Genomic DNA, 55838 nt, shown 5'->3' on the forward strand with positions numbered 1-55838 from the left:
CCGGGGTGCGTACCCACCTGGCGCGGCACGTGGTGGTGGACCCGCTGGCGCTGGCCGCCGAGGCCGACCACCTCGCGTCCGTGGGCGTGCCGGACGCGCTGGACCGGCTGACCGTGGACGGCGAGGCGCTGCTGGCCACGCCGTACCACCGGGCCGCCAACCGGGCCCGGGAGATCGCCCGGGGAGCCGACCGGCACGGCTCCTGCGGGCTGGGGGTGGGCGAGGCGGTCGCGTACGGCCTCGCCCACCCCGACGAGGCCCCCCGGGTGGCGGACTGCCGCCGCCCGGCGGTGCTGCGCCGCCGGCTCAGGGCGCTGCGGGACCGGCTCACCGCCGAGCTGGGCCCGCTGGACGCCCCGCCGGTCGAGGACTGCCTGCCCGCGTACGCCGGGTTCGCCGGGCGGGTGGCGATCGTCGACCGGGCGTACCTGTCCGGGGTGCTGCGGGCCGGGACGTGCGTCTTCGAGGGGGCGCAGGGGGTGCTGCTCGACGAGTGGCACGGCTTCCACCCGTACACCACCTGGAGCACCACCACGTTCGCGAACGCGGAGACGCTGCTCGCCGAGGCGGGGCTGGCGGGCACCGCGCAGCGGCTCGGGGTGCTGCGGGTGACCACCACCCGGCACGGGCCCGGGCCGCTGGTCACCGAGGACCCGGCGCTGCCGTTCACCGACCCGCGCAACCCGACCAACCCCTGGCAGGGGCGCTTCCGGTTCGGCCACTTCGACGCGGTCGCCCACCGGTACGCCCTCGACGCCGCGGGCGGGGTGGACGGGCTGGCCCTGACCCACCTCGACCTGGCCGGCCCGGCGCTGCGGATCTGCCGCCGCTACGACACCCTGGACCGGCTGGTGCCGGGCCCGGCCGGCGACCTGGCCCGGCAGGCCGCGCTGACCGCCCGCCTGCTCGACGCCCGCCCGGTGTACGACGACCCGCCCGCCGACTGGCCGGCGGCGGTGGCGGCCGAACTGGGCGCCCCGGTGCTGCTCACCTCGCACGGCCCGACCGCGGAGGACAAGGCTGCCACCGTTTTCGCTCCCTGCTGACGCCGCACCGCCGAGCATGGGGGCATGGGGGACGTGCTCGACCTGCTGCACCGGACGGTGACCTCGCCGTGGGTGTACCTGGTGATCATCGCGGTCACCGCGGTGGACGCGTTCTTCCCGGCGATACCGGGCGAGACCGTGGTGATCACCGCTGCGGTCTTCGCCGCCGGCGGGGAACCCAACGTGGTCGCGGTGATCGTCACGGCCGCGCTCGGCGCGCTGCTCGGCGACCACGTCTCGTACGCGATCGGGCGCGGCGGTGGCGCGCACCGGCTGGCCCGGCTGCCCGCGGACAGCCGGCGGCGGGCCGGCTCGGAGTGGGCCCGCCGGGCGGTCGACCGGCGCGGCGGCATGATCCTGGCCACCGCCCGGTACGTCCCCGGCGGCCGGACAGCCGTCACCCTGACCATGGGGACGGTCCGGTACCCGATCCGCTCCTTCCTCAAGTACGACGCGCTGGCCTGCGGCACCTGGGGCATCTACTGCGGACTCGTCGGCTACTTCGGCGGCCTGGCCTTCCAGCACGACCCGATCCGCGGGCTGCTCGCCGGCGTGGGCCTCTCGGTGGCGGTCACCGGCCTGTTCGAGGTCGTCCGCTGGGCCCGCCGCCGCGCCCGCGCCCGCGCCACCGCGCGCCGCTGACGACAGGTCTCACTCCTCCAGCAGGTCGGCGTCGTGGACCAGGATGGCGAGCTGAACCCGGTTGGCCACTCCGAGCTTGGCCAGCGCGCGGCTGACGTGCGTCTTCACGGTCGCCTCGCTCGTGCCGAGCCGGCGGGCCACGTCGGCGTTCGCGTCACCCCGGGCCACCTCCCGGACGATCGCCGCCTCCCGGTCGGTGAGCCGGGTCAGCCGCTCCCGGGCGGCCTCCCGCCGGGCCGGGCCGCGTTCGGCGAACGAGCTGATCAACCGCCGGGTCACCGTCGGGGCGAGCATGGCGTTGCCGGCCGCGACGGTCCGCACGGCGGCGGCGAGTTCCCGGGGCGGGGTGTCCTTGAGCAGGAAGCCGACCGCGCCGGCGCGCAGCGCGGCGTGCACGTACTCGTCCCGGTCGAAGGTGGTGAGCATGACGACCTTCGGGCCCTCGGCGACGATCCGGGGCGCGACGGACAGCCCGTCGGTGCCGGGCATGCGGACGTCCAGCAGCACCACGTCGGGCCGCAGCCGGACGGCGGCGGCCAGCGCCTCGGCACCGTCGGCCGCCTCGCCGACCACCGCGATGTCCGGCGCGGCCTCCAGGATCAGCCGCAGGCCGGCACGGACCAGCTGCTCGTCGTCGGCGATCAGGGTACGGATCATGGCAGCTCCTCGACCGGCACCAGCGCCCGCAGCAGGAATCCGCCGTCGGCGGTCGGTCCGGCCGACAGCCGGCCACCGGCCAGTTCGACCCGCTCGCACAGCCCGACCAGGCCGAGCCCCGCGCCGGGCAGGGCGGGGCCGGGCCGGGTGGCCGGGCCGGTGCGGACGGCGACCTCGATCCCGTCGGGCAGGTGCCGCAGGCGGACGGTTGCCGCCGCGTCCGGGGCGTGCTTGCGGGCGTTCGTCAGCCCCTCCTGGACCACCCGGTGCACGGTCCGCGCCACCGCGCCGGGCACCGGCCCCGGCGTCCCCTCGTCCTGCCGGTCCACCCGGAGGCCGGCCGCCCGGGACTCCCGCACCAGCTCGTCGACCGCGTCGAGCCCGGCGGCGGGAAGCGGACTGCCGTCGCCGGCCCGCTGACGCAGCACGCCGAGCACCTCGCGCAGGTCGGTCAGGGCCGCCCGGCCGGTGGAGCGGATCAGGGCGGCCGCCTCGACGGTGGCCGGGTCGGCGGCGGTCACTTCCAGCGCCCCGGCGTGCACCACCATGAGCGAGACCCGGTGCGCCACCACGTCGTGCATCTCCCGGGCGATCCGGGCCCGCTCCTCGGCGCGCACCCGGGCCGCCCGCGCCTCCTGCTCGCGCTCCAGCCGCTCGGCGCGGTCCCGCAGGGCGAACAGGGTGTCCCGCCGGGCCCGGATCCACAGCCCGACGAGCAGCGGGAAGACGACCAGCCAGGCGAAGAGCGCCACGCCGTTGGCACCGGTCGCGGTGGTCAGCCGGCGCTCCCCGCCGACCGCGACGCCGATCACCACCCCGAGCAGGGCGACGAGTCCCGACCCGAGCAGGTGAGCGACGAGCCGGCGACCACGCAGCGCGGTCCCGGCCCGCCAGGAGGCCAGGACGGCGGCCGGCCAGGCGGCCAGGACGACCCAGCCGACCGCCGCCGCGGCGACCAGCGGCCAGCGACGGGCGGCCACGGCGGCGGCGCCCGAGGCCAGCGCCACGGCCAGCACCAGCAGCCGGGGCAGCGGCGAGCGGACGCCCAGCGCGCCGGTGGCCGACGCCCAGGTGCCGGCGGCCACCAGCGCCGCGAGCACGAGCGGCGTGTGCCGCTCGGCCCGCCGCAGCAGGGCGGCGCGGGTGGTCACCCGGCGAGCCTAGGCCGGACCGGCGCGCGACGGGGCGTACCTCCGGGTGGGTTGGGGGCCGACCCCGACGGCCCGTCGGGGTACGACGCGACGAAAGTGACCGCCGCCGGCCGACCGACGGCAGATGGCGGGGACCGGCGTCGCGACCAGCATCGGGGCCATGGATTCCGTGCTCGACCTGCTCCACCAGACCATGTCGTCGCCCTGGGTCTACCTGGCGCTGTTCACCATCGCGGTGGTCGACGGCTTCTTCCCGGTGGTGCCGAGCGAGACCGCCGTGATCACCGCCGGGGTCTTCGCCGCCACCGGCCAGCCCGACCTGCCGCTGGTGGTCGGGGTGGCCGCGCTCGGCGCGCTCGTCGGCGACCACGTCTCATACGCGATCGGCCGGCACGGCGGCGGCCGGCTGCTGGCCCGGCTCCCGGCGGCCGGTCGCGACGCGGCGTCGGACGCGCCGGGCCGCAACGGTCGGGGGAGCCGGCGGCGGGCCGCGGTGGCGCGGGCCCGGCGGGGCATCGCGGCGCGCGGCGGTCTGATCCTCACGGTGGCCCGCTACGTACCGGGTGGACGGACCGCGGTCACCCTGACCATGGGTGCGACCCGGTTCCCCCGGCGTCGGTTCCTGGCCTTCGACGCGCTGGCCGCGATCTCCTGGGGCGTCTACTCGGCGCTGGTCGGCTACCTGGGTGGGCTCGCCTTCGAGCGGGACCCGGTCCGTGGGCTGCTGCTCGGGCTGGGGCTGGCGCTGACCCTGACCGTGGTCGTGGAGGCGGTGCGCTGGGCGCGTGGCCGGCGCCGGCGGGAGGCGCGCGCGAGGGTCAGTCGGCCGGCGGGTGCCAGGTGACGCCGCGCAGCAGTTGGTCGGCGCCGAGCCAGGCGACGTTCATCATCCGGGTGGCGGTCTTCTCCGGATCCGCCTCCGGGTGGTCGGCGAGCCAGTCCGCCAGGGACTCGGTGGCGCCCACCAGGGCGTACGCGATGACCTCCAGGTCGGTGGCGCGGACCTCGCGACCCTTGGCGCGCAGCGCGTGGTCGAGCATGCCGGCGACCACCTCGACCAGCCGACCACGCATGGTGGCCAGCTCGGCGGCGAACGGCTGCTCGCCGCGGGCCTGCCGGTAGAGCACCGCCCAGCCGTCCCGGTGCGCGCCGACGAAGCCGAAGAAGGCGCGCAGCCCGCGCCAGAGCCGCTCGTCGGCGGGCAGGTCGGGGGCCGCCGCCCCGGCGATGGCCTCCATCATCCGGGTGCCCTCCCGGTGCAGGCAGGCGACGAAGAGTTCCTCCTTCGTCCCCAGGTACGCGTAGACCATCGGCTTGGAGATGCCGGCGTCGTCGGCGATCTCGTCCATGCTGGCGGCGTGAAAGCCCCGACGCGAGAAGACCCGGACCGCCGCGTCGAGCATCTGCTGCTCGCGGACCGCCCGGGGCAGGCGCTTGAAGGTGGGTGTGCTGGACACCCTTGCAAGCATACCTACTCGTGCGTAAGGTTACGCCCGAGTAACCAAAGTCGGCCCGCTCCGAGAGGTGCATCCCCCATGACTGACTTCGACCCGGCCAACTTCGCGAACGTCGGCCCCAAGGACTTCGCGCAGCTGGTCAAGTCCACCCCCGACGACAAGATCGCCGAGATCATGTCGGGCGACCTGCGCGGCAAGGTGCTGAGCGAGGTCTTCAACCGGATGCCGACGCTGTTCCGCGCCGACCGCGCCGGCTCGACCAACGCGGTCATCCACTGGAACATCACCGGTCGCCCGGACGGCGGCACCGACACCTACGAGATCGTCATCGAGAACGGCACCTGCACCGTTTCGGAGACCCCCACCCGGGACCCGAAGCTGAGCCTCACCATGGGCCCGGTCGAGTTCCTGAAGATCGTCTCCGGTGGCGGAAACCCGGTCATGATGTTCATGACCGGCAAGCTGAAGGCCAAGGGTGACCTGGGCCTGGCCGCCAACATCGCCAACCTGTTCGACATCCCCAAGGCCTGACCATGGCCGAGTTCTCGCTCGACCTGAACGAGGAACAGCGGGACCTTCGCGACTGGGTGCACGGCTTCGCCGCCGAGGTCGTGCGCCCGGCCGCGGCCGAGTGGGACGCCCGGGAGGAGACTCCCTGGCCGATCATCCAGGAAGCGGCGAAGGTCGGCCTCTACGGCTTCGAGTTCCTCGCGACCTGCTGGGCCGACCCCACCGGCCTCTCCCTGCCGATCGCCAGCGAAGAACTCTTCTGGGGCGACGCCGGCATCGGGCTGAGCATCTTCGGCACCTCCCTCGCGGTCGCCGCCATCTACGGCGCCGGCACCCCGGACCAGCTCGTCGAGTGGGTCCCGCAGTGTTTCGGTGACGTCGACGAGCCGGCCGTCGCCGCGTTCTGCACCACCGAACCCGAGGCCGGGTCCGACGTCGGCTCGATGCGGACCCGCGCGGTCCACGACGAGGCCACCGACGAGTGGGTGCTGAACGGGCAGAAGGCGTACGCCACCAACGGCGGGATCGCCGGGGTGCACGTGGTCACCGCCTCGGTCGAGCCCGAGCTGGGCTCGCGGGGGCAGGCCGCGTTCGTCGTACCGCCGGGCACGCCGGGGCTCAGCGCCACCCGCAAGCTCCGCAAGCTCGGGCTGCGCGCGTCCCACACCGCCGACGTCTTCCTCGACGACGTACGGGTGCCGGGGCGCTGCCTGCTCGGCGGCAAGGAGGCCCTGGACGAGCGGATCGCCCGGGCCCGCACCGGGCAGCGCGCCTCCGGCCAGGCGGCGATGCGCACCTTCGAACTGTCCCGCCCGACCGTCGGCGCCCAGGCGCTCGGCGTGGCCCGCGCCGCGTACGAGTACGCCCTGGACTACGCGAAGGAACGGGTCCAGTTCGGACGGCCGATCATCGAGAACCAGGCGGTCGCGTTCGCGCTCGCCGACATGAAGATGGAGATCGACGCGGCCCGGCTGCTGGTCTGGCGGGCCTCCTGGATGGGCCGGAACAACCGGCCGTTCAGCGCGGGCGAAGGCTCGATGTCCAAGCTCAAGGCCGGCGAGGTGGCCGTCTCGGTCACCGACAGGGCGGTCCAGCTGCTCGGCGGCGCCGGGTTCCTGCGCGACCACCCGGTCGAGCGCTGGTACCGGGACGCCAAGATCTACACCATCTTCGAAGGAACCTCCGAGATCCAGCGGCTGGTCATCTCCCGGGCCATCTCCGGGATGCAGATCCGCTGATCGCCGGCGGACCCCGACCCGACCCGCGACGCCCCCGCCGTGCCGGGCGGTACGCGTCGCGGGTCGGGCCGCCGGTCCGGTCCGCTCCGTCCGTCCGGGCCCCGCGACGGGCCCGGGGTGTCCGCAGGCTGGGCGAATGATCACGCCAGCTGGGCGTCCGGCCACCACGGGTGCATGATCAGGAGAAACTCTCGCGAAGGAGGGCCGCGACTTGGACCTGCCGTTCATCGTCGCCACGCTGACCCGACGCGGACTGCTCACCCCAGGCCGCCCGATCCGGGTCGCCTCGCAACTGAACGCGCTGCGCCGCTGGGGCTGGAGCCTCGCCGGCGAGCTGCGCCAGGCCGCCGCGCGCGACCCCGGGCGGATCGCCGTGGTCGACGAGCAGGGCACCACGCTGACGTACCAGGAGCTGCTGGAGCGGTCGGAACGGCTGGCCCGGTCGATGCGGGCCGGCCTCGGCGTGCAGTCGGGCGACCGGATCGGCGTGCTCTGCCGCAACCACCACGGGCTCATCGAGGCGATCGTGGCGGCGATGCTGCTCGGCGCGGACGCCGTACTGGTCAACACCGGGCTCTCCGCCGCGCAGCTCGCCACCGTCGCCGAGGAGCAGCGGCTCCGGGTGCTGGTGCACGACGCCGAGTTCGCCGAGCGGCTGCTCGGCTTTCCCGCCGACGTGCACCGGGTCGACGAGCGCGGCCAGGAAGAGCTGATCGCCGGCGCGCTCCCCGGGGACCAACTCCAGCCGCCGGAGCGGGACGGCCGGACCATCGTGCTCACCTCCGGCACCACCGGCGCGCCGAAGGGGGCCCGGCGCCCCACCCCGAACGGTTTCGGTCCGCTGGTGTCCATCATCGACCGCATCCCGATGCACGCGCGGGACACCGTGATGATCGCCGCGCCGATCTTCCACACCTGGGGGTACGCCGCCCTCCAGGTGTCGTTCGCGCTGCGCGCCACGATCGTGCTGCACCGCCGGTTCGACCCGGCCGCCACGCTCGCCGCCCTGGCCACCCACTCCTGCGACGCGCTCTTCGCCGTACCGGTGATGCTGCAACGGCTGATGGAGGTGCCGCCGCCGGACCCGCGCCCGCCGCTGAAGGTGGTCGCGGTCAGCGGCTCCGCCCTCCCCGGCGGGCTCGCCACCGCGTTCATGGACCGCTACGGCGACGTCGTCTACAACCTCTACGGCTCGACCGAGGTCTCCTGGGCGTCCATCGCCGGGCCGGCCGACCTGCGGGAGGCACCCACCACCGCCGGCCGCCCGCCGCACGGGACCCGGCTGGCGATCCTCGACGACGCCGACCAGCCGGTCCGGACCGGGCAGGTGGGGCGGATCTTCGTGGGCAACGAGATGCTCTTCGAGGGCTACACCTCCGGGACCACCCGGGAGAGCCACGACGGCCTCCTCGACACGGGCGACCTGGGCCGGGTCAGCGCCGACGGGCTGCTCTTCGTCGACGGGCGGGCCGACGACATGATCGTCTCCGGCGGGGAGAACGTCTTCCCCTCCGAGGTGGAGGACCTGATCGCGCGGCTCCCGCAGGTCCGCGAGGTCGCCGTGATCGGCGTCCCGGACGCGGAGTACGGCCAGCGGCTCGCCGCGTTCCTCGCCCTGCACCCCGGCGAGCAACTCGACCCGGAGGCGGTACGCGAGTACGTCCGCCACTACCTGGCCCGCTTCTCGGTGCCGCGGGACGTGGTCTTCGTCAAGTACCTGCCACGGAACGCCACCGGCAAGGTGCTCAGCCGCGAGCTGCGCCGCTACTACGGCTGACCGGGCAGGGGCGCACGCGCGCCCCCGGGTCAGGGATAGAGGGTCAACCCGGGCGACAGGGCGACGGCGGCAAGCTGGTCCATGCTGAGCAGCGGCGCCTCAGCCGTCTTCGTGCTCACCATCTGTCCGTCGACCACGTCGTTGCGGAAGTTGTTGGTGATGACCCACACCGTGGTCCCGTCCGGGCGCGCCAGCCACAACGACAGCTGTACCTGGCCCGGCCCCGCATCCATGCGACTTTGCGCCGCCACCGAGCCGTCCTGGTAGTGGACGATCTCGCAGTCCCCCGGCTTCATCCAGCGTGAGCAGTCGGGGATGGTCCCGTCCTGGGCGCTCGGCCTCAAGTTGAGCGAGAACAGGCCGCGCTCCGTGCCCCGTCGCAGCGCCGCGCCGACGTCGTACTCCCGGTAGCGGGGGTGGTACTGGAACTGCGGCTTGGCGCACCCCGGCTGCAGCGACTCGACGCGTACGCCGGCGGGCAACCATTGCCGCAGGCCGTCCCGGAACGCACCGGTCAGCCGCGCGACGGCCGCGGCCGGGTCCTCCGTCGGCCGGGGGCGCACCGTGTCGTACGTCTCGACCGGCGTCTCCGGACCGCTCGGTTTCGGGCTCACACGGGTGCAGAGACGCACACCGGTGGAGGGCGCGACGGTGGGCGGACCGGCGGGTGCCGCCGACAGAGGTGCCGGTGCCCCGGCGAACAGGGTGGGCGTGATCGCGATCGCGGCGACGACTGCCGCCACACCCGTCCCGCTCAGGACCCACGATCGTTGGCGACGGCGACGCAACTCGGACCGGATCAGGTGGTCGACGTCGATCCGGGTCGGTGGCGCGTCGGTCACGGCGGCCTGCAGCTGGTTCGAGATCTCATCCATTGGTACGTGCCTCCCGAGTTGTGACCGGAACGCCGAGGAGGCGGTCCCGGAGCGCCTCGATCGCCCGCGCCGCCTGGCTCTTCACGGTCCCCGGACTGCAGCCGAGCTCGCGAGCGGTCTCCTCGACGGAGAGGTCGCAGAAGTAGCGGAGCACGAGCACCGCCCGACGGCGCGGGGGCAGCTCGGCGAGCAGGGCGAGGATGGCGAGGCGCTCCACCGTGTCGTCCGTGTCCGCGCGGACGGCGCGGTCCGGTACCTCCGCCCACGCCGACTCCCGCCGCCAGGGCCGGCGGCGCTCGTCGAGCCAGACGCGCAGCAGGGTACGCCGCACGTACGCGTCGGGGCTCTCCATGACGGACACCCGCCGCCAGTGCCGCAGCAGCTTCACCAGCGCCGTCGACACCAGGTCGTCGGCCGTGTGCCAGTCGCCGCAGAGCAGGTACGCCGTCCGGCGCAGCGGCTCCAGCCGCGCCGTGACGTACTCGCGGTAGCCGTCGATGTCGGCAGGCAATCCCGCCACCTCCTCACCTCACCGCTCAAACGGAGGCGGCGGGGTCGGAGGTTGCCTGGCCGGAGGAAGGGGCCGCGCCCGCGGCCGGCCGACGTCAGCCGGGAACGGTGATCCGGCCCTCGACCGCCGCCGCGGCGATGTCGGTGCGATGGTGCGAGTCGGCCAGCTCGATGCCGCGTACCAGGTCGTAGGCGGCGTCCCGGGCGGCGGCCAGGTCAACGCCGGTGGCCGTGGCGCAGAGGACCCGGCCCCCGGCGGAGCGGAGCGTGCCGTCGGCGTCCCGGCGGGTGCCGGCGTGGATGACGCCCGGCCGGTCGGCGCCGGTGATCGGGTCGCCGGTGCGCGGGGCCGCCGGGTAGTCTGCGGCCGCCACCACCACGGTGACCGCCGCGCCGTCCCGCCAGCGCAGCGGCGGGTGCGCCGCGAGCGTGCCGGTGGCGGCGACCTGCAGCAGCCCGGCCAGCGGGGTCTCCAGCAGCGCAAGGACGACCTGGGTCTCCGGGTCACCGAAGCGGGCGTTGAACTCGATCACGCGAGGGCCGGCCGTGGTGATCGCCAGGCCGACGTAGAGCAGGCCGGCGAAGGGGGCACCCCGGCGGCGCAGCTCAGCCAGCGTCGGGTGCACGACGTCGCGCATCACCTCGTCGACGAGGTTCGGCGGCGCCCAGGGCAGCGGCGCGTACGCCCCCATGCCGCCGGTGTTCGGGCCGCTGTCGCCGTCACCGACCCGCTTGAAGTCCTGGGCCGGCAGCAGCGGCAGGGCGGCCACGCCGTCGGTGACCACGAAGAGGGAGACCTCGGGCCCGGCCAGGTATTCCTCGATCACCACCCGGCCGCACTCGGCCGCGTGCGCGGCGGCGACCGCCCGGTCGTCGGTGACCACGACGCCCTTGCCGGCGGCCAGCCCGTCGTTCTTCACCACGTACGGCGCGCCGAACTCGTCCAGCGCCGTCGCGACGCTCTCCGGGTCGGCGCAGGTGTACGCCCGCGCGGTGGGTACGCCGGCCGCGGTCATCACGTCCTTGGCGAACGCCTTCGAGCCCTCCAGCCGGGCCGCCTCGGCCGACGGGCCGAACGCCGCGATGCCCTTGGCGCGTACCGCGTCGGCGACCCCGGCCACCAGCGGCGCCTCCGGTCCGACCACCACCAGGTCGGCGCCCACCTCGACGGCGAGCGCCGCGACGGACGCCGGATCGGTCGGGTTCACCTCCCGCAGCTCGGCCACCGCCGCGATGCCCGGATTGCCCGGCGCCGCGACCAGCGCTTCGACCGACGGATCGGCAGCCAGCCCGAGCGCGAGCGCATGCTCCCGCCCGCCACCACCCACAAGAAGTACCCGCACGACCCCGCATCCTACTGACCACCCCACCCACCCCCGTTGATCAAGAAGTTTGCGTCTCATTTTCGGAACTCCGCAGACGCAAACTCCTTGATCAACGATTCCGCCGCAGGGCGCGTCGGACGGTTTCCGGGATGTAGTCGGGGCGGAGGGTGTCGGACCAGGTGAAGCGGAGGACCGACCAGCCGGCGTTGACCAGGCGGTTCTGCCGACGACGATCGTCGAAGAGCGCCGCTGGTATGCGGTGCGGGCCGCCGCCGTCGGCCTCGGCGATCACCCTGCCGCCACGCCAGCCCAGGTCTCCGATGCCGAGCAGGTAGCCGTCGTCGTCGCGGACTTCGAGTTGCAGCGCATCGGGCGGCACCCCGCCGTCCACGCACCGCAACCGGGTACGGGTCTCCAACGGCGACTGCGCACGGCCGTCCGCCTCGGCCAGGTATCTGCGGGCCGCGACCGCGCCACGCCGTCCCGCGATGAGCGCCAGCACCAGGGGCAGATCGTGCTCGGTCAGGAGCTGCCGGTTGAGCGCGGAATCAACGACGCACACCGACGGGTAGCGGTCCGTGCGCAGCAGGACGTCGGCCACAGTACGGACCGGAGTCGTGACCGGAACGCCGGCAACCGTGCAGACCTCGGCCGGGCCGAGGACGAGTTGGTGGATCACCAGGTCGGGGTCGGTGGACCGTTGCGGCCGGGGGCGACCCGGAGGAACCGACACATGGACCTTGGGCGACGGTCTGAGGCCGTTCATCCGATGGACCTCTGCAGCGGTGCCCAGAACAGCGACAGCATCAGGGCCGACACTGGTCACCGCCGCGCGAACACGTGCCCAGCGCAATGCCCCCACGTCGGAAGCAGGCCCCGGAACGAAACAGCCGCGCGCCACTCTTCGCCACCGACCCGACCGAACCAGGTGACGGACCTGATCCCGGCTGAAGCCCGCGGTCAGCGCCTGGGACGCGGTCACCACACCACCCTGGCGGCCGGCCAGCCGCTGCAACAGCTCGCGATCACCCACCCGCCCAGCCTGCCCAGTCCCCGGCCGCCCCACCATCCCTGTGGACAACCCTGTGGACAACCGACCCGATCCATGTTGATCAAGAAGTTTGCGTCAGGATCCGCGCCGAATATGACGCAAACTTCTTGATCACCGCATCGAGCCGGCGGCCCCGGGGGATGGGCCGGCCCGGGGGGGGTGGGGTGGGGGTTAGGGGAGGAGGGGGTGGCGGACGACGTTTTCTTCGCGGCCGGGGCCTACGCCTACGACGCTGACCTTGGTGCCGCAGAGTTCCTCGATGCGGGCGATGTAGCGGCGGGCGTTCTCGGGGAGTTCGTCCTCGGTGCGCGCCTTGGTGATGTCCTCCCACCAGCCGTCGAGCTCTTCGTAGACCGGCGTGGCGTGGTGGAAGTCGGTCTGCGTCATCGGCATGTCGTCGACGCGCTTGCCGTTGATCTCGTACCCGACGCAGATCGGCACCTTGGGCAGGCCGGTGAGCACGTCCAGCTTGGTGACCACCAGGTCGGTGACACCGTTCAGGCGGGACGCGTACCGGGCGACCACGGCGTCGAACCAGCCGGCGCGGCGCTCCCGGCCGGTGGTGGTGCCGTACTCACGGCCGACCTTGACCAGGTGCTGGCCGTTGTCGTCGAAGAGCTCGGTGGGGAAGGGGCCGGAGCCCACCCGGGTGGTGTACGCCTTGCTCACCGCGATGACCTTGGTGATCGCGGTCGGCGGGATGCCCGCGCCCACGCACGCGCCACCGGCCGTCGGGTTCGACGAGGTGACGAAGGGGTACGTGCCGTGGTCCATGTCGAGCATGGTGGCCTGGGCACCCTCCAGCAGCACCGTCTTGCCCTGGTCCAGCGCGTCCCAGAGCATGCCCCGGGTCTCCGCGATGTACGGCTTGAGCCGCTCGGCGTAGCCGAGGTACTCCTCGATCGTCGCGTCGACGTCGATCGCCTTGCGGTTGTAGACCTTGAACAGCAGCTGGTTCTTCTCGCGGAGCGCCAGCTCCAGCTTCTTGCGCAGGATGCCGGGGTCGAGCAGGTCCTGGATCCGGATGCCCATCCGGGCGACCTTGTCGCCGTACGCGGGGCCGATGCCCCGGCCGGTCGTGCCGATCCGGGAGGAGCCGAGGTAGCGCTCGACCACCCGGTCCAGCGCCCGGTGGTGCGGCATGATCAGGTGCGCGTCACCGGAGATGCGCAGCCGGGAGACGTCCACGCCCCGCTCCGAGAGGCCGTCGATCTCCTCCAGCAGCACCTTCGGGTCGACCACCACGCCGTTGCCGATCACGATCATCGCGTTCGGCGAGAGCGCGCCGGACGGCATGAGGTGCAGCGCGTACTTCTGGCCGTCCGGGGTGATCACCGTGTGACCGGCGTTGTTGCCGCCGGAGTAGCGCACGACGTAGTCGACCCGCTCACCCAGCAGGTCGGTAACCTTGCCCTTGCCCTCGTCGCCCCACTGAGCGCCGATGAGCACGATCGCTGGCATCTTCTCCGCCTCCAGAAGGCTCGGGTGCCAGGTGGCGACCGGTTGGCGAGCCCGGGGTGTCAGGCTAACAAGTAGTGACGGCGGGACCGGCAGGGGTTCGTCGAGAAGCAGGAGGCTCCTTCGTGTACGACGTGGTGCTGCTCACCCTCGGCTCGGAGCGGGACGCTGCCGGCGGGGGCTGCGGCAGCGGTGGAGCCTGCTGCGGTGGCGCCGCCGAGGCGGCCGGCGAGCAGTCCGAGGAGCGCTGCGAGACGCCGCGCGTACCGGTGCTGGCCTGCGCGGACGCGCTGACCGCCCGGGGTGCCCGGGTCGCGACGGTCACCGCCCGCTCGGACGCCGAGATCGACGAGGTGCTGGCCCGGCTCGACGGGCCGCCGCGTGCGGACGGCCTCACCTGGCCGGACCCGGACTCCAAGACCCGACTCGTGGTCGCTACGGCCAGTGACGGGCAGTTGCGCGCCGTGCTCCGCCGGCTGGTCCGGCGGTACGCTCCGCCGCCCAGCCGCCGGCCGGCGGACCTGCCCGGCAACCGGACCGTCCCCGACCTGCCCCCGGTCGGCGTACTCCCGCTCGATCCGGCCCGGACCGGCACGGCGCGGGATCTGGCCGCGCAGCTCGGGCTGCCCCGCGACCCGGCAGCGGTGGCCGCGGCGGTGCTGAACGGCACGCCCCGCCGGCTCGACCTGCTGCGCAACGACGGCGGTTCGGTGACCCTGGACGGCGCGCTGCTCGGCGCGGCCGACGACGCGGGCCGGCCGCTGCACTGGCGGGCCCGGGTCGAGGTGGACGACGCCGTCCTCTCGTACGGCGACGAGCCGATCCTGGCCTGCGCGATCGGCAACGCCGGCGGGTACGCGCGGCTGGACGACGTGACGCTGCTGGCGGACCCGGACCCGGCCGACGGCCGGGTGGAGGTGGCGGTGGCCGTCTCGGTGGTCACCCGGTCCGCGTTGGGCAGGAAGAAGGTACGACTCGAGGTGCGCCGCGCCCGGGGCCGGGCGGCGGCGGTCGTGCCGCGCGACGAGAAGGTGCCCTTCCTCGACGACGGCGTCGAGGGCGAGCTGACCCGGAAGCGGTCCTGGTGGATCGAACCGGGCGCCTGGGCGGCCTGGACGTCCTGACCCCCGTCGATCCCCCGATCGGGCCGCCCGGCGAACCGGACGGCCTATCCTCGGCGGGAGGAATGGGGAGGAACCGTGGTGCACGAGAACGCCGACCGGGCCCACGTACCGGGCCAATCGCAGGTGCCGGAGCGGGACATCGAACCGCTCTGGCCGCCCGAGCAGCTCGACCCGACCACGACCACCCCGCCGTGTGCGACGCCCGCCCAGCCCGGCGCGCCCGCCTGGCCGATCCCGGTCACCCCGGCCACGCCCCCGTCCACGCCCTGGCCCCCGCCGCCGATCGACCCGACCGATGGATCAGGGCCGCAGGTCGCCGCCGCCGGCCCGGTCCCGGTCGAACCGGCGGCCGCCGGACCACCCCCGGACGAGACGCGAGCCGCCGACGGCGTGCCGGCCCCGCGCCCGGCGCCCGCGGTCGACCTGGACCTCCCGTTCACCCTCGACCAGCCCGCCACCGGCGCGGACGGCGAGAACGGCGCTCCGGCCCATGGCCGGACCGAGTCGCCCTGGGCGCAGCCCCCGCAGCGGTCGAACGGCGGTACGCCCGAACCCTCCACCGACGCGGCCGGGCCGGCGGAGGAGGCCACCCCCGCACCGCCGCGGCTCGGGCCGTTCCCGCCCGCGCCGGGAGTGCCGCGTCAGCCGTCGCCCTACGGGAACGGCCAGCCGGGCTATCCGGGTGAGTCGCCGTACCCGCCCCCGCAGGCGGCCGGGGCGCCGGGCTGGTACCCGCCGGTCCGGCCCCAGACGGGCGCCCCCCAACCGGGTCCACCGCAGCAGGCCGGGCCGCGGCAGCCCGGCGCCCCCGGGCCGCGGCAGCCGGCCACGCCGCCGCCGGTACCGGCGGGATACCCGGAGCCGGGCCGGACGCCGGAGACCGGGCCAACGCCGACGGCCGAGGACTTCGCCCGGCGCCGCCAGGCCAGGCCGGCCGACCCGGTGGCCACCATGGGCGTACGCGCGGTGGTGAACCGGATCGGGCTGGTCCGGCTTCCGCCGGGACGGCACGAACAGGAACTCAAGCGGGACATCGAGATGGTCCGGCGCAACTTCGGCGGACTGCGCCAGGTGACCGTGGTCAACCCGAAGGGCGGCGCCGGCAAGACGGTCGCCATCCTGCTGCTCGCGATGACCTTCGGCCAGAAGCGCGGCGGGTACGTGCTGGCCTGGGACAACAACGAGACCCAGGGCACCCTGGGCATGCGGGCCCAGCAGGACTTCCACTCCCGTACGGTCCGCGACATGCTGCGCGACCTCGCCCAGTTCCAGGGACCGCACGGCCGGGTCGGCGACCTCTCGCAGTACGTCCGCTCGCAGGGCGAGGGGATGTTCGACGTGCTCGCCTCGGACGAGTCGGCCACCGGCGGGGAGATGCTCACCGCCGCCGCCTTCGCCGAGATCCGCGAGGTGGTCAGCCGGTTCTACAAGCTGATCTTCGTGGACACCGGGAACAACGTGCGGGCGCAGAACTGGCAGGCGGCGATGGACGCCACCGACCAGCTCGTGGTCACCATGTCGGCCCGGAACGACTCGGCGGAGACCGCCGCCCGGATGCTCGACCATCTGGAGCAGAGCGGCCGGCAGCGGCTGGTCCGACAGGCGGTGACGGTGGTGTCCATGCCGCCGTCCCGCAAGGAGATCGACCTGCCGGCGATCCAGGAGCACTTCGCCGCCCGGACCCGGGCGGTGCTGCTGGCGCCGTACGAGCGGCTCATCGACACCGGCGAACCGATCCGGTACGGCCAGCTCTCCTCGGCCACCCGGGACGCGTGGCTCAAGATCGCCGCAGCGGTGGCGGAAGGGCTGTAGCCGTACACGCGGCGGCCGGCCCACCGCGGGGCCGGCCGTCGCGCGCCGGTCAGCGGCTGGAGAGGGCGTCCGCGGCGGCCGGGTCGCAGTCGCGGAGGAACTGGGCGCACCGCGCCGCCTCGTCCGCCTCGCCGATCTCGCCCGCCGCACGGGACAGCACGTAGAGGCAGCGGAGGAAGCCCCGGTTGGGCTTGTGCGACCAGGGCACCGGGCCGTGGCCCTTCCAGCCGCTGCGCCGCAGCTGGTCCAGGCCCCGGTGGTAGCCGGTACGCGCGTACGCGTACGCCGTGACGACCTGGCCCGCGGCGAACGCGCGGGCGGCGAGCGCCCCCCAGGCCGCGCTGTGGCTCGGGAAGCGGGCCGCGACGTCGGCGAACGCCTCGTCGGTGTCCTGCTCGGCGGCGGCGGCCAGCGCGGCGTCGGCCTCCTCGTGCGCGGGCAGGAGGGTGGCCGGTGGCTCAGGCAACAGGTTCTGCATCGCCCCATTCAACCCGCTTCGCCCTGGGGTCCGCGAGAGGCTTCGCCGAGCCGCTCGGCTGAACGGCTGAGGGTTTCGTCACGCCTGCGGCCCGGCGCCCGATACCCGCGGCCCATGCCACCTGGCGTTGTCTTCCACTACAACTGATGGTCCGGAGCCTCCCCAGGACCCGGTCACGCAGGAGCCCGCCGGCCAGGCCGGCGGGCTCCTGTCGGTCCGGCGGGCGTTTGTCGGGTTGCCCCGGGTGGGCAGGATGACCTGGTGCCGACCCCACCTCCCGCGGACGTCATCGAGCCGCACGACACCAGCATCGACGAGATCGAGACCCGGGCCGAGTTCGACCGGCGGCTGGCCGAGGGCAGCCTCGCCGGCCTGACCGTGCAGGGCCTCCGCCTCGACCTCGACCCCGTACCCGACCTGCGCGCCGCCGACGTCGCCGGCACCCTCTTCGTGGGCTGCCGGTTCGCCGACCGGGAGGTCGGCGCGGACCTGGTCCGGCGCGGCGCGAACGTGGTCCCGCCCTTCTCCGGACTGCCCTACCCGACCCAGCCGGCCCACCTCTACACCCCCGACGACCTGGCCGCCGGCTTCGCCGAGGGTGGCTTCGCCGGGATGTACGACACCCGGGTGTACGCGCACTTCCGGGCGCACGGCGGGGCGCTGCCGGACGTCCGCGAGGCGCTCGGCCAGCGGCTGCACGACCACGGGGTGGACAACGCCCTGGCCGACGCCACCCGGGCCTGGCTGGCGGTGCACGGGCCGCAGTCGGTGGTGGGCGTGATGGGCGGGCACGCGGTGCCGCGCGGCAGTGCCGCGTACCGGATGGCCGCGGTGCTGGGCTGGGAGCTGGCGCGGGCCGACCGGCTGGTGGTGACCGGCGGCGGCCCGGGAGTGATGGAGGCGGCCAACCTGGGCGCGTTCCTCGCCGCATGGCCGGCGGAGGAGCTGACCGCGGCGATCGACGTGCTGGCCACCGCGCCCGACTTCACCGACCACGACCGCTACACGGAGGTGGCGCTGCGGGTCCGGGCGAGGTACGCGGCCGGCCCCACGCTGCCCACCCCGCGCCCGGCCGCCGCCGGCACCGAGTGGGCCCGCTCCGGTGGCCTGGCCATCCCCACCTGGCTGTACGGGCACGAGCCAGCGAACCTCTTCGCCGGGCGGATCGCCAAGTACTTCTCCAACGCCATCCGGGAGGACACCATCCTGCGGCTGGCCCGGGGCGGGATCGTCTTCGCGCCAGGCCGGGCCGGGACGGTGCAGGAGGTGTTCCAGGCGGCCACCAAGACCTACTACGGCACCGACGGGGCGAGCGGGGCGTACGTCTTCCTGGACCGGGCGTACTGGACCACGGAACTGCCGGTCGAGTCGCTGCTGCGGCCGCTCTTCGCCGCCTCCCCGTTCGGCGACCTGTCGGCCACCGTGCACCTCACCGACGACGTCCGCGAGGCGGTCCGGGTGCTGACCCGGTGAAACGAAGGGGCCCCTTCCCGACAGGCGTCTGTCGGGAAGGGGCCCCTCCTTTCAAGCTCACTTCATCTTGGTGCCGGTGGAGCGCAGCGCCTCGCAGGCCTCGACGACCCGGGCGGCCATGCCGGCCTCGGCGGCCTTGCCCCAGACCCGCGGGTCGTACATCTTCTTGTTGCCGACCTCGCCGTCGACCTTCAGCACGCCGTCGTAGTTGCGGAACATGTGGTCCGCGACCGGGCGGGTGAAGCAGTACTGGGTGTCGGTGTCGATGTTCATCTTCACCACGCCGTAGTCCAGCGCCTCGCGGATCTCCGACAGCAGCGAGCCGGAACCGCCGTGGAAGACCAGGCTGAGCGGCTTCTCCTTGCCGTACTTGGCGCCGACCGCAACCTGGATGTCGTGCAGCACCTGCGGGCGGAGCTTGACGTTGCCCGGCTTGTAGACGCCGTGCACGTTGCCGAAGGTCAGCGCCGCCATGTAGCGGCCCTTCTCGCCGAGGCCGAGCGCCTCGACCATGGCCAGGCCGTCGTCGACGGTGGTGTAGAGCTTCTCGTTGATGGCGTTCTCGACGCCGTCCTCCTCGCCGCCGACGACGCCGACCTCGATCTCGAGGACGATCTTGCCCTTGGCGGCCTCGGTGAGGAGCTGCTCGGCGATCTCGAGGTTCTCGGCCACCGGCACGGCCGAGCCGTCCCACATGTGCGACTGGAACAGCGGCTCCTCGCCGTTCTTCACCCGCTCCTGGGAGATGCCCATCAGCGGCCGGACGAACTTGTCCAGCTTGTCCTTGGGGCAGTGGTCGGTGTGCAGCGCGATGTTGACCGGGTAGTTCTTGGCCACCTCGTGGGCGTACTTGGCGAACGCGACAGAGCCGCTGACCATGTCCTTCACGGACGGGCCGGAGAGGTACTCCGCACCGCCGGTGGAGACCTGGATGATGCCGTCGCTCTCCGCGTCGGCGAAGCCCTTGAGCGCCGCGTTCAGCGTCTGCGAGGAGGTCACGTTGATCGCGGGGTACGCGAACCGGCCGGCCTTGGCCCGGTCCAGCATCTCCGCGTAAGCCTCGGGGGAAGCGATGGGCATGTCGAACGCTCCTTACTTACCGCTCTCGGCCGTGCAGGCCGCTGTCTTCCTTGGGTGCGCCGGACCGCGCTGTCCACCGCGGGCAGTATCCCGTAGGAGGTGGCGGCGGGCACAACCGACCCGGAAGCCCCTCACGAGCGCTCCAGGCGGTCCGGCACCGCGACACTGATCAGCCAGCTCACCACCGCCATCACGATGGCGCCCCAGAAGGCGGCCCAGAAGCCGTCGACGTGGAACGGCAGGTGCAGCTGCCGGGCGATCCAATCGGTGAGCAGGAACAGCAGGGCGTTGACCACGAGCGCGAACAGGCCGAGCGTGAGCAGGTAGAACACACAGCCGAACACCTTGATGACCGGCTTGAGCACCGCGTTGACCACACCGAAGATGAGCGCCACCCCGAGCAGGGTGAGCGCGGTGTTCGCCCCGTTCCGGCCGGTCACCGCCACGCCGGGCACGATCAGCGTGGTGATCCACAACGCGATCGCCGTGATCACCAGTCGGATCAGGAAGCCCACCTCGTCATCCTCGCACCGGGCACGGTGCCCGGCGGGACAATCCGCCGACTCCGCCGCGCCGCGGTCCCGCGGCGGACCGCCCCGCCGGATCGGCCGGCGCCGAGCGGTGCCCGGCACCAGGCCGTACGGTGTGGTGGTAACTGTCCGCACCGAGATCCAGGGAGGGACGATGGGTCAGCCCGACGAGGACTTCGCCCCGAGCGACCACCTCGCTCCGGAGGAGCGGGACCTGGAGGCGGAACCGGCCGACGCGGTCGAGCAGGCCGTGGTGGTGGCCCCGGACGACGGCGACGGTGAGCCGCACCGCGGCCTGGAGGTCGGCGACTGGGACGCGATGGAGCAGGCCCGGGTGGTCGCCGCCGACGAGGACGACTACCGCTGACGTGCCGGGGAGGGGCGCTTCCCGCCCCTCCCCGGGTCAGCGCAACGGGGTGATCTGGTCCGGGTGGGCGGCGGCCCACTCACCGAGCCGGTCGTCCCGCAGCGCGGTCAGGAAGCTCGGCCCGAGGGCGGGATCGAGCCGGAAGGTGAAGCTCCCCTGCTTCTCCACGTGCAGGCCCGGCGGGACGACGCCGACCGGCTCGGCGTGCGCGGCCTTCGCCGCCACCGAGCCCAGCGTCGCCAGGGCGGTGTCGCCGGTGTCGGCGACCAGCCCGGAGCTGAGGTGCCGGAGCAACTGGTCGAGCACGAGCGGGTTGGTGAAGGTGTCCCGATCCTGGAGTCGGTGGAGCAGGCCGGCCGCGTACCGCTCGGCGTTGCGGTCCCGGTCGAGGACGCCGTCGGGCAGGTGGGCCCGCTGGCGGAGCAGGTCCACCGAGGCGGTGCCGTCGAGCTGCTGGCAGCCGGCCGGGAAGACCCGGTCGGTGTGCACCGAGCGGACCCGCTGCGGTAGGCAGACCTGTACACCGCCGACGGCGTCGGTGAGCTTGCGCACCGCCGGGTAGGTGAGCGCCCCGCCGGCGTCGATCCGTACGCCGAGGGCGTCCGCCACCGCGTCCCGGATGGCCCGGTAGCCCCGGCCGAGGTCCGGTTGCGGCCCTCCGGCGCCGAACGAGAACGCCGCGTTGAGCCGTTGCTTGCCCTTGCCGGGGACGGTGACCTCCAGATAGCGCGGAAGCGAGACCAGATAGAGCCGGCTGCGGTCGGCCGGGACGTGCACCAGCAGGACCGAGTCGGCGAACCGGGCGCTCCGGTCGGCGTTCCCGTCGACGCCGACGAGCAGCACGTTCAGCGCTCCGGTCGGTGCCGGCGAGGCCGACGCACCGAGCAGGTGCGCGCTCTCCGGCTGGCGCGGCGCCATCGCCGTGAATCCGGTCAGGGCGGCGGCGACGACCGCCATCGCGGTACCGGCGAGGCGGAGCCGCAGGCGGCGACGCCGGCGGCGGACCACGGTCCGGTCGATGGCGGCGCGGAGCGGGGCGGTCGGCGGGGTTAGCGCCTCGTGCCGCGCGAAGGCGGCCCGCAGGTCGTCCTCGATCATGAGTGAACCTCCACGTACTCGGCTCGGAGGGTGGCCAGCGCCCGGGAGATGCAGGACCGCACGGTGCCGACGGCGCAGCCGAGGATCTCGGCGATCTCCGCGTCGGGCAGGTCCTCGTAGTAGCGGAGCACCAGCGTGGCGCGCTGCCGTCGGGGCAGCCGGGACAGCCAGGACCAGACCTGGTCACGGTCCACGGCGGACTGCGCGTGGTCGGTCGGTACCGGCACCGCCTCGTCCGGCTCGCCGCGCAGCAGCACCCGGCGCGCCCACGAGCCCCGTCGCCAGTCGATGAACTGGTTGGTGAGCATCCGGCGGACGTACCGCTCCGGGGCGTCGCTGCGGGCCACCCGCCGCCAGTTCAACTGGACCCGGACCATGGTCTCCTGCACCAGGTCCTGCGCCTGGTGCGGATCGCCGGTCAGCATGACCGCGTACCGCAGCAGGGTGCTCAGCCGCGCGTCGGCGAACTCCTCGTACGTCACTGCACCTCCCGGTGTCCCGCCCTGTTGACGGGTACGGCCGGGCGGAACATTGCGACGCCGTCGCTCATCCGTTCGGTCAATATCCGCTCTTGCGGGCGGTCCGGGGCGGCGGGGCTGCTTAGGGGATCTTTAAGCTCCACGGGCCGCACCTGGCATTCCCACCGGAGGACCCCCTTGAAGCTCAGCCCCCTGACTCGGCGCTGGCTGGCCGGAGTCGGCGTCGCAGGCGCGTTCGTCGCCGCCTCCGCCGCCCCCGCCGTCGCCGCCGACGCCCCCTTCAAGCTCTACACGCAGGACCTGCTCGTCGCCCCCGGGCACATCGTCTACGGCTACGTGTTCGCCATGCCGGGCGATTCGGAGCAGGAGTCGAACTTCGGCCACACCACGCTGGAAGCCGACCTCACGGGCATCAGCGACTTCGCCGTGATGGAGCCGCCCGGCATGGGCGACGACTGGACGTGCGACCTCTCGGAGACGAAGCTGCACTGCGAGGCCGACCTCCCCGAGGGTTTCCAGCCGGACCTGGGCTTCCAGATCAGCGGCAAGGACAAGGCCACGCCCGGCGAGACGGGCGACATCACCTTCTCCGTCACCAGCGGCGGCAAGACGGCCTCCGCCAAGATGACTGTCACCATGGCCGAGGCCGTCGACCTGCAGTCCGACCCGGAACTCACGGTCAGTGGCGCCCCGGGTGCCAAGGTCGGCATCCAGCCCGTGGTCCGCAACGGTTCCGAGACGACCAGCCACGGAGCGGTCATGATCTTCGGCTCGGACTACCTGGCGGAGTACGCCGGTGACTTCGCCAACTGCCGCATCATCGAATACGGCGCGACCGTCTGCACTTTCGACCAGGACCTGGAGCCGGGCAAGACGTACCAGCTCGAGACCCCCCTGCCGGTCCGGGTCCACAAGGACGCCCGCACCGGCGCCCACCTCGGTGCCATCACGAACTGGTGGACCAAGGACGACTGGACGCTGCTCAGCAAGGACTGGGCGACCGGCGACCCGGGCACCGGTGCCGAGCTGCGCCTGGTCGAGAAGACCGGCGCGAAGTCCCAGGCGCCGCAGACCGACCCCGACACGCTGAACAACTGGACCCAGATCACCGTGTCGGTGACCGGTGACCACCCGGCGGACCTGGCCGTGGCGGGTGCGAAGGCCAGCGGCAAGAAGGGCGACGTCGTCCGGGTCGTCCCGAGCTTCACGAACCTCGGCCCGGCGCTGCTCGAGTACCAGCCCGGACCGCTGTTCCGGGTGACCATCCCCGAGGGCACCACGGCCGTCGACGTGGCTGGCGACTGCCAGCCGTACACCACCGACGAGGACTGGGACGAGTGGAACGGCAACTGGGGTGAGCCGGGCGCCAAGCAGTACGCCTGCACGGCGAGCGAGACCCCGAAGGGCGTGAAGTACACCTACGAGTTCGCCCTGCGCATCGACAAGGTCGTGCCGAACGCCTCCGGTGCGGTCGCCGTCAAGCTGGCCGGCGACCCGAACAGCAAGAACGACAGCGCTGCGATCGTGATCAACCCGACCGGCGACGGCGGTAACGGCGACGGCGGCCAGGGTGGTGGCGGCGGAGGCACCCTGCCGATCACCGGTTCCGCCACCGGCCTGATCGCCGGGATCGGCGCCCTGCTGCTCGCCGCCGGCGTCGGCGGCTACGCGGTGGCCCGCCGCCGGAAGACCCGCTTCGTGGCCTGATCCGCACGACACCACCGGCGCCCCGCCGGCCCCTTCCCGGGCCGGCGGGGTGCCGTCTTTCATCAGGCCCCGCACCGCCGTTGCGGCATGGCCGGTCAGCCGATCGGTCAATATCCGCGCTCCGCGTCGGCGGGGGGCAGCGCGGCGACTTAAGGGATCTCTAAGCTCCACGGGCCGCACCTGGCACTTTCCACGGGAGGACCCCCTTGAAGCTCAATCCCTCGACTCGGCGCTGGCTCGCCGGGCTCGGTGTCGTAGGCGCGTTCGTCGCCGCCTCCGCCAGCCCGGCCGCCGCCGAGACCACCCCCCGGATCTTCGCGTTCTTCCCGGACACCACCGTCGCCGTCGGCACCGACGGCGTGGTGAAGTCCGCGGTCCTCTACGCCGAGGAAAGCACGGTCCTGCGCGACGTCGCGATCCGGTACGACTACCGCACGCTGGCCGATAAGGTCACGCTCACCGGCGAGAACGACAGCGACGACTGCACCGCCCCGGAGGCGGGTGTCCTCGTCTGCCGAGAGCACTTCGACGTCGTCGTGGACCCGTATTTCGGCGGCTTCCCGACCCGGGTGAAGATCGCGCCGACCGACGCCGCCAAGCTCGACGACAAGGGCGACCTGAAGATCACCGTCCAGACGGGTGACACCGACCGGGCGACCTGGACGTCCCAGATCCGCGTCGGTGAGGGCGTCGACCTGGCGGGCGGTCCGGACACCGAGCTCAGCGTCGACATCGCGAAGAACTACGGCAACTTCTCGGCACCGGTCACGGTGAGCAACGTCGGCGGGACCACCGCCAAGGGCGTCGTGGCCCTGTTCGACCAGGACTGGGCGATCACCCCGGCCGACCGGTGGAGCAACTGCTACTACTTCCAAGACATCCTCATCGCCTGCGAGTTCGACGAGGAGATCGCGGCCGGTGAGACCCGCTCCACCGATTTCCACTACTCCCTCCGGCCGGACACCTACGCGCCGGGCACGGCCCATGCGTACACCCAGTTCATCACTCCGGGTGACTTCGAGGACCTGATCGGCGCCGCCGAGAAGGCCGGCATCAAGACCGCGACGCGGGGCACCGGGGCGAAGCTGACGCTCGGCAAGGCCACCCGCAACCGGGCCGCCCAGACCGACGTCGACCCCACGAACAACTTCTCCGGCCTGACCGTGCACGTGCTCGGGAAGCGCGGTGCCGACCTCGCGGCGGTCGGAGCCGAACTGAGCGGCAAGAAGGGTGCGGAGGTCCGCGCGGATCTCGGCGTGCGCAACAACGGTCCGGCCACGCTGGACCACAGCCGCTCCGGCGCCGACGCGACGATCATCGACATCACCGTCCCCACCGGCACCACCGCGGTCGACGTGCCGTGGAACTGCGCCCCGTTCAAGGGTGACGGTGCGAACTTCGACGACGCGGGCAAGCCGGGGGCGGCCAAGTACCGCTGCTTCCCGGGCCCCGTCCTCATCGCCGGCCAGACGGTGGGCCTGCCGTTCCGCCTCCGGATCGACAAGGTCGTGCCGAACGCGACCGGCAGTGTGCAGGTCAACGTCGAGTGCAAGTGCGAGGGCGGCTTCAAGGACGACCTGAAGCCGGCCAACGACCTCGCCAAGATTGTCGTCAACGCGACCGGTCACGGTGGCCAGGGTGGTGGCGGCACCCTGCCGATCACCGGCTCCTCCACCGGCCTGATCGCCGGGATCGGCGCGCTGCTGCTCGCCGCCGGCGTCGGCGGCTACGCGGTGGCCCGCCGCCGCCGGACCCGCTTCGTGGCCTGACCCGTACGACAGCACTGATGCCCCGCCGACCCGAGGTCGGCGGGGCATCGTCGTACGTACCGGGGAAAACGGGACGACGCAAGATCGAAGGAGCTGCCACCATCGACGGGTGCTGCTGACCCTCACCACGACCCACCGCCCGGCGACCGACCTCGGCCACCTCCTCGTCAAGCACCCGGACCGCGTGCAGAGCTTCGACCTGCCCGCCGGCACCGCGCACGTGCTCTACCCCGAGGCGGACGAGCAGCGGTGCACCGCGGCGTTGCTGGTCGAGGTGGACCCGCTCAAGCTCGGCGGCGGTCGTGGGCGGGGTCGGAAGTCGGCGGCCACCCCGGACAGCTTCACCCTCGGCCAGTACGTCAACGACCGCCCGTACGCCGCGTCCAGCCTGCTCTCCTCGGCCCTGGCCAAGGTCTTCCGCTCGGCGCTGCGCGGCGAGTCCCGGGACCGGCCCGAGCTGGCCGCCGCCGCCATCCCGCTGGCGGTACGGGTGCCGGTGCTGCGCTGCCGGGGCGGCGTCGACCTGGCCGTACGGGTCTTCGCCCCGCTGGGCTGGACGGTGTCCGCCACCCCGATCCCGCTCGACGAGGCGTACCCGGCGTGGGGCGACAGCCGGTACGTCGACCTGACGTTGACCGGCACGCTGCGGCTCGCCGACGCCCTCAACCACCTGTACGTGCTGCTGCCGGTGCTGGACGACGCCAAGCACTACTGGGTGGCGCCGGACGAGGTGGACAAGCTGCTCCGGGCCGGCGCCGGCTGGCTGGCCGACCACCCGGAACGGAGCCTGATCACCCGCCGCTACCTGGCGCACCGCCGCGCCCTGGCCGGCGAGGCGCTGGCCCGCCTGGCCGAGCTGCGGCTGGCCGACGAGCCGCCCGCCGACGACAGCGTCGAGAGCGAGGAACCGGCCGAGGCACCCCGCGCCTCGCTGGCCGTACGACGGCGCGAGGCGGTGCTGGCCGCGCTGCGGGACAGCGGCGCGTCCCGGGTGCTGGACCTGGGCTGCGGCGGCGGCGCCCTGCTCACCGCGCTGGTCGCCGACCGGCGGTTCACCGAGGTCGTCGGCACCGACGTGTCCAGCCAGGCGCTCACCCTGGCCGCCCGGCGGCTGCGCCTGGACCGGCTGCCGGAACGGCAGCGGGACCGGATCAGGCTGTGGCAGTCGGCGCTGACCTACCGGGACGACCGGCTGCGCGGCTACGACGCGGCGGCGCTGATGGAGGTGATCGAGCATCTCGACCCACCTCGACTGCCGGCGCTGGAGGACGCCGTGTTCGGGCACGCCCGGCCCGGCACGGTGGTGGTGACCACTCCGAACGTCGAGTACAACGTGCGCTACGAGGGGCTGGGCGCGGGCCGGTTCCGGCACGCCGACCACCGGTTCGAGTGGACCCGGGCCGAGTTCGCGGCCTGGGTGGAGCGGGTGGCGGCCACCCACGGCTACCTCGCCACGATCGCCGGCGTCGGCGACGAAGACCCCGAGGTAGGAAGTCCGACGCAGATCGCGGTGCTGAACCGGAAGGAGGAGATCAGCGCATGACCACCCTGGACATTCCCGAGCTCGCCCTGGTGGTGCTGGTCGGCGTCTCCGGCTCCGGCAAGTCCACCTTCGCCCGCCGGCACTTCCGGCCCAGCCAGGTGCTCTCCTCGGACGCGTTCCGCGGCATGGTGGCCGACGACGAGAACGACCAGGCCGCCTCCGGCGACGCGTTCGACGCGCTGCACCACGTCGCCGGGATCCGGCTGCGCCGGGGCCGGCTCACCGTGGTCGACGCGACCAACCTCCAGCCGCACGCCCGGGCCGCCCTGGTCAAGGTGGCCCGCGAGCACGACGTGCTGCCGGTGGCGATCGTGCTGGACGTGCCGGAGGCGCTGGCCTGGGAGCGTACGCAGACCCGGGCTGACCGCACCCACGGCCGGGCGGTGCTCGCCCGGATGCAGCGTGACCTGCGGCAGTCGTACGGGCGGCTGGCCCGGGAGGGCTTCCGCAAGGTGCACGTGCTGCGCGGGACCGAGGAGATCGACGCCGCGGAGATCCGCTACGAGAAGCTGTTCAACGACCGGCGCGAGCTGACCGGGCCGTTCGACATCGTCGGTGACGTGCACGGCTGCCGCGAGGAGCTGGAGGCGCTGCTGGTCCGGCTGGGCTACGCCCTGCACCGCGACGACGCGGGCCGGCTGGTGGACGCGGTGCCGCCGGCCGGGCGTACCGCGGTCTTCGTGGGTGACCTGGTGGACCGCGGCCCGGATTCGCCCGGCGTGCTCCGCCTGGTGATGGGCATGGTGGCGGCCGGCCACGCGATCTGCGTGCCGGGCAACCACGAGCAGAAGCTGCTGCGCAAGCTGCGCGGCCGGGACGTGCGGCTCACCCACGGCCTGGCCGAGACGATGGCCCAGCTGGCGGCGGAGCCGGCGAGCTTCGTGGCCGACACGGCGACCTTCATCGACGGCCTGGTCAGCCACTACGTGCTGGACGGCGGCCGGCTGGTGGTGGCGCACGCCGGGCTGAAGGAGGCCTACCACGGCCGGACGTCCGGCCGGGTGCGGTCGTTCGCGCTCTACGGGGAGACCACCGGCGAGACCGACGAGTACGGCCTGCCGGTCCGCTACCCGTGGGCGCGCGACTACCGGGGCTCGGCCATGGTCGTGTACGGGCACACGCCGACGCCGGAGCCGGAGTGGGTGAACAACACCATCTGCGTCGACACCGGCTGCGTCTTCGGTGGCCGGCTGACCGCGCTGCGCTACCCGGAGAAGGAACTGGTCTCCGTCCCGGCGATCAAGGAGTGGTACGCCCCGGCCCGGCCGTTGGTCGCGCCGGAACCGGCCCGTCCGGACACCGTGCTGGACCTGGCCGACGTCACCGGGCGGCGGCACCTCAGCCACCCGTACGGGACGCTGACCGTGCCGGCCGAGAACGCCGCCGCCGCGCTGGAGGTGATGAGCCGCTACGCGCTCGACCCGGGCCGGCTGGTCTGGCTGCCGCCGACCATGGCGCCCTGCTCGACGTCGACCGTCGACGGGTTCCTGGAGCACCCGGAGCAGGCGTTCGCCGACTACCGCGCGGCCGGCGTCGGCCGGGTGGTGTGCGAGGAGAAGCACATGGGCTCGCGGGCCGTGGTGCTGGTGGAGCGGGAGCCGGGGCGGTTCGCGGGCGGGGCGGTGCACACCCGTACCGGCCGGCCGTTCTTCGGGCCACCGCTCGACGACGAGCTGCTGGCCCGGGTCCGCGCCGCGGTCACCGCGGCCGGTCTCTGGGCCGAGCTGGACACCGACTGGCTGCTGCTCGACTGCGAGCTGCTGCCCTGGTCGGCGAAGGCGGGCAGCCTGATCCGCGAGCAGTACGCCGGGGTCGGCGCGGCGGGCCGGGCCGCCCTGCCGGCGGTGCTCGCCACGCTGGACGCCGCCACCGGCCGGGGCCTGCCCGTGGCAGAGCTGCGGGGCCGGATGGCCGACCGGGGCGCCGAGGTCGAGGCATACTCGGCGGCGTACCGGGCGTACGTCGGGCCGACCGACGGGCTGCGCGGGGTGACCCTGGCGCCGTTCGCGGTGCTGGCCGGGGCCGGGGTGAGCTACGCGGACCGCGACCACGGGTGGCACCTGGCCCTGGCCGACCGGCTCTGCGCGGCCGACCCGGAGTTCTTCACCCCGACCCGGCGGCAGGTGGTCGACCTGACCGATCCGGCGGCGGTGGCGGCGGCGACCGACTGGTGGCTGGCGCTGACCGCGGCCGGCGGCGAGGGCATGGTGGTGAAGCCGTACGCCGGCCTGGCCGCCCGCTCGCCGAAGGGATCGCTGCTCCAGCCGGGGATCAAGTGCCGGGGCCGGGAGTACCTGCGGATCATCTACGGTCCCGGGTACACCGAGCCGGGTCAGCTCGCCGCGCTGCGCAAGCGCTCGCTGGGCCGCAAGCGTGGCCTGGCCCTGCACGAGCACGGGCTCGGCCTGGCCGCCCTGGACGCGCTGGCCGGGGACGCCCCGCTCTGGCGCCGCCACGAGCTGGTCTTCGCGATCCTCGCGTGCGAGTCGGAACCGGTCGACCCGCGCCTGTAGCCCCCTGGCGAGCGCGCAAATTCGCGGAAAGAGTGGCTGTTCGTCGCCGCATGGCCACTCTTTCCGTGAAAGTGCGGCTTCCAGCGTTGGTCGGTGGGCGGTCCGACGTGAGGCGCGCGCGGCTCCGGGTACCCTTTGTGGCCGTGGACACAGCTGAGAAGACCCGGATGATCTCCGAGAGCGTCGCTCTGAACCCGCTCGACCCGAAGGACCTGATCCACACCTTCGGGATGATCGGCGTCTGGGCGATCCTCTTCGCCGAGACCGGTCTGCTGGTCGGCTTCTTCTTCCCGGGCGACTCGCTGCTCTTCCTGGCCGGGGTGGCCGCCTCACCGGTGGCCGACGCGATCTTCGGGGCCGGCACCCGGCTGTCCCTGGCCGGGCTGCTGATCGGCGGCCCGCTCTGCGCGATCGCCGGGGCCCAGCTCGGTCACTGGCTCGGTGCCCGGTACGGCCGGCGGATGTTCGACAAGCCCAACTCCCGCCTGTTCAAGCGGGAGTACGTGGAGAAGGCCGAGTACTACTTCCAGAAGTTCGGCCCGGCGAAGGCCGTGGTGCTGGCCCGGTTCATCCCGATCGTGCGGACCTTCCTCAACCCGGTGGCCGGCGTGCTCGGCATGCCGGCCCGCCAGTTCTTCATCTGGAACGTGGTCGGGGCGTTCCTCTGGGTGGACGGCATCCTGCTGGTCGGCTACCTGCTGGCCGACCAGATCTACAACGCGATCGGCGACAAGATCGACCGGTACATCCTGCCGGTGGTGGCGCTGATCATCCTGATCTCGGTGCTGCCGATCTTCTTCGAGTTCCTCCGCGACCGGCGGGCGCGCAAGCGCGGCGAGGCGGCCGCGATGGTCGCGGCGGCCAGCGCGGCCGGCGCGGTCGAGGCGGTACGGGACACGATCGAGGGCGACGACCACCGGCACGGCCACGGCGGGCAGCACCGCCGCTGACCCCGGACACGCCGATGGCCGGTCCCCTCACGGGGGCCGGCCATCGTCGACCTGTCGGCCTGCGCGTGGTACGGATGACGGGCAGCCGTCACCGTCCGATGGTGGCGCCACCCCTGGCACGCCACCCGGCACCCCGCTCGGTCGAGACGGTCCACGGCCGTCCGGAATCGGCTGGCGGCCAATCGACCCGGGCGGGCACGTCTATTTTCAGCGGGCCTTCTTGGTGGCCCGCTTGCGCGGCGGGGTGAGCAGATCCGCGATCGTGGCGATCGCGGTCGGCACCAGCCGGTAGTACGCCCAGACACCGCGCTTCTCCCGCTCCAGCAAGCCGGCCTCGGTGAGGATGCGCAGGTGGTGGCTGACCGTCGGCTGCGAGAGGCCGAGCGGCGCGGTGAGGTCACACACGCACGCCTCACCCTCGGGCGCCGACTGGATCAGGCTGAGCAGCCGCAGCCGGGCGGGGTCGGCGAGGGCCTTGAGGACCCCGGCGAGACGCTCGGCATCGGCACGTTCGATCGGCTCGCCGGCAAGCGGCGAGATCTGAGGCATGGTCATTTCAGCCAACGCAGTTCCCACGTATTCCATCCTTCCACCAGCAGCATCGATCCGCCTGCATATCAGCAGATCCGAATCGGCAAACTTTTACGCCACAAGGCCGAGGTCAGCCAACGTATAGGCCGCCCGATACGGCAATCCGGCGGCTCGCACCGCGTCGCCGGCGCCTCGATCAACAATAACCGCCACACCCACCACCTCGGCCCCGGCCTCACGCAACGCCTCGACAGCGGTCAACACACTGCCGCCGGTCGTCGAGGTGTCCTCCACCGCGAGCACTCGCCGCCCGGCGACGTCCGGGCCCTCGATGCGCCGCTGGAGGCCGTGCGCCTTGCCCGCCTTGCGCACCACGAACGCGTCCAGCGGCCGGTCGGTCTCCGAGGACGCGTGCAGCATCGCGGTGGCGACCGGATCGGCCCCGAGGGTCAGGCCGCCGACGGCGTCGTACTCCCAGTCGGCGGTGAGGTCGCACATCACCCGACCGACCGACGGTGCCGCCCGGTGATGGAGCGTGACGCGACGCAGATCGACGTACCAGTCCGCCTCACGGCCCGACGAGAGCACCACGCGGCCATGGACCACAGCCAGCTCAGTGATGAATTTACGCAGGTCGTCGCGGTGCCCCATGGCGATAGAGGGTACTGCGCAAGTCTGGGAGCCGTCTCTCGGGTCCGCCCGGGTCAACCCTGCGGGCGACCGACGGGTGGCGATCGGCGACTACGGTGTGCGACCGCGCCCCGGCACCGAAGGACGCCGATCCCGCCGACGGGACGCCCGCCGGGTGGGCCTCCGGTCAGTCCCCGTCCCGCGTCACCCGCCCCCGGGTGTCCCGCGAGAAGCCCCGCAGCAGCCGGCGCGGCGCGTGCCGCAGGCCCGCGACGGCGAGCTTGTACTTCCAGTCCGGCACGCTGACCAGCTTGCCTTTTCGCAGGTCACGGAGCGCTTCGGCGACCACGTCGTCGGCCCGCAGCCAGAGCCGGCGCGGGGTACGGGACATGTCGATGCCGGCCCGCTCGTGGTAACCGGTCCGGGTGTAGCCGGGGCAGAGCGCCATCACCCGCACGCCGAGCGGGGCGACCGAAAGGCCGATCGATTCACTGAAATTTGTCACCCAGGCCTTGCTGGCCGAGTACGTCGAACCCGGCATGGGCACACCGAACCCGGCAACCGAAGAGACATTTATCACTGTCCCGCTGCCACGCTCGATCATCGGTCCGAGCGCCGCATGGGTCAGCCGCAGCACCGCCAGCACATTCAGCCGGAGCAGCCGGGCCTCGTCCTCGACGGCCGACCGGACGAACGAGGTGTTGAGGCTGATCCCGGCGTTGTTCACCAGCAGGTCGACCGGAGGCCCGGCGACCAGCCGGCGCTCCACCGCGGCACAGCCGTCGTCGGTGGACAGATCGGCGGAGATGGTCTCGACCTGGCGGCCGTACCGGCCGGTCAGCTCGGCGGCACGGTCGTCCAGCCGGCCGGCGTCCCGGGCCACCAGAACCAGGTCCCACCCGTCGGCGGCCAGCCGGCGGGCGAACGCCTCACCGATGCCCAGGCTGGCCCCGGTGATCAGGGCGCGGAGCGGGGAGGGGGGTACGTCGGTCACGTGCGGTCCTCGGGGGGCGGGGTCGGGCCGGACGGCGGGGTGGGTGGCGGGGCCGGCTGTGTCCCGGGCGGAGGCATCGGTGTGGCCGGACCCGGCGACGCCCAGGGGGACGCGGGGCCGGACGTCGGGGCGGCCGGACCAGGGGTGGGCGGCGCGGACGCCGGGCCGTACCCGGGAGCGGGTGGCGCCGACGCGGGGTATCCGGCCACGGGTGGTGGGCCGTAACCCGAAGCCGGCGCCGGGCCGTAACCGGGAGCCGGTGGTGCCGACGCCGGGCCGTAACCGGGAGCCGGCGGCGCGGACGGCGGGCCGGTGGGGGCGGGGCGGCGGCGGAGGAAGGCGCCGGCCGCCGGGGAGAGCAGCAGCGCCGCGACCACCAGGTAGCCGAGGACCTGCGCCACCGCGACGGCGGCGTTCACCGGGATCCACCAGCCCGGGTACGCGTCGCCGAGCCGGCCGAACAACTCGGCCGTTGCCCGCCCGTCGGCGCTCACCTGCAACGGCGCGGCGCGCTGGCCGACCACCACCGCCAGCCCGCAGCAACCGCAGAACAGGCCGAGGCCGGCAACCACCCAGGTGCCCACCCGGGCGCCGGGGCGACCGGAGAGCAGGCCGAGCGCGAGCCCGACCAGCACCAGTCCGGTCACCACACCGACCACGGCCGACAGTGCCGTGGTGCCGCGCAGCACCGACACCACCTCGTCGATCTCGCGCTGCCCGGCCCCGCCGGCGCTCGCCGCGTCGCGGAACCGGCTCACCGTGCCGCCGAGCACGGCCAAGCCGGTGACCGCGTACACGACGGCGCCGGCCGCCATCAGCAGCAGCACCACCGCCGCCGAGACCACCGCCCCCGGTCGGCGGGACGCGGCCTGAACGGGGTACGACACGACGAGTCCCTCCGGTAGGCGTCGGCTTGCAACCTACTCGGAGGGATCGTCGGCGTCGCTCTTATCCGGGGAGTCAGCTTCCGGGTGGCGGCTCGGGTTCGCGATGCTCGCCGGACCCGGGCGGCGGACCGGGCCGCTCCGCCGGCCCCGGCGCACCGCCCTCGCCCGACGCTGAGCGCTGACCCGGCTGGCCCGGCTGACCCGGCTGGCCGGGGGCCGGCGGGTAGCCCGGGGCCGGCGGATAGCCGGGCGCGGATGGGTGCCCGGGCGCCTGCGGGTACGCCGGCCAGGCGGCACCCGGCACCGGGGGCTCCCAGGCCGGCTGCTTCGGCTTGCGGAAGAACTCGTTGGCCGCCGGTAGCGCCAGCAGGATCAGGGCCGCCAGCAGGGCGAGCACGGCGAGCACGCCGAGCAGCGTGGTGACCGGGCCGTACCAGCCGGGCAGCGCGTCCTGGAGCCGGCGTTGGATCTCTTGCCCGCTCGGCACGTCACCGTTGGTGGAGCCGCCGTTCATCAGGCCGCCGGCGGCGTTGTTGAGCAGGCTGCCGCCGGAGCAGCAGATCAGGATCCCGCCCAGCACCCAGGTGGTAATCCGGGCGCCGTTGCGTCCCCGGTTGTTCAGCATGGCCAGGACCACGAGCGCGACCGCGAGCAGCAGGGCGAGCACGGCCCCGACGAGGCCGAACACCCAGGCGAAGTCGGCCGCCTGCTCGACCGAGGTGCCCCGGTAGGCCTCCCGGAGGACGTCCCGGACCGTGCCGATGGTGCTGAGCGTCAGGATCAGGTTCACCACCTGGATGGCGGCGACGAGGATGAGCAGCCAGCTGGATGTCGTCACCACGCCCGGACGGGCACGGGCCGGTGTTCCGGAGGCATCGACCATGATTCTCCTTCCCTGGACAGCAGGACCACGGTAACCAGCCCGGGGCGGATCGGCAGCGGACGCGACCCGGGACCCGCCGCACGCTCAGCGCGGGTACGCCGTCGCCTCCCGGCGCAGCCGGCGGTGCTCGGCGGTGACCACGCCGAGCAGGACGAGGTCGAGGACGAGGGCGAAGACCGCCCCGAACTGGTTGACCGTGAAGTTGAAGATCTGCCCGAACAGCAGGTCGACCAGGAGGGCCAGCTTGAACAGCCGGAACGCGTCGAGCCGGTCCCCGCGCAGCCGCAGGGCCGCCCGCACGCTCAGCACGGCGGTGATCAGCGCGGCCACCGAAGTGCCGAGCACGGCGCCCCACTCCCGCTGCTGGTTCAGCTCGCCGGTCACCCCGGCGAGCGCCACCGAGACCACGGTGACCACCGGCTCCACCACCAGGTAGACGACCACCGGCCAGACCAGCCAGCGCCGGGCGGCCATCCAGGCGGCGAGCCGGCGGGCCCGGGCCGCCGCGCGCTGCCAGAACCGCACCGGCGGCGGTTCCCGTCGGGGCACCGCGTCGAGCAGTTGTACCATCGCCGCCTCGACGGTCGGGCCGGTGCCCTGGACCAGGCGCAGCACGGCGATCCGCCGCCGGTCGGTGAGGCCGCCCGGCACCCCGCCGAGCACCATGTCGAGGGCGTTGGCGATCCGCTCGTCCGGAGTCAGCCGCAGCCGGCCGCGTACCGCCTGGGTGAGCAGGACGAGTAGGGCGAACGCTCCGTAGATGATGCCGGCGGCCGGGGCGTAGAAGTAGTCGGTCCGGGTGGTGACGAACTTGCCCACCTCGTCGATGAAGAGGCCGAAGCCGATCCCACCGACGATCGCCCCGGCGGTCCGCGGCCCGCCGCCGAGGAAGACCAGCGCGACGCCGAGGCCCACGGCCAGCAGCAGGCCACCCCAGAGCACGTGGGCGATGTGCAGCCCGCCCCCGCCGAGCTGCGGATACCCGGTGGCCTTGAGGTACGCCCGCACGGCGAGCACGGTGACCACCCCGGAGAGGACGAACGCCTGGAGGTACGACGCCGCGTCGATCGCCCGGGTCGGGAGCCGCCGGCGCAGCCACCCGGGATTCCGCGCGGCGCCGCGACGGGGCGATCCGGGCACCATGCCCCGAAACTAGTAGCCGCGCCACTCCGTGCGGGCGTACTCCAGCACCCTGGGCTGCAACAACGTGGAGGCGGGCACGTCCAGCCGGGCTCGGTCGGCGGGGAAGGTGGCCGCCGCGCCGAGCACCGACGGGGTGAGGAAGCGCAGCGGCGGCGCGTCCGCGGGCAGGGCCAGCGCGGGCGGGGTGCCGCCCGGCGCGGCGAGCACGTACCCCCAGTCGCCGAAGCTCGGCACGTCCACGTGGTACGGCACGGTGGCGAAGCCGGCCTCCCGGATCGAGTGCTCGATCGACCAGTACGACCTGGGCGCGAAGTACGGCGACCCGGCCTGCACCACCAGCCGGCCGCCGGGGGCGAGCACCGAGCGGATCAGCGCATAGAACTCGACGGTGTAGAGCTTGGCGGTGGCGGTCTCGTCCGGGTCGGGCAGGTCGGCGACGATCACGTCGAAGCGGTCCGCGGCGGTCCGCAGCCAGCCGAACGCGTCCAGGTTGAGCACCCGGACCCGGGGGTCGGCGAACGAGTGGTGGTTGAGTTCGCGCAGCTGCGGCACGGTACGGGCCAGCCGCACCACGGCCGGGTCGAGGTCGACCAGGGTCACCCGACGCACGTCCGGGTACTTGAGGATCTCCCGCAGCGCCAACCCGTCCCCGGCGCCCAGCACCAGCACCTCGCCGTGCGGGCCGTTCATGGCCGGGTGCACCAGCGACTCGTGGTAGCGGTACTCGTCGATCGAGCTGAACTGGAGGTCGCCGTTGAGGAACAGTCGCAGGTCGGTGTCGGCGTGGCCGATCTCCCGCACCGACCGGGTCAGCACGATCTCCTGGTAGCGGCTGCGCTCGGCGTGTACCACCGGGTCCCGGTAGAGCTGCTGGCGCGCGGTCACCTCGAAGTCGTGCGCGGTGACCCAGGCGTACCCGAGGCAGAGGGCGACCACGACGGAGCCGGCGCCGAGCGCGAGCCGGGCGCCGCGGCCCAGGTCGGCCCGGAAGACCGTGCCGACCAGCGCGAGGCCGGCGACCGCGTTCACCGCGCCCACCACCAGGGTGCCCTTGAGCTGCCCGAACACCGGCATCAGCAGGAACGGGAAGGCCAGGCCGCCGAGCAGCGCGCCCACGTAGTCGGCGGCGAAGAGGTCCGCCACCGCGCTGCCGGCGGACTGCTCGCGGATGCGTTGCAGCAGCACCATGAGCAGCGGGATCTCCGCGCCGATCAGCAGGCCGAGCACGAACGCGGTGCCGACCAGGGCCGGCGCGTACAGGTCGAGCCAGGCGAACGCGGCGTAGAGGCCGAGCACGGAGAGGCCGCCGAGCAGGGCGAGGGTCAGCTCGATCACCGCGAAGGCCGCCGCGGCCCGGGACTGCAACGGCTTCGCCACCAGCGCGCCGACGCCCATCGCGAAGACCATCACGCCGAGCACGATCGACGCCTGCCCGACCGCGTCGCCGATCAGGTAGCTGCCGAGGGCGACCAGCGCCAGCTCGTACACCAGGCCGCAGGCCGCGCAGACGAAGACCGCGAGCAGGACCGCCGCGCGGGCCGGCCGCCACCGCGGCCGCGCCGGCGCGTCGGTGGTCACGCCTTCTCCCGGGTACGCGCGGCCACCGGGTCCGCCCCGGCGCGCTGCGCGGGCGCGACTCCCCGGCGCTTGCGACCACTCCGGCTCGGCGCGTCTGGCGCCGCGCCGCGACCCGGAGCAGTCGCCCAGCGGCGGCGGGTCACGCCCACGCCGATGAGCAGCGCGCCGAACAGCAGGATCCCGGCGGCGGCGAGGAGCGAACCCCAGCGGTCCCGCCACAGGTCGCTGCCGGCGTCGGGCAGCGGCGACGGGCCGGCCGCGTCGGCGGTCGGCGTGGCGGTGGTCGGCTGGGCCAGCCCGGCCTCGACGGCGAGCAGCGGCAGCATGACGGCGGCCCGGGTGACGGCCCAGCCGGGGTCGTCGACGAAGACGTCGTCGGTGAGCCCGAACCGGGCCAGCCCGGCCTGCATCCGGTAGAGGTCGGCGGGGTCGATGTCCGGGGAACCGGTCACCTCGACGCGGGCCGTGTCGTTGCTCTCGCTGCTCTCCGAGACGTAGCGGATGCTGGCCGCCACCTGCACCCAGCGCGGGCAGCTCGGGTTCTCCGCCACCCGCACCCCGTCGCCGAGGTTCGAGCCGGCGCTGATCGCGTCGTCGCCGTACTCCCAGTAGTCCGTCAGCACCCAGCCGTAGCAGATGTCCTGGTTGGTGGAGGAGTCGCGGAGGATCGCCACGGTGTCGGCCCGCTCGTCGGTGGCGGGCGCCGGCACGGCGTTGTCGCCGTCGTTGTTGAGCGCGCCCGCCACCACACAGCCGAGGAGGACCAGGCCGACGGCCAGCCAGATGGCCCAGGTGGCCTTCTTCTGCTTCGCCGGCGGCTTCGTGCCGGTCATCAGCTGATCGCGGCGGCGATGATCGCGCCGGTGGCGAGGTGGACCACGGCGGACACCCAGACCGCGGGGTGCGGCTCCGGGTCGACCAGGATCTCCCCGAGCTTGCCCGGGGTGGCCACGTCGAGCAGCAGGAACGCCGCCGCCATGATGACCAGGCCGAGGATGCCGTACGCGGCCGCGCCCACCAGGCCGAGGACGAAGTCGTCCGCGCTGGCGGCGATCGCGGAGACCACGATGGTGCCCACGCCGGCCAGGTTCGAGGCGAGCAGCAGCGCCGCGTTGCGGTTGCGCTCGACCCAGATCAGCTCGTGGAGCTTGCCGGGGGTGGCCACGTCGACCAGGACGTAGCCGACGGCCATCAGGGCCACACCGACCACGCCGTAGGCGAGCGTGACCAGCAGATCGGTGACCAGCGTCTGCACAGGGGACTCCAGGATTCGTCAGGTGGGAGAGGTCAGGTCACTTGCCGGCGCCGGGTCCGCCACCGCGGACCGTGCTGCCCCGGCCCCAGCCCCAGTGGTTGCCCACCCGGGAGTGGTAGCGCGGGTACGCGGTGGTCAGCCGTTCCAGCAGGATCACCGAGCCGGCGGCGAGCGGCAGGATCACCACCGAGTCGTCGTCGTAGCGCAGGTAGACGCCGCTGCCGTCGACGTACTGGTCGGCCGGCTGCCAGGCGTCGGTGAGGTCCTTGGACACCTGGCTGGGGGCCTTGTTCGAGGTGTACGCGACCGCGTCGGAGCCGATGTCCCGGCTGCTCGCCCTGGCGTAGTGGTCCTGCACGTACCCGCGGGGCGAGAAGTTGCCGTAGAAGATGGCGAAGGCGGCGACCAGCGCGCCGATCACGGCGAACGCCACGCCCACCACGAACCAGCGTCGGTACGTCACAGTGCCACCACCGTCTCGGTCAGGACCAGCTCGTTGGTCTGCGGATACGCGTGCCAGGTGCGCCAGGCCACCGACCCGTCCGGTGGGTCGGGGCGTACGGAGAGCGCGGTGACCGCGTCGACGTCGCCGGGGAAGACCCCGACCAGCGCGTACGGGTCGTCGGCCAGGTCGGCGCGGAGCGCGGCGACCCGGGTGCGCAGGCCGTCCCCGACGGGCCGGAGCACCGTGGCGGTGAACCGGTAGCCGGCGCTCTCGTCGTGCAGCGTGTCGGGCAGGTGCGGCGGGCGCCCGGGCAGGCAGGCGACGGTCTCGGTGAGGTCGCCGAGGACCACCTGGTGCGAGGCGCCGAGCAGGCGCAGCCGCAGCCGCAGCCCGCCGGGCAGGGTCAGCTCGCGCACGTGCAGGGCCGGACGTTCCGGGCCGCCCAGGCTGAGGCTCAGGTCGGCGGCGCGGGTGTCGACGTACGGCGCGTCCAGGTCGACCAGCACCCTCAGGACACCTGCTCCGGGCCGCCCTGCGGGTAGATCATCACCTCGGCGCGGTGCAGCTTCTCGCCGAGGTTCACCTCCCAGCCGGCCTCGCCGTACGCCTCGAAGGAGAGCCGGGCCCCGCCGGGCGCCTGGTAGTCGTGGTAGCGCATGGTGCCGCGCGGGTCGAGGCCGGTGCCCTCGGTGGCGGTGTACTTCGCCTGGCCGGACTCGTCCCAGTGGTAGCGCCGGCCGGCGATCTCCAGGGTCGGCGCGCCGGGGGTGACGGTGGCGGACGGCTCGCCGGTCCAGAGCACCAGCTCCAGCTCCGGGTCCGCCTCGACGGAGAGCCAGCGCTTCACCCCGCCGGCGTCGTCGAGCAGGTGCTCGGCCCAGCTCCAGCCGCCCTCGACCAGATGCACCGAGCCGCGCACGGTGTACGGCACCTGCCGGATCTCCACGATGTCGCCGGGCTTGAGCGTGCGGGGGTCGCCGCGCAGCGCGTCGGCGTCCCGGTCGCGGAACGGGTCGCTCGGGGCCTGTGGGCGTGGCTTGGATCGAGTCCGGCTCAGCGCCACCACGGCGATCACCACGCCGGCCACCCCGAGCAGGCACCCCAGTCCCGCCACCAGGTACGCCAAAGTTCCGTCCACGACCCCGCCTCCCCACGTGCGTCGGCGGAGACGGTAACAACCCGGTGCACGTGCGCCGAAGTCCCGCTCACTGAGTGAGCGGTCAGCTACGGTCAGGCCCCGGCGAGGCGTTCGGTGGCGTACTCGCGGAGGGTGGCGCGACCCATGACGCAGCCGCTGAACGTGGTGAACTCGGCGTCGTCGTCGCGCAGCCGCTCCCAGGCCGCCCGGCCGGCCGCCCGGTCCACGGTGTCCAGCAGCGCCGCCGCGTACGCCTTCCCGGCCGGCGACCCGTGCGCGAGCAGCCAGTCGACCTTCTTCCGGGCGCGTTCCGGATGCTCGCGCAGCGCCCGCTCGACGTGCCGGTACGCGTCCGTCGCCGGCAGGATCTGCGAGGCGATCCCCACCCCGCCGAAGGCGAGGGTGTCCGCCCCGGCGAGCTCCTTGACGGCCGCCTCCAGCTCCCGATCCTTCTTCCCGATCCCCAACATGCCCTCCCTCTTGCCCACCACGACCGCCGCCCACCCTGTTGACCAAGAACTTTGCGTCGGCGGGCGTGATTTCCGTGACGCGAACTTCTTGATCAACGACCCCGGCCCGGCCGGTGCCCGTGCGGGGCTCCGGCCGGGCCGGGATGGTCAGGCGGCGGTGACCGTCAGGGACTCCTTGGGGTCGGAGAGGTCGACCTTGACGGTGTCGCCGTCGCGGATCTGGCCGGCCAGCAGCGCCTTGGCGAGCTGGTCACCGATGGCCGACTGGACCAGCCGGCGCAGCGGGCGGGCACCGTAGATCGGGTCGTACCCGTGCTCGGCGAGCCACACCCGGGCGGCGTCGCTGATGTCCAGCGCCAATCGGCGGTCCGCAAGACGGGCTCGCATCCGGTCCAGCTGGATGTCGACGATGGCCCGCAGGTCCTCGCCCTGGAGGGCGGCGAACACCACGATGTCGTCGAGGCGGTTGAGGAACTCCGGCTTGAAGTGCGACCGGACCACCGCGAGGACGCCCTCCCGGCGCTGCTCCTCGGCCAGCGTCAGGTCGCTGATCACCGACGAACCCAGGTTCGAGGTGAGGATCAGGATCGCGTTGCGGAAGTCCACGGTGCGGCCCTGGCCGTCGGTGAGCCGGCCGTCGTCGAGCACCTGGAGCAGCACGTCGAAGACGTCCGGGTGGGCCTTCTCCACCTCGTCCAGCAGGATCACCGAGTACGGCCGGCGGCGCACCGCCTCGGTGAGCTGGCCGCCCTCCTCGTAGCCGACGTAGCCGGGCGGGGCACCGACCAGGCGGGCCACCGAGTGCTTCTCGCCGTACTCGCTCATGTCGATGCGGACCATGGCCCGCTCGTCGTCGAAGAGGAACCCGGCGAGCGCCTTGGCCAGCTCCGTCTTGCCGACGCCGGTCGGGCCGAGGAAGAGGAAGCTGCCGGTCGGGCGGTCCGGGTCGGCGACGCCGGCCCGGGCGCGGCGGACCGCGTCGGAGACCGCGGCGACCGCCTCGGACTGGCCGACCACGCGGGCCCCCAGCGACTCCTCCATCCGGAGCAGCTTGGCGGTCTCGCCCTCGAGCAGCCGGCCGGCCGGGATGCCGGTCCAGGAGGCGACCACGGCGGCGATGTCGTCGGCGCCGACCTCCTCCTTGAGCATCGCGCCGTCGGCCTGGAGCCGGGCCAGCTCCTCCTCGGCCTGCTTCAGCTCGGCCTTGAGCGCGGGGATCCGGCCGTACCGCAGCTCGGCGGCGCGTTCCAGCTCGCCGTCGCGCTCGGCTCGCTCAGCCTCGCCACCCAGCCGCTCCAGCTCCTCCTTGGCGGTGGAGAGCTTGGTGATGTGGCTCTTCTCCAGCTGCCAGCGCTCGGAGAGCACGGTGAGCTGCTCGCGCTTGTCGGCCAGTTCCTTACGCAGCCGCTCCAGCCGCTCGGCGGAGGCGGCGTCCGGCTCCTTGGCCAGCGCCATCTCCTCGATCTCCAGCCGGCGCACCGCCCGCTCGATCTCGTCCACCTCGACCGGCCGGGAGTCGATCTCCATCCGGAGCCGGGACGCCGACTCGTCGACCAGGTCGATCGCCTTGTCCGGCAGGAAGCGGTCGGTGATGTAGCGGTCGGAGAGGGCGGCGGCGGCGACCAGCGCGGCGTCGGTGATCCGGACGCCGTGGTGCACCTCGTAGCGCTCCTTCAGGCCGCGCAGGATGCCGATGGTGTCCTCGATGGTCGGCTCGCCGACCAGGACCGGCTGGAAGCGACGCTCCAGCGCCGGGTCCTTCTCGATGTGCTCGCGGTACTCGTCCAGCGTGGTCGCGCCGACCATCCGCAGCTCGCCGCGGGCGAGCATCGGCTTGAGCATGTTGCCGGCGTCCATCGAGCCCTCGCCCTTGCCTGCGCCGACGACGGTGTGCAGCTCGTCGAGGAAGGTGATGACCTGGCCGTTGGAGTTCTTGATCTCCTCCAGCACCGACTTCAGCCGCTCCTCGAACTGGCCGCGGTACTGCGCGCCGGCCACCATCGCGCCGAGGTCAAGCGAGACCAGCTTCTTGTCGCGCAGCGACTCGGGCACGTCACCGGCGACGATGCGCTGGGCGAGGCCCTCGACGATGGCGGTCTTGCCGACGCCGGGCTCACCGATCAGCACCGGGTTGTTCTTGGTTCGCCGGGACAGCACCTGGATCACCCGGCGGATCTCCGAGTCCCGGCCGATGACCGGGTCGATCTTCCCCTCGCGGGCGCTCGCGGTCAGGTCGACGCCGTACTTCGAGAGGGCCTGGTAGCCCTCCTCCGGGTCGGCGGTGGTGACCCGCCGGTCCCCGCCCCGGACGGTCGGGAAGGCGGCGACCAGGTTCTCCTCGGTGGCGCCGGCGTTCTTCAGCGCGACGGAGACCGCGCCGCCCACCCGGGCCAGGCCGGCGAGCAGGTGCTCGGTGGAGGTGTACTCGTCGCCCAGCGGCCGGGCGATCTGCTCGGCGGCGCCGATGGCGTTGACGAACTCGCGGGCCAGGGTCGGCTCGGCGATGCTGGAGCCGCGCGCGGCGGGCAGGGCGTCGACCGAGCGCTGGGCGACCCGGCGCAGCTCGGCGGGGTCGGCCCCGACGGCGCGCAGCAGGCCGGCGGCGGTCGAGCCCTCGGTGTCCAGCAGCGACAGCAGCAGGTGCCAGGGTTCCACGGTGGCGTGGCCGCGCTGGTTCGCCAGCGCGACGGCACCGGTGATGGTCTCGCGGCTCTTGGTGGTGAGGCGTTCCGTGTTCATGGGCTCCCCCGGATCGGCGTGTCCACTCAAAGAGACACAACCAGAGTTGAGTCTATTCCGCTCAACTCCACAGGTGTGACCTGGCTCACTACGCCGAGGACATCACCGACCCGGCCGCCCAGGCAGGCGTGCGGTGCAGGGCGTCTCGTGATCCGCGCGCAGGACGCACCGCCGGCCGCCGTCGAGCTTGCGGTCGCAGAAGACCCAATGGCGTACGCACTGGTTGTCCTCGGTCGAGACGGTGATCCCGCCGAGGTCGACGGCGGCGAGGAAGGCCAGCGACCGGCCCGCCGTCCGACCCATCATCTTCGCCGGAGCCAGGTCCGGCGCGCGGACCGGCAGGTGGATGACGTACCGCCCGGTCACGAGTGCCGGGCCAGGTCGCGCGCGGTGGGGGCTTGGCGGGACTGCCACTCGCGGAGCGCGTCCTTGATCCGCGCTGCCTCATCCCGGCTCCGAACGACCTCGTCATGTGCGGCGGCGAGGTCACCGGCGACGCGATCGAGGAACGCGGCAACCTCGATCGGGTCCAGACCCCGCCGGCGGGTGGCGAAGTTCCGGCCCCGCACCTGCCAGGGCCGCAACGGGAGGTACGACGTCGAACGGTAGGGGCCGGCCGGAGGCCGATTGGCCGGACCGGCATTACGCCGTCTGAACAGCAGATACAGCAGGTTGCGCACGATGGTTCGCCCTTCTTCCGAGCACCTGCGAGCCAGCGGGAGCGGCACGACTGGTCCCGCGCGTGACCAGTCGTGCCCGTGACGGTTGCCAACCGGAGGCCGGTTTGCCTACCAGGCTTTCCGCCGAAGGCATCCGCACGAGGAACATACAATGCAAAGCATGCAATGACAAGGAGTAAGCATGCTAAGCACGTGAAGTGTTGGCTGACGTGTCTTTTGCGTGGGAAGATCTTGGGGCCTACCAGGAGTTGTCGCCATGCCCCGAGTTCCCGACCGCCAGCGGATCGCGCAGGACATCAGAGACAAGATCGCCTCGGGCGAGTACGCCCCCGGCGACAAGCTGCCGTCCCTGCGTGAGCTGATCGCGCACTACGGAGTCTCCGCAGAGCCGGTCCGCTCGGCGCTGTTGATCCTCCAAGCGGAAGGCTTGGTCGAGGGCCACCAGGGCAAAGGCATCTACGTCACTTCCCGAGAACCGGCTTCCTGATCTGGACGTCCGGGCTAATGGCGTAAGTGACTCAGCTCGAAGGACGCCACCACCACGCGCAGGGGCCGAGGCTGTCGGGCCGGTGGGAACTCCGGCCGTCGACGACGAGGGCCGCCCCCTCCGGGCCCGTCACCGGCACCCGCCCGGCACCGCCGGCCAGCCGGTCAGTCGCCGTCCAGGATCACCTTGATCCAGCGCCGGTTGGCCGTCCACCCCGTCCCGAGGATGACGTCGTCCGGCCCGCGGGCGGCGATCGTCCCATCGGCGAGCACCGTCAGGTAGTGGTCGGCGGTCAGCGGCCAGTCGACGTGGTAGTAACGACCCCCGGCCACCACGCCCACCCCGCCCGGGCCCGTCACCGCGAGCAGCCCGGCGCCGATCGGCGCCACCGACAGTGCCTTCGCGGGATGCCCGTCGGCGCGGACCCGCTCCCACGACGCCGGGCCCACGAACCGCCAGAGCGCCGGGAAGCCCGTCCGGTCCGGCCGCTCGCCGACCAGCCACACGCCGCCGTCCGGCGCGAGCGTCAACCGCAGCACGCCCACCTCGCCGTCCGGCGCCGGCACCGGTGTCGCCCGCCAGTTCCGCCCATGGTTCCGGGAGATCGCCGCGTACGGCCGCCCACCGGCCGCACCGGCCGCCACGAGCAGATCACCGTCCAGGCCGACGGTGTTCAGCCCGGATACGGACGGCTGGGTGACCAGTGGACGCAGCCGCTGGCCGTCCCACTCGCCGACCTTGCCCAGCGCCTCGATGACCTGGAAGCGACCGCGGGCGCCCACCAGGACCGGCGGCAGCCCGCCCCCGGTGGTGTGGGTGAAGCTGGCACCGCCGTCGGTCGAGGTGTACCAGCCGTAGGGCTCGGCGAGCAGCGCCAGCACACCGGGGGCCGCGTAGAGCTGCTGGTCCTCGGCTACCGGACGCGGGTGCCGCAACGGCTGCCAGGAGCGCCCGCCGTCCAGGGTCGAATACAGGTGGGCGCCGCAACCCCGGCCGGGCGGCCGGCCGTCGCAGGCGGCGAAGAGGGCGTAGCCGTGATCGGCGTCGACGAACTCGACAAAGGGGCGGTCGTACCGTTCCGGGACGGCGACCCGGACGTGGCGTACCTCGTCGATGTCGACGACCCGTGGCGCCACCGGCGCGGTCGGCACCGGGCGGTGCGACGCTGCCGCCCGGGTCGGCGGCGGCCGCCGGACGTCGCCGATCGAGCAGGCAGCGAGGGCCGGCAGCAGCACCGCGACGACCGGGAGAAGCTTCCGACCGATCATCGGACCTCCTCGGCAGGGCCGCCTTCCTGGGTGGGAGGGTCAATTGTCCGTCGAGGGGCGACGCCGATCCAGGACCACCCGCACCCAGTGGTCACCACCGCGCTCGCACAGCAGCACGTCCTCCGGTCCGCGGGCCAGCAGCGTGCCGTCGAAGAGGAGGTTCAGCTGGTGATCTCCGCGCAGCGGCCACGCCCGGTCGACGTAGTGACCGTCGGGGGCGGTGACCAGACCCCCGCCGTCGGGACCGCTCACCGCCATTCGGCTCTCACCGAAGGGCACCAGCGACACGAAGGGCTCCGGGTAGCGATCCACCATCACCGGTCGCCAGTCGCCGTCGTAGTGCCAGAGGGCGGGAAACCGGGCCGGATCCCGCCGCTCACCGATCAGCCAGACATCGCCGCGCACCGACGGCGCCACCCGGATCCTGACGATCTCCCCGTCCGGGGTCGCCACCCGGGGCCGGCGCCAGTGGGCGCCCGCGTCGAATGAGACGGCGAGCACCGGTCGCCCGCCGGCGACGGAGGCCGCGACCACCAGTCCGTCGCTGCCGTACACGCTCTGCGGACGGGACAGGGGCGGCTGCACGGGCAGCGGTCGCCAGACACCCCCGTGCCACCTGACGAGCCGGCCGGTGCGGTCGTCGACCTAGACCTGGCTGCGGAGCGCCAATACGACCGGGGGCAGGGCCGCACCACGCTCGTGCTGGAAGCTGCTCCCGTCGTCCAGGGAGAAGTACCAGCCCTCCCCGGGCACGAAGAGGGCCGGCACGTCCGCCGTGACCTCGAGCCGCTGCTCCCTCGCCAGCGGGCGCGGATGCGGGATCCGATGCCAGGAACGCCCACCGTCCGCGGTGGCGAGGAGCAGTGCCGGACAGTCCGGCCCGGGCGGCCGCCCGCCGCAGGAGGCGAAGAGGGCATACCCGTGGTCGGCGTCGCCGAACTCGACGTACGGCCGGTCGTACCCGTTCGCGACGGCGAGTTGAACGCTGCGCACCTCGACCTGGTCGGCCCTCGGCGGCCGGGTCGTCGGGAAGAACGGGTCCGGCGACGGCTGCCGGGTGTCGACGAGGATCGCGCAGGCCGCGAGGGAGAACAACGCCAGCAGGGCGACCAGCGGGAACGATCTTCGCGCCTTCATCCGGCCTCCGGGCACGGTAGCCTCGCGTGGGTGCGAGTACGTGTCGAACAGACTGCCCTACCGGGGATCGGCGTACGTCACGATCTGGTGACGGAATCCGGCCGCCGGCTCGGCGTGGTCTCCCACCGCAATGGCCGCCGGGACCTGGTCCTCTACGACCCGGACGATCCCGACTCCTGTCAGCACGACATACCGCTGACCGACGACGAGGCCGAGGCGCTGGCCGACATCCTCGGCGCGTCGCTGATGCTCGGCCAGCTCTCCGGGCTGCGCGAGCAGGCCGCCGGGCTGCTCACCGAGCAGATCGCGATCCCGGCCGGCTCCCGGTACGTCAACAGGCGACTGGGTGACACCAAGGCGCGGACCCGCACCAGCGCGTCCATCGTGGCCGTGCTGCGGGACGGCGAGGTGATCGTCTCGCCCGATCCCACCTTCCGCTTCGCCGCCGGTGACGTGGTGGTCGTGGTCGGCACCCGGCAGGGGCTCGACGGGGTGACCGCGATCCTCGCCGAGACAGACCCGGACGGCTGAGGCGCGGATGCACGAAACCACGACTCTGCTCGTCGAGGTCGGCGCGCTTTTGCTCCTGCTCGGCCTGCTCGGCCGGCTCAGCCGTCGCGTCGGCGTCTCGCCCATCCCCCTCTATCTGCTCGCCGGACTCGCCTTCGGCCACGGCGGCCTGCTGCCGCTGAACGCCAGCGAGGAGTTCTTCGCGGTCGGCGCGGAGATCGGCGTCATCCTGCTGCTGGTCATGCTCGGCCTGGAGTACAGCGCCAACGAACTGGTGGGCAACCTCCGCTCGGCGGCCCCGGCCGGCCTGATCGACGCGGTGCTCAACGCGCTGCCCGGCTTCGCCTTCGCCCTGCTGCTCGGCTGGGGCTGGGTGGCCGCCGTGGTGCTCGCCGGCGTCACCTGGGTCTCCTCCTCCGGCGTGATCGCCAAGGTGCTCGGCGACCTCGGCCGGGTCGGTAACCGGGAGACCCCGGTGATCCTCTCCGTGCTGGTCATCGAGGACCTGGCGATGGCCCTCTACCTGCCGCTGGTCACCGCGCTGCTCGCCGGGGTCGGCCTGGTCAAGGGCGGCATCGCGCTCGCCGTCGCGGTGCTCACCGTGGTCGCCGTGCTGGCCATCGCCATCCGGTACGGGCACCTGATCTCCACGGCGCTGTCGGCGAAGGACCCGGAGGCGCTGCTGCTCGGCGTGCTCGGCCTGACCCTGCTGGTGGCCGGCATCGCGGCCAAGCTCCAGGTCTCGGCCGCGGTCGGCGCGTTCCTGGTCGGCATCGCCCTCTCCGGTCCGGTGGCACACCACGCGACCGAACTGCTCTCGCCCCTGCGGGACCTCTTCGCCGCGGTGTTCTTCGTCTTCTTCGGGCTGGTCACTGATCCGCTGGACATGCCGCCGGTGCTGCTGCCGGCGCTGCTGCTGGCCGTGGTCACCATGGCGACGAAGCTGCTCACCGGCTGGCTGGCCGCCCGCCGGGCCGGGATCGCCGAGCCGGGTCGCTGGCGGGCCGGCTTCGCGCTCACCCCGCGCGGCGAGTTCTCCATCGTGATCGCCGGGCTCGCGGTCGCCGCCGCGTACCCGGTCGAACCGAAGCTGGCCGCGCTCGCCACGGCGTACGTGCTGATCACCGTGGTGACCGGGCCGATGCTGGCCCGCCTGCCCGACATGCCCTGGTTCAAGCGCTGGCTGCGCCGACGCAGCGCCGCCCGTCGACCCGTACCGGTGGGCGTGGCGGATTGACCTTCGCCGGGTCGGGTCGACCGTACGGTTGGCCCGGCCCGGCGAACGGTCGCCGAATTGATTCCGGGAAGGTCTACCGCTGACCTGCGCGACCGCGTTACCGTGTCGCCCCAGCAGCCAGGGTCCGCGGGTGGCCGGTGTCCCCGCAGGCGGAAGCGGAAGGTTGGCCGGTGAGCGTGCAGGAAGAGACGTTCCACGGCTTTGCGAACCCCGTCGACCCGTCGCCGGCGGAGCTACGGGCGTGGGCATACCAGCCGGACTCGGTGCCGCTGACCTCGATGCCGCCGGACTGGGACCTGCTCGTCGCCGGTGATCACCTGGTGCAGACGCTCTTCGAGTTGGCCATGGACACGGCCTGCCCGGCCCGCCGGTTCGCGCTGCACTGCCTCTACATCTACGCGGCCGACGGCATCCGGACGAACTTCCGGGCCCACCCGAAGCGCCGCTTCCGCAAGCTGGTCGAGCAGGCCGAGCGGGCCGGCGACGAACTGATGCGCAACTGGGCGCACAACAGCCGCGTGCTGCTCGCCCGACCGGACCTCTTCGTCTACCGCGACTGGTGCGAAGGCGGCCTGGTGCGGGAGAACCGGCGGCTCTAGGACCCGGCCCGCCCTGGGACTGAGGCCCCCGCGCGGGATCACCGCGTCCCGGCCTGCCCTTGAACGGCGAACGGGCCGGGACCCCCTCGCGCGGGATCACCGCGTCCCGGCCCGCCCTTGAACGGCGAACGGGCCGGGACCCCCCGTGGGTCCCGGCCCGCACGTCGACGGATCGTCAGGTCGACCCGCCCTGCTTCTTGCGCCGCTCGTCCGCTCTGGCCCGGTCGATGCCGTGGTCCACCTGGTCGGCGAAGCGCCCTTCTTTGATCTTGTCCGTGAAGCCACCCTCGGTGACCCGGTTGAACCGCTCGCGGACGTTCTCGGCCACCTTCTCCAGCCGATCCTCCGCCTGCTGCGCCACCTTTTTCGCCGATTCCGCCATGGCTCCCCCTGCCAGTTCGGCGTCCGGATTGAGCCGGTTGGGCCTGATTAACAGGCTAGTGCACTCCACCCCTCCCGCGCCCCGCTTTCCGAGAACCACCGACCGGCTGGCGTGGCCTCGCCAGGCCGCCGGCGGACGCTCGCTGCCGTGGCCGGCGGCGGACCGGCGGACGGCCCAACCAGCGGGCGGTGGACCCGTGGACGGCGGATCCGGTCGACGGGCGCCGACGAGCGGCGGACCGATGGAGGCCCGGTGCGGAAAAGGCGACGGCCGACGCGTGCCCGGGTGGGCACGCGCCGGCCTGCGTCGATGTGGCGGCGGGGGCGCGGGGTCAGCGGTCGGGAGTGCGGCGGGGCCGCCACACGACCAGCGCGGTCGAGGTGCGGTTGGTGGGTACGAGGTCGCCGCGCGAGAAGCCGCCCAGCGACTCCATCTCGGCGATCCGGCGGTACGCGGCGTCCAGTTCCGCCTCCAGCCGGGCCACCCGCTGCTGGGCCTGCTCCAGCAGCCGTTCCAGTCCGATGATCCGCTTGACCCCGGCCAGGTTGATGCCGTCGTCCTGACTGAGCCGCTGCACCTCGCGGAGCAGCACCACGTCCCGGACGCTGTACCGGCGACCACCGCCGGCGGCCCGACCGGCCTGGACCAGGCCCAGCCGGTCGTACTGGCGCAGGGTCTGCGGGTGCATGCCCGCCATCCGCGCCGCGACCGAGATCATCAGTACCTTGGCCTCGTAGGCAGGGTCACCCGAGCCGACGAACTCCTGCGACATCCCCGCTCACCTCCGCTGCCTTCCCACCGGGGTCAACTGAACCGACGCACCCGCGCATCGAGATGTTCCCGCGCGGCCGGCGGGGTCTGCTCCGCGAACGCCTCGAGCGCCGCCTTAGCCTCGTCCGACAGCTTCGCCGGCACCACCACGTCGAGGGTGACCAGCAGGTCACCGGCCAGGCCGTCCTTGCGTACGACGCCCTTGCCCCGGGCCCGCAGGACCCGACCGCTCGGCGTACCCGGTGGCACCCGCAGGGTCACCGTGCCGTCCAGGGTCGGCACCCGCACGTCGGTGCCGAGCACCGCCTCCGCGTACGTGATCGGCACGGTCAGGGTCAGGTCGTCCCCGGTGCGCCCGAACAGCTCGTCCGGGCGGACCTTCACGTGGACGAACAGGTCACCCGCCGGGCCGCCCCGTTCGCCCGGTTCGCCCCGGCCGGCCAGCCGGATGCGCTGGCCGTCGGCCACCCCGGCGGGGAAGCGGACGTTCAGCGTCCGGGTCTTGGTCACCCCGCCGGTGCCGTGGCACTCGGGGCACTTTTCCTCGACGACCGTGCCCACGCCCTGGCAGTTTCGGCACGGCTCGGAGAAACTGAACGACCCCTGATTGCGGGTGGTCACCCCGGCGCCATGGCAGACCGGGCAGGCCACCGGCGAGGTGCCGGGCTTCGCCCCGTTGCCGTGGCAGGTGTCGCAGACCCCGGGTGCGCGCAGCGTCAGCGGGAGGGTGACTCCGCGTACCGCGTCCTCGAAGTCGAGCGCCACCTCGGCCTCGACGTCCCGGCCCTTCGCGGGACCCCGCGCGCGGGCCGCGCCACCGGCGCCCCCGCCGGTGAAGAGCGAGCTGAACAGGTCGCCCAGGCCACCGCCGGCACCGCCGAACCGGGCCTCGCCGCCGGCCGCGCCGCCGAACAGGTCGGACACGTCGAACGGCATGCCGCCCGGCTGGCCGCCGCCACGGGCGTTGCGCCGGAACGCGCCGGAGCCGAAGAGCGACCGCATCTCGTCGTACTCGCGGCGCTTCTTCTCGTCGCCGAGCACGGCGTACGCCTCGGAGACGGCCTTGAACCGCTCCTCGGCCTTCGGATCACCGGGGTTGTGGTCCGGGTGCGACTCCCGAGCCAGCTTCCGGTACGACTTCTTGATCTCGTCCGAGGAGGCGGACTTCTCCACGCCCAGCACGGCGTAGTAGTCCTTCTCGATCCAGTCCTTGGAACTCACCGGTCCACCCCCTTCCACGGGACGTACCCCGGTCGTCCCGCCCGCCCGGTGGGGGCGGGCGGGACGTCACGGGTCGGCACTACTCCGGGTCGGCGACCGCGACCAGGGCGGGCCGCAGCAGCCGTTCGCCGAGTTGGTAACCCCGACGCATGACCTGCACGCAGGTCGGCTCGGTCACGTCGGCGGAGGTCTGGTGCGCCACCGCCTCGTGCTGGGTCGGATCGAACGGGTCGCCCTGCTCGCCGAACGGGGTCAGGCCGAACTTGCCCAGCGCGGTGGTGAGCTGCTCGGCGACACTGCCGAACGGCCCCACCAGGTCGCCGTGTTCCCGGGCCCGGTCCAGGTCGTCGAGGATCGGCAGCAGCGCGGTCAGCACCGCGCCGGTCGCCTGCTCCTGGACCAGGTTGCGGTCCCGGTCGACCCGCTTGCGGTAGTTGGCGTACTCCGCCGACACCCGCTGGAGGTCCCGGGTCCGCTCGTCCAGCTCGGCCCGGAGCACGTCCAGCTCGGGTCCGGCCGGCACGGCCGCCGGGGCGGCCTCCTCGCTCGGCTCGGCGGGCGCGTCGACCACGGGCGGGCCGGAGACCGGGGCCTCGACCTCGATCTCGTCGACCACGACCTCGGCCTCCTCGACCAGCCCCTCGGCCGGGGCGTCGGCCGCGGCGTCCGCCGCGGCGGCGTCCGCCGCGGCGGCCTCGGCCGACGCCTTCTCGGTCGACTTGCCGATCTTGCGCTTGTCACGGATGACGACCCGCGGCTCGTCGCCGGCACCCTGCCCGGCGGCCGCGGAGCCACCCGGCGCCGACCCGGTGGCCTTCGGGCCGGCGGCTCGTGGCTTCTCCGTCATGCGGCTACCTCATCCCTCTGCGGTCGAGAACGTGTCCGGGACGAAAGATCACTTCTTGTCCTCGTCCACGATCTCCGCGTCGACCACGTCGTCGCCACCGCCGGCCTGCGGGCCACCGGTCGCACCCGCGCCCGGCCCGGCCGCGCCCGGCGCACCCGGCTCGCCCTGCTGCTGCGAGTAGAGCAGCGAACCGGCCTGCTGGGAGACCTGCGCCAGCTTCTCGTGGGCGGCCTTGATCTTGTCGATGTCCTGGCCGCCGAGGGCGCTGCGCAGCTCGCCGAGGGCCTCGTTGAGCTGGTCGCGGTTCTCGCTGGGCAGCTTGTCGCCGCTCTCGGCGAGGAACTTCTCGGTCTGCCACTGGAGCGCCTCGGCGACGTTGCGGGTCTCCGCCTCGTCGCGGCGGCGCTTGTCCTCGTCCGCGTGCTCCTCGGCGTCCCGGCGCATCCGCTCGATGTCGTCCTTCGGCAGCGAGGAGCCGCCGGTGATCGTCATCTTCTGCTCCTTGCCGGTGCCCAGGTCCTTGGCGTGCACGTTGACGATGCCGTTGGCGTCGATGTCGAAGGTGACCTCGATCTGCGGCACGCCGCGCGGCGCCGGCGGGAGGCCGGTCAGCTCGAAGGTGCCGAGCTTCTTGTTGTAGGCCGCGATCTCCCGCTCGCCCTGGAACACCTGGATCAGCACCGACGGCTGGTTGTCGTCCGCCGTGGTGAAGACCTCGGAGCGCTTGGTCGGGATGGTGGTGTTGCGCTCGATGAGCTTGGTGAAGATGCCGCCCTTGGTCTCGATGCCCAGGCTCAGCGGGGTCACGTCGAGCAGCAGGACGTCCTTGACCTCGCCCTTGAGCACACCGGCCTGGAGGGCGGCGCCGACGGCGACGACCTCGTCCGGGTTGACGCCCTTGTTCGGGTCGCGGCCGGTGAGCTGCTTGACCAGGTCGGTCACGGCCGGCATCCGGGTCGAGCCGCCGACCAGGATGACGTGGTCGACGTCCGAGACCTTGATCCCGGCGTCCTTCACGGCCTGCTCGAACGGGCCCTTGCAGCGGTCCAGCAGGTCCTGCGTCATGCGCTGGAACTCGGCGCGGCTCAGGGTCACGTCGAGGTGCAGCGGGCCGGCCGAACCGGCGGTGATGTACGGCAGGTTGATGTTGGTGGTGGTGGCGGCGGACAGCTCGATCTTGGCCTTCTCGGCCGCCTCCTTGAGCCGCTGCATGGCCATCTTGTCCTGGGACAGGTCGATGCCGTGCTCGCCGCGGAAGGTCTTCACCAGGTGGTCGATGATCCGCTGGTCCCAGTCGTCGCCACCGAGGTGGTTGTCACCGCTGGTGGACTTGACCTCGATGACGCCCTCGGCCAGCTCCAGCAGGGAGACGTCGAAGGTGCCGCCACCCAGGTCGAAGACCAGGACGGTCTGCTCCTTGGAGCCCTTGTCGAGGCCGTACGCCAGGGCGGCCGCGGTCGGCTCGTTGACGATCCGCAGCACGTTGAAGCCGGCGATCTCACCGGCTTCCTTGGTGGCCTGACGCTGGCCGTCGTTGAAGTAGGCGGGGACGGTGATCACCGCGTCGGTGATCTGCTCGCCCAGGTACGCCTCGGCGTCCCGCTTGAGCTTCATCAGCGTGCGGGCCGAGATCTCCTGCGGGGTGTACTTCTTGCCGTCGATGTCGACGGTCCAGTTGGTGCCGATCTCCCGCTTGACCGAGCGGATGGTCCGGTCGGGGTTGGTCACCGCCTGGCGCTTGGCGACCTCACCGACGAGCACCTCGCCGTTGCGGGCGAACGCGACGATCGAGGGGGTCGTCCGCGAGCCCTCCGCGTTGGCGATGACGGTGGGCTCACCGCCCTCGAGAACGCTGACGCAGGAGTTCGTCGTGCCGAGGTCGATGCCGACCGCACGTGCCATGTTCGCTTCCTCGCTTCGTAACGGTGAGCAGGTCAACGGGCCTGCCCGGCGGGTCGCCCGCAGCGACCGCACCACAAGTTGAGTGAACTTGACTCAATAGTGCCATGCCGCCGGCAAACCGCAAGTCGAGGTTGAGTCGACCCGACGCAACCTGACCGTTATTACCGTCCGGTTGTCTTACCTTGCGTCGGTCGGGCACGCTTTAGCGGTGACGACGCATGGCGATCCCGCCACCCGTTCCGGCGCGCCCGCCGTCGCAGCCCGCACCGGACCCGCCAGCCGGGACGACCTGCCCGCCACCAGCGCGGAAGGTCTGCCCGCCGCGCTCGCCGGCCTGCGGGCCGCGATCGGGGCGGCCCGTTTCCCGCTGGCCCTGCCCTCCGCCGAGCCGGCCCGGCGGACCGCCGCCGGTCTCACCGACCAGCTCGACGACTACCTGCTGCCCCGGCTCGCCCGGCTCGACGCCCCGCTGCTGGTGGTCGTCGGCGGGTCCACCGGCGCCGGCAAGTCGACGCTGGTCAACAGCCTGGTCCAGGCCCGGGTGAGCGCCGCCGGGGTGCTTCGCCCGACCACCCGCTCCCCGGTCCTGGTCTGCAACCCCGCCGACTCGGCCTGGTTCCGGCAGGGCGAGCTGCTGCCCGGCCTCACCCGCACCAACGAGCCGAGCGACCAGCCCGGCACCCTGCACCTGGTCACCGCCCCGGCGCTCCCGGCCGGACTGGCCTTCCTCGACGCGCCCGACATCGACTCGGTGGTCGACGCCAACCGGGCGCTCGCCGGGCAACTGCTGGCCGCGGCCGACCTCTGGCTCTTCGTCACCACCGCCGCCCGGTACGCCGACGCCGTCCCCTGGGAGCTGCTGCGCAGCGCCCGGGCCCGGGGCACGGCGATCGCCATGGTCCTCGACCGGGTCCCCCCGGAGGCGGCCGACGAGATCGCCGCCCACCTGTCGGAGATGCTCGCCGCGCAGGACCTGGGCGCCGCGCCGCTCTTCGTCCTGCCGGAGACCTGGGTCGACGGGCAGGGGCTGCTCGCCGACAAGGTCACCGCACCGTTGAGCGCCTGGTTCGCCCGACTCGCGGCGGACGCCGAGGCCCGCTCGGCCGTGGTCCGGCAGACCCTGGACGGCGCGATCGCCGCCCTGCACCCCACCGTGGACGCGCTCGCCGACGCCGCCGACGAGCAGGTGGCCGCCGCCGACGGGCTGGACGAGCGGGTCCGGGCGGCGTACCGGGGGGCGGAGCGGACGGTCGACCAGGGGCTCAGGGACGGCCGGCTGCTCCGCGGCGAGGTGCTGGCCCGCTGGCAGGAGTTCGTCGGCACCGGCGAGTTCTTCCGCACCCTGGAGGCCCGGATCGGTCGGCTGCGGGACCGGTTGGTCGCCGCGGTCACCGGCCGTCCCGCCCCCGCCGCCGAGCTGCGTACGGCGATCGAGTCCCAGCTCGTCACGCTGCTGCGCGGGGTGGCCACCGAGGCGGCGGAGA

57 protein-coding genes (2 of these 57 only partly in view) are annotated in these 55838 nt (G+C 73.2%); 20 read left to right on the top strand and 37 right to left on the bottom strand.

Annotation, left to right across the window (positions count from 1 at the left end; translation table 11 throughout):
- Together ACZ6S5_RS00990 and ACZ6S5_RS00995 are read left to right on the top strand one after the other, a co-directional pair.
- A protein-coding gene (locus ACZ6S5_RS00990) for an adenylosuccinate synthetase (RefSeq protein WP_465996390.1) crosses the window boundary here: on the top strand, positions 1–1046 show its 3' portion. The gene continues 193 nt to the left of window position 1, outside the view; only the last 1046 of its 1239 coding nucleotides appear in the window; its start codon lies beyond the left edge, outside the window; it ends in the stop codon at positions 1044–1046.
- 24 nt (positions 1047–1070) lie between these two features.
- A complete protein-coding gene (locus ACZ6S5_RS00995) occupies positions 1071–1688 on the top strand; it encodes a DedA family protein (RefSeq protein ID WP_465996392.1) in 618 nt (205 codons plus the stop codon).
- Between the two features lie 9 nt (positions 1689–1697).
- Here the strand turns inward: ACZ6S5_RS00995 and ACZ6S5_RS01000 are convergent, their stop codons facing one another.
- Positions 1698–2345: a response regulator gene (locus tag ACZ6S5_RS01000; RefSeq protein ID WP_465996394.1), complete on the bottom strand. Its 648-nt coding sequence runs from the start codon at positions 2343–2345 to the stop codon at positions 1698–1700.
- Entirely contained in the window at positions 2342–3496 is a 1155-nt protein-coding gene (locus tag ACZ6S5_RS01005; protein ID WP_465996396.1) for a sensor histidine kinase, read from the bottom strand. The genes ACZ6S5_RS01000 and ACZ6S5_RS01005 overlap by 4 nt, the downstream gene beginning before the upstream one ends.
- 160 nt (positions 3497–3656) lie before the next feature.
- Here ACZ6S5_RS01005 and ACZ6S5_RS01010 point away from each other — a divergent pair, with 160 nt between their 5' ends.
- Positions 3657–4340 (top strand): DedA family protein, encoded by a 684-nt coding sequence (locus tag ACZ6S5_RS01010; RefSeq protein WP_465996398.1) that lies wholly within the window; start codon positions 3657–3659, stop codon positions 4338–4340.
- On the opposite strand, the gene ACZ6S5_RS01015 is transcribed toward ACZ6S5_RS01010, so the two are convergent.
- A complete protein-coding gene (locus tag ACZ6S5_RS01015; protein WP_465996400.1) occupies positions 4315–4953 on the bottom strand; it encodes a TetR/AcrR family transcriptional regulator in 639 nt (212 codons plus the stop codon). The genes ACZ6S5_RS01010 and ACZ6S5_RS01015 overlap by 26 nt on opposite strands.
- A gap of 78 nt (positions 4954–5031) precedes the next feature.
- Here ACZ6S5_RS01015 and ACZ6S5_RS01020 point away from each other — a divergent pair, with 78 nt between their 5' ends.
- From ACZ6S5_RS01020 to ACZ6S5_RS01030, 3 genes are all read left to right on the top strand, one after another.
- The gene (locus tag ACZ6S5_RS01020) at positions 5032–5484 is read left to right on the top strand and encodes an SCP2 sterol-binding domain-containing protein (protein ID WP_465996402.1); all 453 of its coding nucleotides are present in this window, start codon (positions 5032–5034) and stop codon (positions 5482–5484) included.
- 2 nt (positions 5485–5486) lie between these two features.
- On the top strand, positions 5487–6701 hold the full coding sequence (locus ACZ6S5_RS01025; RefSeq protein WP_465996404.1) for an acyl-CoA dehydrogenase family protein: 1215 nt from the start codon (positions 5487–5489) through the stop codon (positions 6699–6701).
- 211 nt (positions 6702–6912) lie between these two features.
- Entirely contained in the window at positions 6913–8478 is a 1566-nt protein-coding gene (locus ACZ6S5_RS01030) for an AMP-binding protein (protein WP_465996406.1), read from the top strand.
- Between the two features lie 29 nt (positions 8479–8507).
- Here the strand turns inward: ACZ6S5_RS01030 and ACZ6S5_RS01035 are convergent, their stop codons facing one another.
- From ACZ6S5_RS01035 to ACZ6S5_RS01055, 5 genes are all read right to left on the bottom strand, one after another.
- Positions 8508–9353, bottom strand: a complete 846-nt coding sequence (locus ACZ6S5_RS01035) for a hypothetical protein (RefSeq protein ID WP_465996408.1) — start codon at positions 9351–9353, stop codon at positions 8508–8510.
- Positions 9346–9864, bottom strand: coding sequence for a SigE family RNA polymerase sigma factor (locus ACZ6S5_RS01040; protein WP_465996529.1), 519 nt, complete (start codon positions 9862–9864; stop codon positions 9346–9348). Before ACZ6S5_RS01040 ends, ACZ6S5_RS01035 begins: the two co-directional genes overlap by 8 nt.
- A gap of 94 nt (positions 9865–9958) precedes the next feature.
- Positions 9959–11206 (bottom strand): phosphoribosylamine--glycine ligase, encoded by a 1248-nt coding sequence (gene purD / locus ACZ6S5_RS01045; protein ID WP_465996410.1) that lies wholly within the window; start codon positions 11204–11206, stop codon positions 9959–9961.
- Positions 11207–11297: 91 nt separating this feature from the next.
- Positions 11298–12221, bottom strand: coding sequence for a type IV toxin-antitoxin system AbiEi family antitoxin domain-containing protein (locus ACZ6S5_RS01050; RefSeq protein WP_465996412.1), 924 nt, complete (start codon positions 12219–12221; stop codon positions 11298–11300).
- A gap of 189 nt (positions 12222–12410) precedes the next feature.
- Positions 12411–13700 (bottom strand): adenylosuccinate synthase, encoded by a 1290-nt coding sequence (locus ACZ6S5_RS01055; protein ID WP_465996414.1) that lies wholly within the window; start codon positions 13698–13700, stop codon positions 12411–12413.
- 122 nt (positions 13701–13822) lie between these two features.
- Between ACZ6S5_RS01055 and ACZ6S5_RS01060 the strand changes: the two genes are divergently transcribed.
- Positions 13823–14821 (top strand): diacylglycerol kinase family protein, encoded by a 999-nt coding sequence (locus ACZ6S5_RS01060; RefSeq protein WP_465996416.1) that lies wholly within the window; start codon positions 13823–13825, stop codon positions 14819–14821.
- A gap of 75 nt (positions 14822–14896) precedes the next feature.
- The gene (locus ACZ6S5_RS01065) at positions 14897–16633 is read left to right on the top strand and encodes a MinD/ParA family ATP-binding protein (protein WP_465996418.1); all 1737 of its coding nucleotides are present in this window, start codon (positions 14897–14899) and stop codon (positions 16631–16633) included.
- 49 nt (positions 16634–16682) lie between these two features.
- Here the strand turns inward: ACZ6S5_RS01065 and ACZ6S5_RS01070 are convergent, their stop codons facing one another.
- The gene (locus tag ACZ6S5_RS01070) at positions 16683–17111 is read right to left on the bottom strand and encodes a DUF3151 domain-containing protein (protein WP_465996420.1); all 429 of its coding nucleotides are present in this window, start codon (positions 17109–17111) and stop codon (positions 16683–16685) included.
- A 261-nt stretch (positions 17112–17372) separates the two neighbouring features.
- Here ACZ6S5_RS01070 and ACZ6S5_RS01075 point away from each other — a divergent pair, with 261 nt between their 5' ends.
- On the top strand, positions 17373–18584 hold the full coding sequence (locus tag ACZ6S5_RS01075) for an LOG family protein (RefSeq protein WP_465996421.1): 1212 nt from the start codon (positions 17373–17375) through the stop codon (positions 18582–18584).
- Positions 18585–18641: 57 nt separating this feature from the next.
- On the opposite strand, the gene fbaA is transcribed toward ACZ6S5_RS01075, so the two are convergent.
- Both fbaA and ACZ6S5_RS01085 read right to left on the bottom strand, forming a co-directional pair.
- Positions 18642–19664, bottom strand: coding sequence for a class II fructose-bisphosphate aldolase (fbaA, locus tag ACZ6S5_RS01080; protein WP_465996423.1), 1023 nt, complete (start codon positions 19662–19664; stop codon positions 18642–18644).
- Between the two features lie 131 nt (positions 19665–19795).
- Entirely contained in the window at positions 19796–20179 is a 384-nt protein-coding gene (locus ACZ6S5_RS01085) for a phage holin family protein (RefSeq protein ID WP_465996425.1), read from the bottom strand.
- A 169-nt stretch (positions 20180–20348) separates the two neighbouring features.
- Between ACZ6S5_RS01085 and ACZ6S5_RS01090 the strand changes: the two genes are divergently transcribed.
- Positions 20349–20561 (top strand): hypothetical protein, encoded by a 213-nt coding sequence (locus tag ACZ6S5_RS01090; RefSeq protein ID WP_465996426.1) that lies wholly within the window; start codon positions 20349–20351, stop codon positions 20559–20561.
- Positions 20562–20597: 36 nt separating this feature from the next.
- On the opposite strand, the gene ACZ6S5_RS01095 is transcribed toward ACZ6S5_RS01090, so the two are convergent.
- The gene (locus ACZ6S5_RS01095; protein ID WP_465996427.1) at positions 20598–21659 is read right to left on the bottom strand and encodes an LCP family protein; all 1062 of its coding nucleotides are present in this window, start codon (positions 21657–21659) and stop codon (positions 20598–20600) included.
- Complete coding sequence (locus tag ACZ6S5_RS01100; protein WP_465996428.1) at positions 21656–22141, bottom strand: SigE family RNA polymerase sigma factor; 486 nt, start codon at positions 22139–22141, stop codon at positions 21656–21658. The genes ACZ6S5_RS01095 and ACZ6S5_RS01100 overlap by 4 nt, the downstream gene beginning before the upstream one ends.
- 174 nt (positions 22142–22315) lie before the next feature.
- On the opposite strand from ACZ6S5_RS01100, the gene ACZ6S5_RS01105 reads away from it, so the two are divergent.
- The 5 genes from ACZ6S5_RS01105 (at position 22316) to ACZ6S5_RS01125 (ending at position 30620) form a co-directional block, all read left to right on the top strand.
- On the top strand, positions 22316–23845 hold the full coding sequence (locus tag ACZ6S5_RS01105; RefSeq protein WP_465996429.1) for an LPXTG cell wall anchor domain-containing protein: 1530 nt from the start codon (positions 22316–22318) through the stop codon (positions 23843–23845).
- 206 nt (positions 23846–24051) lie between these two features.
- Positions 24052–25614: an LPXTG cell wall anchor domain-containing protein gene (locus tag ACZ6S5_RS01110; RefSeq protein WP_465996431.1), complete on the top strand. Its 1563-nt coding sequence runs from the start codon at positions 24052–24054 to the stop codon at positions 25612–25614.
- A 109-nt stretch (positions 25615–25723) separates the two neighbouring features.
- Positions 25724–27157, top strand: coding sequence for a 3' terminal RNA ribose 2'-O-methyltransferase Hen1 (locus tag ACZ6S5_RS01115; RefSeq protein WP_465996433.1), 1434 nt, complete (start codon positions 25724–25726; stop codon positions 27155–27157).
- Positions 27154–29670: a polynucleotide kinase-phosphatase gene (locus ACZ6S5_RS01120; protein ID WP_465996435.1), complete on the top strand. Its 2517-nt coding sequence runs from the start codon at positions 27154–27156 to the stop codon at positions 29668–29670. The genes ACZ6S5_RS01115 and ACZ6S5_RS01120 overlap by 4 nt, the downstream gene beginning before the upstream one ends.
- A 167-nt stretch (positions 29671–29837) precedes the next feature.
- Entirely contained in the window at positions 29838–30620 is a 783-nt protein-coding gene (locus ACZ6S5_RS01125) for a DedA family protein (protein WP_465996531.1), read from the top strand.
- Positions 30621–30827: 207 nt separating this feature from the next.
- Here the strand turns inward: ACZ6S5_RS01125 and ACZ6S5_RS01130 are convergent, their stop codons facing one another.
- The 16 genes from ACZ6S5_RS01130 to ACZ6S5_RS01205 form a co-directional block, all read right to left on the bottom strand.
- Positions 30828–31205 carry an ArsR/SmtB family transcription factor gene (locus ACZ6S5_RS01130; protein WP_007073957.1) on the bottom strand — a complete coding sequence of 126 codons (378 nt, stop codon included), beginning with the start codon at positions 31203–31205 and terminating at the stop codon, positions 30828–30830.
- Positions 31206–31262: 57 nt separating this feature from the next.
- The gene (gene pyrE / locus ACZ6S5_RS01135) at positions 31263–31802 is read right to left on the bottom strand and encodes an orotate phosphoribosyltransferase (protein WP_465996437.1); all 540 of its coding nucleotides are present in this window, start codon (positions 31800–31802) and stop codon (positions 31263–31265) included.
- A 166-nt stretch (positions 31803–31968) separates the two neighbouring features.
- Entirely contained in the window at positions 31969–32775 is an 807-nt protein-coding gene (locus tag ACZ6S5_RS01140; protein ID WP_465996439.1) for an SDR family NAD(P)-dependent oxidoreductase, read from the bottom strand.
- The gene (locus ACZ6S5_RS01145) at positions 32772–33662 is read right to left on the bottom strand and encodes a hypothetical protein (protein ID WP_465996441.1); all 891 of its coding nucleotides are present in this window, start codon (positions 33660–33662) and stop codon (positions 32772–32774) included. Before ACZ6S5_RS01145 ends, ACZ6S5_RS01140 begins: the two co-directional genes overlap by 4 nt.
- A 73-nt stretch (positions 33663–33735) precedes the next feature.
- Positions 33736–34545, bottom strand: coding sequence for a hypothetical protein (locus ACZ6S5_RS01150; protein WP_465996443.1), 810 nt, complete (start codon positions 34543–34545; stop codon positions 33736–33738).
- Positions 34546–34629: 84 nt separating this feature from the next.
- The gene (locus tag ACZ6S5_RS01155) at positions 34630–35688 is read right to left on the bottom strand and encodes a hypothetical protein (RefSeq protein WP_465996445.1); all 1059 of its coding nucleotides are present in this window, start codon (positions 35686–35688) and stop codon (positions 34630–34632) included.
- Positions 35689–35697: 9 nt separating this feature from the next.
- Positions 35698–37266, bottom strand: a complete 1569-nt coding sequence (locus ACZ6S5_RS01160; protein ID WP_465996447.1) for a polyamine aminopropyltransferase — start codon at positions 37264–37266, stop codon at positions 35698–35700.
- Positions 37263–38051 carry a hypothetical protein gene (locus tag ACZ6S5_RS01165; protein ID WP_465996533.1) on the bottom strand — a complete coding sequence of 263 codons (789 nt, stop codon included), beginning with the start codon at positions 38049–38051 and terminating at the stop codon, positions 37263–37265. The genes ACZ6S5_RS01160 and ACZ6S5_RS01165 overlap by 4 nt, the downstream gene beginning before the upstream one ends.
- A 47-nt stretch (positions 38052–38098) precedes the next feature.
- Positions 38099–38521, bottom strand: a complete 423-nt coding sequence (locus tag ACZ6S5_RS01170) for a DUF350 domain-containing protein (protein ID WP_465996449.1) — start codon at positions 38519–38521, stop codon at positions 38099–38101.
- A 37-nt stretch (positions 38522–38558) separates the two neighbouring features.
- A complete protein-coding gene (locus ACZ6S5_RS01175) occupies positions 38559–38984 on the bottom strand; it encodes a DUF4247 domain-containing protein (protein ID WP_465996451.1) in 426 nt (141 codons plus the stop codon).
- Positions 38981–39472: a DUF2617 family protein gene (locus ACZ6S5_RS01180; RefSeq protein WP_465996453.1), complete on the bottom strand. Its 492-nt coding sequence runs from the start codon at positions 39470–39472 to the stop codon at positions 38981–38983. Before ACZ6S5_RS01180 ends, ACZ6S5_RS01175 begins: the two co-directional genes overlap by 4 nt.
- A gap of 2 nt (positions 39473–39474) precedes the next feature.
- Positions 39475–40104 carry a DUF4178 domain-containing protein gene (locus ACZ6S5_RS01185; RefSeq protein ID WP_465996455.1) on the bottom strand — a complete coding sequence of 210 codons (630 nt, stop codon included), beginning with the start codon at positions 40102–40104 and terminating at the stop codon, positions 39475–39477.
- Positions 40105–40196: 92 nt separating this feature from the next.
- Positions 40197–40574 (bottom strand): hypothetical protein, encoded by a 378-nt coding sequence (locus ACZ6S5_RS01190; protein ID WP_465996457.1) that lies wholly within the window; start codon positions 40572–40574, stop codon positions 40197–40199.
- A 147-nt stretch (positions 40575–40721) separates the two neighbouring features.
- Positions 40722–43313 carry an ATP-dependent chaperone ClpB gene (clpB, locus tag ACZ6S5_RS01195; RefSeq protein WP_465996459.1) on the bottom strand — a complete coding sequence of 864 codons (2592 nt, stop codon included), beginning with the start codon at positions 43311–43313 and terminating at the stop codon, positions 40722–40724.
- Between the two features lie 102 nt (positions 43314–43415).
- A complete protein-coding gene (locus tag ACZ6S5_RS01200; protein WP_465996461.1) occupies positions 43416–43679 on the bottom strand; it encodes a hypothetical protein in 264 nt (87 codons plus the stop codon).
- On the bottom strand, positions 43676–43981 hold the full coding sequence (locus ACZ6S5_RS01205) for a DivIVA domain-containing protein (RefSeq protein WP_465996535.1): 306 nt from the start codon (positions 43979–43981) through the stop codon (positions 43676–43678). Before ACZ6S5_RS01205 ends, ACZ6S5_RS01200 begins: the two co-directional genes overlap by 4 nt.
- A 268-nt stretch (positions 43982–44249) precedes the next feature.
- Between ACZ6S5_RS01205 and ACZ6S5_RS01210 the strand changes: the two genes are divergently transcribed.
- Positions 44250–44480 carry a winged helix-turn-helix domain-containing protein gene (locus ACZ6S5_RS01210; RefSeq protein ID WP_465996462.1) on the top strand — a complete coding sequence of 77 codons (231 nt, stop codon included), beginning with the start codon at positions 44250–44252 and terminating at the stop codon, positions 44478–44480.
- Positions 44481–44644: 164 nt separating this feature from the next.
- On the opposite strand, the gene ACZ6S5_RS01215 is transcribed toward ACZ6S5_RS01210, so the two are convergent.
- From ACZ6S5_RS01215 to ACZ6S5_RS01225, 3 genes are read right to left on the bottom strand one after another with little or no spacing between them, the layout of a single operon-like run.
- A complete protein-coding gene (locus ACZ6S5_RS01215; RefSeq protein WP_465996464.1) occupies positions 44645–45748 on the bottom strand; it encodes a beta propeller repeat protein in 1104 nt (367 codons plus the stop codon).
- 39 nt (positions 45749–45787) lie between these two features.
- Positions 45788–46333: a hypothetical protein gene (locus tag ACZ6S5_RS01220; protein WP_465996466.1), complete on the bottom strand. Its 546-nt coding sequence runs from the start codon at positions 46331–46333 to the stop codon at positions 45788–45790.
- Positions 46334–46393: 60 nt separating this feature from the next.
- Positions 46394–46885, bottom strand: a complete 492-nt coding sequence (locus tag ACZ6S5_RS01225) for a beta propeller repeat protein (RefSeq protein ID WP_465996468.1) — start codon at positions 46883–46885, stop codon at positions 46394–46396.
- Positions 46886–46915: 30 nt separating this feature from the next.
- Here ACZ6S5_RS01225 and ACZ6S5_RS01230 point away from each other — a divergent pair, with 30 nt between their 5' ends.
- The 3 genes from ACZ6S5_RS01230 to ACZ6S5_RS01240 all read left to right on the top strand — a co-directional run bounded on the left by ACZ6S5_RS01230 (position 46916) and on the right by ACZ6S5_RS01240 (position 49231).
- Complete coding sequence (locus ACZ6S5_RS01230) at positions 46916–47416, top strand: cation:proton antiporter regulatory subunit (RefSeq protein WP_465996470.1); 501 nt, start codon at positions 46916–46918, stop codon at positions 47414–47416.
- Between the two features lie 7 nt (positions 47417–47423).
- Positions 47424–48632: a cation:proton antiporter gene (locus ACZ6S5_RS01235; protein ID WP_465996472.1), complete on the top strand. Its 1209-nt coding sequence runs from the start codon at positions 47424–47426 to the stop codon at positions 48630–48632.
- Positions 48633–48802: 170 nt separating this feature from the next.
- Positions 48803–49231 (top strand): hypothetical protein, encoded by a 429-nt coding sequence (locus ACZ6S5_RS01240; protein ID WP_465996474.1) that lies wholly within the window; start codon positions 48803–48805, stop codon positions 49229–49231.
- Between the two features lie 175 nt (positions 49232–49406).
- Here ACZ6S5_RS01240 and ACZ6S5_RS01245 read toward each other — a convergent pair whose 3' ends face one another.
- The 5 genes from ACZ6S5_RS01245 to dnaK form a co-directional block, all read right to left on the bottom strand.
- The gene (locus ACZ6S5_RS01245) at positions 49407–49613 is read right to left on the bottom strand and encodes a hypothetical protein (protein WP_465996476.1); all 207 of its coding nucleotides are present in this window, start codon (positions 49611–49613) and stop codon (positions 49407–49409) included.
- Between the two features lie 331 nt (positions 49614–49944).
- Positions 49945–50385, bottom strand: coding sequence for a heat shock protein transcriptional repressor HspR (locus tag ACZ6S5_RS01250; RefSeq protein WP_465996477.1), 441 nt, complete (start codon positions 50383–50385; stop codon positions 49945–49947).
- Between the two features lie 32 nt (positions 50386–50417).
- Positions 50418–51605, bottom strand: coding sequence for a molecular chaperone DnaJ (gene dnaJ, locus ACZ6S5_RS01255; protein WP_465996479.1), 1188 nt, complete (start codon positions 51603–51605; stop codon positions 50418–50420).
- 79 nt (positions 51606–51684) lie between these two features.
- Complete coding sequence (gene grpE, locus ACZ6S5_RS01260) at positions 51685–52452, bottom strand: nucleotide exchange factor GrpE (protein WP_465996481.1); 768 nt, start codon at positions 52450–52452, stop codon at positions 51685–51687.
- Between the two features lie 48 nt (positions 52453–52500).
- Positions 52501–54354, bottom strand: a complete 1854-nt coding sequence (gene dnaK, locus ACZ6S5_RS01265; protein WP_465996483.1) for a molecular chaperone DnaK — start codon at positions 54352–54354, stop codon at positions 52501–52503.
- A gap of 208 nt (positions 54355–54562) precedes the next feature.
- On the opposite strand from dnaK, the gene ACZ6S5_RS01270 reads away from it, so the two are divergent.
- Positions 54563–55838, top strand: partial view of an ABC transporter gene (locus tag ACZ6S5_RS01270; RefSeq protein ID WP_465996485.1) — the 5' portion only. It continues 563 nt past the right edge of the window; the window shows 1276 of its 1839 coding nt (coding positions 1–1276); its start codon is at positions 54563–54565; its stop codon lies off the right edge, out of view.

The sequence above is a fragment of the Micromonospora sp. NPDC051924 genome, from assembly GCF_055586005.1.

Excerpts from the sequence above, each read along its gene's own strand:
- ACZ6S5_RS00995 (WP_465996392.1), top strand. The coding sequence starts at position 1,071 with ATGGGGGACGTGCTCGACCTGCTGCACCGGACGGTGACCTCGCCGTGG.
- ACZ6S5_RS01000 (WP_465996394.1), bottom strand. The coding sequence starts at position 2,345 with ATGATCCGTACCCTGATCGCCGACGACGAGCAGCTGGTCCGTGCCGGC.
- ACZ6S5_RS01010 (WP_465996398.1), top strand. The coding sequence starts at position 3,657 with ATGGATTCCGTGCTCGACCTGCTCCACCAGACCATGTCGTCGCCCTGG.
- ACZ6S5_RS01020 (WP_465996402.1), top strand. The coding sequence starts at position 5,032 with ATGACTGACTTCGACCCGGCCAACTTCGCGAACGTCGGCCCCAAGGAC.
- ACZ6S5_RS01025 (WP_465996404.1), top strand. The coding sequence starts at position 5,487 with ATGGCCGAGTTCTCGCTCGACCTGAACGAGGAACAGCGGGACCTTCGC.
- ACZ6S5_RS01035 (WP_465996408.1), bottom strand. The coding sequence starts at position 9,353 with ATGGATGAGATCTCGAACCAGCTGCAGGCCGCCGTGACCGACGCGCCA.
- ACZ6S5_RS01055 (WP_465996414.1), bottom strand. The coding sequence starts at position 13,700 with ATGCCAGCGATCGTGCTCATCGGCGCTCAGTGGGGCGACGAGGGCAAG.
- ACZ6S5_RS01070 (WP_465996420.1), bottom strand. The coding sequence starts at position 17,111 with ATGCAGAACCTGTTGCCTGAGCCACCGGCCACCCTCCTGCCCGCGCAC.
- fbaA (WP_465996423.1), bottom strand. The coding sequence starts at position 19,664 with ATGCCCATCGCTTCCCCCGAGGCTTACGCGGAGATGCTGGACCGGGCC.
- ACZ6S5_RS01090 (WP_465996426.1), top strand. The coding sequence starts at position 20,349 with ATGGGTCAGCCCGACGAGGACTTCGCCCCGAGCGACCACCTCGCTCCG.
- ACZ6S5_RS01095 (WP_465996427.1), bottom strand. The coding sequence starts at position 21,659 with ATGATCGAGGACGACCTGCGGGCCGCCTTCGCGCGGCACGAGGCGCTA.
- ACZ6S5_RS01120 (WP_465996435.1), top strand. The coding sequence starts at position 27,154 with ATGACCACCCTGGACATTCCCGAGCTCGCCCTGGTGGTGCTGGTCGGC.
- ACZ6S5_RS01125 (WP_465996531.1), top strand. The coding sequence starts at position 29,838 with ATGATCTCCGAGAGCGTCGCTCTGAACCCGCTCGACCCGAAGGACCTG.
- ACZ6S5_RS01130 (WP_007073957.1), bottom strand. The coding sequence starts at position 31,205 with ATGGAATACGTGGGAACTGCGTTGGCTGAAATGACCATGCCTCAGATC.
- pyrE (WP_465996437.1), bottom strand. The coding sequence starts at position 31,802 with ATGGGGCACCGCGACGACCTGCGTAAATTCATCACTGAGCTGGCTGTG.
- ACZ6S5_RS01150 (WP_465996443.1), bottom strand. The coding sequence starts at position 34,545 with ATGGTCGATGCCTCCGGAACACCGGCCCGTGCCCGTCCGGGCGTGGTG.
- ACZ6S5_RS01155 (WP_465996445.1), bottom strand. The coding sequence starts at position 35,688 with ATGGTGCCCGGATCGCCCCGTCGCGGCGCCGCGCGGAATCCCGGGTGG.
- ACZ6S5_RS01190 (WP_465996457.1), bottom strand. The coding sequence starts at position 40,574 with ATGTTGGGGATCGGGAAGAAGGATCGGGAGCTGGAGGCGGCCGTCAAG.
- clpB (WP_465996459.1), bottom strand. The coding sequence starts at position 43,313 with ATGAACACGGAACGCCTCACCACCAAGAGCCGCGAGACCATCACCGGT.
- ACZ6S5_RS01210 (WP_465996462.1), top strand. The coding sequence starts at position 44,250 with ATGCCCCGAGTTCCCGACCGCCAGCGGATCGCGCAGGACATCAGAGAC.
- ACZ6S5_RS01215 (WP_465996464.1), bottom strand. The coding sequence starts at position 45,748 with ATGATCGGTCGGAAGCTTCTCCCGGTCGTCGCGGTGCTGCTGCCGGCC.
- ACZ6S5_RS01225 (WP_465996468.1), bottom strand. The coding sequence starts at position 46,885 with ATGAAGGCGCGAAGATCGTTCCCGCTGGTCGCCCTGCTGGCGTTGTTC.
- ACZ6S5_RS01235 (WP_465996472.1), top strand. The coding sequence starts at position 47,424 with ATGCACGAAACCACGACTCTGCTCGTCGAGGTCGGCGCGCTTTTGCTC.
- ACZ6S5_RS01245 (WP_465996476.1), bottom strand. The coding sequence starts at position 49,613 with ATGGCGGAATCGGCGAAAAAGGTGGCGCAGCAGGCGGAGGATCGGCTG.
- ACZ6S5_RS01250 (WP_465996477.1), bottom strand. The coding sequence starts at position 50,385 with ATGTCGCAGGAGTTCGTCGGCTCGGGTGACCCTGCCTACGAGGCCAAG.
- grpE (WP_465996481.1), bottom strand. The coding sequence starts at position 52,452 with ATGACGGAGAAGCCACGAGCCGCCGGCCCGAAGGCCACCGGGTCGGCG.
- dnaK (WP_465996483.1), bottom strand. The coding sequence starts at position 54,354 with ATGGCACGTGCGGTCGGCATCGACCTCGGCACGACGAACTCCTGCGTC.